The 57671-nt window shown below is 64.4% G+C and carries 52 protein-coding genes, 1 pseudogene and 1 riboswitch (1 of these 54 running past the window's edge); of the genes and pseudogenes, 33 read left to right on the forward strand and 20 right to left on the reverse strand.

Annotation, left to right across the window (positions count from 1 at the left end):
- A partial coding sequence (locus AC1DSN_RS00650) for a neuraminidase-like domain-containing protein (RefSeq protein ID WP_477329236.1) occupies positions 1 to 4409 on the reverse strand: 4409 nt, incomplete at its 3' end.
- Positions 4410 to 4568: 159 nt separating this feature from the next.
- On the opposite strand from AC1DSN_RS00650, the gene tgt reads away from it, so the two are divergent.
- From tgt to secF, 4 genes are all read left to right on the forward strand, one after another.
- Complete coding sequence (gene tgt, locus AC1DSN_RS00655) at positions 4569 to 5699, forward strand: tRNA guanosine(34) transglycosylase Tgt (RefSeq protein WP_063570441.1); 1131 nt, start codon at positions 4569 to 4571, stop codon at positions 5697 to 5699.
- A gap of 137 nt (positions 5700 to 5836) precedes the next feature.
- Positions 5837 to 6184, forward strand: a complete 348-nt coding sequence (gene yajC / locus AC1DSN_RS00660; RefSeq protein WP_063570442.1) for a preprotein translocase subunit YajC — start codon at positions 5837 to 5839, stop codon at positions 6182 to 6184.
- A gap of 61 nt (positions 6185 to 6245) precedes the next feature.
- Entirely contained in the window at positions 6246 to 8120 is a 1875-nt protein-coding gene (secD, locus tag AC1DSN_RS00665; RefSeq protein WP_477295609.1) for a protein translocase subunit SecD, read from the forward strand.
- Between the two features lie 10 nt (positions 8121 to 8130).
- Positions 8131 to 9093: a protein translocase subunit SecF gene (gene secF, locus AC1DSN_RS00670; RefSeq protein WP_063570444.1), complete on the forward strand. Its 963-nt coding sequence runs from the start codon at positions 8131 to 8133 to the stop codon at positions 9091 to 9093.
- Between the two features lie 110 nt (positions 9094 to 9203).
- Here the strand turns inward: secF and AC1DSN_RS00675 are convergent, their stop codons facing one another.
- A complete protein-coding gene (locus tag AC1DSN_RS00675) occupies positions 9204 to 9443 on the reverse strand; it encodes a hypothetical protein (RefSeq protein WP_477295612.1) in 240 nt (79 codons plus the stop codon).
- Positions 9444 to 9642: 199 nt separating this feature from the next.
- Here AC1DSN_RS00675 and AC1DSN_RS00680 point away from each other — a divergent pair, with 199 nt between their 5' ends.
- Positions 9643 to 9996 (forward strand): hypothetical protein, encoded by a 354-nt coding sequence (locus tag AC1DSN_RS00680; RefSeq protein ID WP_063574347.1) that lies wholly within the window; start codon positions 9643 to 9645, stop codon positions 9994 to 9996.
- A gap of 6 nt (positions 9997 to 10002) precedes the next feature.
- Here the strand turns inward: AC1DSN_RS00680 and AC1DSN_RS00685 are convergent, their stop codons facing one another.
- Complete coding sequence (locus tag AC1DSN_RS00685) at positions 10003 to 10368, reverse strand: response regulator (RefSeq protein ID WP_213948639.1); 366 nt, start codon at positions 10366 to 10368, stop codon at positions 10003 to 10005.
- Positions 10369 to 10502: 134 nt separating this feature from the next.
- On the opposite strand from AC1DSN_RS00685, the gene AC1DSN_RS00690 reads away from it, so the two are divergent.
- The 5 genes and pseudogenes from AC1DSN_RS00690 (at position 10503) to AC1DSN_RS00710 (ending at position 15476) form a co-directional block, all read left to right on the forward strand.
- Positions 10503 to 11816, forward strand: a complete 1314-nt coding sequence (locus AC1DSN_RS00690) for a sensor histidine kinase (RefSeq protein ID WP_255548505.1) — start codon at positions 10503 to 10505, stop codon at positions 11814 to 11816.
- Positions 11817 to 11897: 81 nt separating this feature from the next.
- Entirely contained in the window at positions 11898 to 12752 is an 855-nt protein-coding gene (motA, locus tag AC1DSN_RS00695) for a flagellar motor stator protein MotA (protein ID WP_477295615.1), read from the forward strand.
- Positions 12753 to 12759: 7 nt separating this feature from the next.
- Positions 12760 to 13785, forward strand: coding sequence for a flagellar motor protein MotB (gene motB, locus AC1DSN_RS00700; RefSeq protein WP_063573710.1), 1026 nt, complete (start codon positions 12760 to 12762; stop codon positions 13783 to 13785).
- 73 nt (positions 13786 to 13858) lie between these two features.
- Positions 13859 to 15166: pseudogene (locus AC1DSN_RS00705) on the forward strand (PQQ-dependent sugar dehydrogenase); the annotation flags it as partial.
- A gap of 82 nt (positions 15167 to 15248) precedes the next feature.
- Entirely contained in the window at positions 15249 to 15476 is a 228-nt protein-coding gene (locus AC1DSN_RS00710) for a hypothetical protein (protein ID WP_046966000.1), read from the forward strand.
- A 25-nt stretch (positions 15477 to 15501) separates the two neighbouring features.
- On the opposite strand, the gene murU is transcribed toward AC1DSN_RS00710, so the two are convergent.
- Together murU and AC1DSN_RS00720 are read right to left on the reverse strand one after the other, a co-directional pair.
- Positions 15502 to 16188, reverse strand: a complete 687-nt coding sequence (gene murU / locus AC1DSN_RS00715; RefSeq protein ID WP_477296416.1) for an N-acetylmuramate alpha-1-phosphate uridylyltransferase MurU — start codon at positions 16186 to 16188, stop codon at positions 15502 to 15504.
- Positions 16185 to 17198 (reverse strand): aminoglycoside phosphotransferase family protein, encoded by a 1014-nt coding sequence (locus AC1DSN_RS00720; RefSeq protein ID WP_477296414.1) that lies wholly within the window; start codon positions 17196 to 17198, stop codon positions 16185 to 16187. The genes murU and AC1DSN_RS00720 overlap by 4 nt, the downstream gene beginning before the upstream one ends.
- A gap of 178 nt (positions 17199 to 17376) precedes the next feature.
- On the opposite strand from AC1DSN_RS00720, the gene AC1DSN_RS00725 reads away from it, so the two are divergent.
- The 5 genes from AC1DSN_RS00725 (at position 17377) to AC1DSN_RS00745 (ending at position 21588) form a co-directional block, all read left to right on the forward strand.
- Positions 17377 to 18951 carry a flavin monoamine oxidase family protein gene (locus tag AC1DSN_RS00725; RefSeq protein WP_477329239.1) on the forward strand — a complete coding sequence of 525 codons (1575 nt, stop codon included), beginning with the start codon at positions 17377 to 17379 and terminating at the stop codon, positions 18949 to 18951.
- 14 nt (positions 18952 to 18965) lie between these two features.
- Entirely contained in the window at positions 18966 to 19358 is a 393-nt protein-coding gene (locus tag AC1DSN_RS00730) for a c-type cytochrome (RefSeq protein WP_231873980.1), read from the forward strand.
- A 1-nt stretch (position 19359) separates the two neighbouring features.
- Positions 19360 to 19851, forward strand: coding sequence for a RidA family protein (locus AC1DSN_RS00735; protein WP_477296409.1), 492 nt, complete (start codon positions 19360 to 19362; stop codon positions 19849 to 19851).
- Positions 19852 to 19929: 78 nt separating this feature from the next.
- The gene (locus AC1DSN_RS00740; RefSeq protein WP_477329241.1) at positions 19930 to 21207 is read left to right on the forward strand and encodes a nucleotide sugar dehydrogenase; all 1278 of its coding nucleotides are present in this window, start codon (positions 19930 to 19932) and stop codon (positions 21205 to 21207) included.
- A gap of 168 nt (positions 21208 to 21375) precedes the next feature.
- A complete protein-coding gene (locus AC1DSN_RS00745) occupies positions 21376 to 21588 on the forward strand; it encodes a hypothetical protein (protein ID WP_063572993.1) in 213 nt (70 codons plus the stop codon).
- Between the two features lie 155 nt (positions 21589 to 21743).
- On the opposite strand, the gene AC1DSN_RS00750 is transcribed toward AC1DSN_RS00745, so the two are convergent.
- A complete protein-coding gene (locus AC1DSN_RS00750; RefSeq protein ID WP_477296075.1) occupies positions 21744 to 23075 on the reverse strand; it encodes an ammonium transporter in 1332 nt (443 codons plus the stop codon).
- A complete protein-coding gene (locus AC1DSN_RS00755; protein ID WP_046965993.1) occupies positions 23065 to 23403 on the reverse strand; it encodes a P-II family nitrogen regulator in 339 nt (112 codons plus the stop codon). The genes AC1DSN_RS00750 and AC1DSN_RS00755 overlap by 11 nt, the downstream gene beginning before the upstream one ends.
- Before the next feature lie 297 nt (positions 23404 to 23700).
- On the opposite strand from AC1DSN_RS00755, the gene AC1DSN_RS00760 reads away from it, so the two are divergent.
- The 9 genes from AC1DSN_RS00760 (at position 23701) to AC1DSN_RS00800 (ending at position 31313) form a co-directional block, all read left to right on the forward strand.
- Entirely contained in the window at positions 23701 to 24153 is a 453-nt protein-coding gene (locus tag AC1DSN_RS00760; protein WP_046965989.1) for an SUF system Fe-S cluster assembly regulator, read from the forward strand.
- Positions 24154 to 24167: 14 nt separating this feature from the next.
- Positions 24168 to 25628: a Fe-S cluster assembly protein SufB gene (sufB, locus tag AC1DSN_RS00765; protein WP_213948823.1), complete on the forward strand. Its 1461-nt coding sequence runs from the start codon at positions 24168 to 24170 to the stop codon at positions 25626 to 25628.
- Positions 25629 to 25630: 2 nt separating this feature from the next.
- A complete protein-coding gene (locus AC1DSN_RS00770) occupies positions 25631 to 26038 on the forward strand; it encodes an ACT domain-containing protein (protein WP_477329243.1) in 408 nt (135 codons plus the stop codon).
- Between the two features lie 11 nt (positions 26039 to 26049).
- The gene (gene sufC / locus AC1DSN_RS00775; protein ID WP_477329245.1) at positions 26050 to 26841 is read left to right on the forward strand and encodes a Fe-S cluster assembly ATPase SufC; all 792 of its coding nucleotides are present in this window, start codon (positions 26050 to 26052) and stop codon (positions 26839 to 26841) included.
- Entirely contained in the window at positions 26838 to 28181 is a 1344-nt protein-coding gene (gene sufD / locus AC1DSN_RS00780; protein ID WP_477296078.1) for a Fe-S cluster assembly protein SufD, read from the forward strand. The genes sufC and sufD overlap by 4 nt, the downstream gene beginning before the upstream one ends.
- A 33-nt stretch (positions 28182 to 28214) precedes the next feature.
- Entirely contained in the window at positions 28215 to 29462 is a 1248-nt protein-coding gene (locus AC1DSN_RS00785; RefSeq protein WP_213948649.1) for an aminotransferase class V-fold PLP-dependent enzyme, read from the forward strand.
- Between the two features lie 137 nt (positions 29463 to 29599).
- Entirely contained in the window at positions 29600 to 30133 is a 534-nt protein-coding gene (locus AC1DSN_RS00790; RefSeq protein ID WP_477296079.1) for a GNAT family N-acetyltransferase, read from the forward strand.
- Positions 30130 to 30444 (forward strand): non-heme iron oxygenase ferredoxin subunit, encoded by a 315-nt coding sequence (locus AC1DSN_RS00795; RefSeq protein WP_477296080.1) that lies wholly within the window; start codon positions 30130 to 30132, stop codon positions 30442 to 30444. The genes AC1DSN_RS00790 and AC1DSN_RS00795 overlap by 4 nt, the downstream gene beginning before the upstream one ends.
- 89 nt (positions 30445 to 30533) lie before the next feature.
- Complete coding sequence (locus AC1DSN_RS00800; RefSeq protein ID WP_477329247.1) at positions 30534 to 31313, forward strand: lysostaphin resistance A-like protein; 780 nt, start codon at positions 30534 to 30536, stop codon at positions 31311 to 31313.
- 14 nt (positions 31314 to 31327) lie between these two features.
- On the opposite strand, the gene AC1DSN_RS00805 is transcribed toward AC1DSN_RS00800, so the two are convergent.
- Positions 31328 to 32092: a MipA/OmpV family protein gene (locus AC1DSN_RS00805; RefSeq protein ID WP_063573391.1), complete on the reverse strand. Its 765-nt coding sequence runs from the start codon at positions 32090 to 32092 to the stop codon at positions 31328 to 31330.
- Between the two features lie 135 nt (positions 32093 to 32227).
- Here AC1DSN_RS00805 and AC1DSN_RS00810 point away from each other — a divergent pair, with 135 nt between their 5' ends.
- Complete coding sequence (locus AC1DSN_RS00810) at positions 32228 to 32941, forward strand: MtnX-like HAD-IB family phosphatase (protein ID WP_477329267.1); 714 nt, start codon at positions 32228 to 32230, stop codon at positions 32939 to 32941.
- Positions 32938 to 34341 carry an aspartate aminotransferase family protein gene (locus AC1DSN_RS00815; protein WP_477294282.1) on the forward strand — a complete coding sequence of 468 codons (1404 nt, stop codon included), beginning with the start codon at positions 32938 to 32940 and terminating at the stop codon, positions 34339 to 34341. Before AC1DSN_RS00810 ends, AC1DSN_RS00815 begins: the two co-directional genes overlap by 4 nt.
- Positions 34342 to 34853: 512 nt before the next feature.
- Here the strand turns inward: AC1DSN_RS00815 and AC1DSN_RS00820 are convergent.
- Positions 34854 to 35867: a YeiH family protein gene (locus AC1DSN_RS00820; RefSeq protein WP_477294284.1), complete on the reverse strand. Its 1014-nt coding sequence runs from the start codon at positions 35865 to 35867 to the stop codon at positions 34854 to 34856.
- 90 nt (positions 35868 to 35957) lie between these two features.
- Here AC1DSN_RS00820 and AC1DSN_RS00825 point away from each other — a divergent pair, with 90 nt between their 5' ends.
- Positions 35958 to 36833, forward strand: a complete 876-nt coding sequence (locus AC1DSN_RS00825) for a LysR substrate-binding domain-containing protein (RefSeq protein ID WP_477294286.1) — start codon at positions 35958 to 35960, stop codon at positions 36831 to 36833.
- Position 36834: 1 nt separating this feature from the next.
- Here AC1DSN_RS00825 and AC1DSN_RS00830 read toward each other — a convergent pair whose 3' ends face one another.
- The 5 genes from AC1DSN_RS00830 to AC1DSN_RS00850 form a co-directional block, all read right to left on the reverse strand.
- Positions 36835 to 37824 carry a diguanylate cyclase domain-containing protein gene (locus AC1DSN_RS00830; RefSeq protein ID WP_213948653.1) on the reverse strand — a complete coding sequence of 330 codons (990 nt, stop codon included), beginning with the start codon at positions 37822 to 37824 and terminating at the stop codon, positions 36835 to 36837.
- Entirely contained in the window at positions 37821 to 38390 is a 570-nt protein-coding gene (locus tag AC1DSN_RS00835) for a chemotaxis protein CheB (protein ID WP_477294290.1), read from the reverse strand. The genes AC1DSN_RS00830 and AC1DSN_RS00835 overlap by 4 nt, the downstream gene beginning before the upstream one ends.
- Entirely contained in the window at positions 38387 to 39226 is an 840-nt protein-coding gene (locus AC1DSN_RS00840) for a CheR family methyltransferase (RefSeq protein WP_477294292.1), read from the reverse strand. The genes AC1DSN_RS00835 and AC1DSN_RS00840 overlap by 4 nt, the downstream gene beginning before the upstream one ends.
- Before the next feature lies 1 nt (position 39227).
- Positions 39228 to 42881 (reverse strand): response regulator, encoded by a 3654-nt coding sequence (locus AC1DSN_RS00845; protein ID WP_477329249.1) that lies wholly within the window; start codon positions 42879 to 42881, stop codon positions 39228 to 39230.
- A gap of 74 nt (positions 42882 to 42955) precedes the next feature.
- On the reverse strand, positions 42956 to 43861 hold the full coding sequence (locus tag AC1DSN_RS00850; protein WP_477294296.1) for a lysostaphin resistance A-like protein: 906 nt from the start codon (positions 43859 to 43861) through the stop codon (positions 42956 to 42958).
- Positions 43862 to 43994: 133 nt separating this feature from the next.
- Here AC1DSN_RS00850 and AC1DSN_RS00855 point away from each other — a divergent pair, with 133 nt between their 5' ends.
- Complete coding sequence (locus AC1DSN_RS00855; protein ID WP_477329251.1) at positions 43995 to 45656, forward strand: FAD-dependent oxidoreductase; 1662 nt, start codon at positions 43995 to 43997, stop codon at positions 45654 to 45656.
- A 104-nt stretch (positions 45657 to 45760) separates the two neighbouring features.
- On the opposite strand, the gene AC1DSN_RS00860 is transcribed toward AC1DSN_RS00855, so the two are convergent.
- Positions 45761 to 47362, reverse strand: coding sequence for a peptide chain release factor 3 (locus AC1DSN_RS00860; RefSeq protein ID WP_477329253.1), 1602 nt, complete (start codon positions 47360 to 47362; stop codon positions 45761 to 45763).
- A gap of 216 nt (positions 47363 to 47578) precedes the next feature.
- Positions 47579 to 48595 carry a cysteine synthase A gene (locus AC1DSN_RS00865; protein WP_477329255.1) on the reverse strand — a complete coding sequence of 339 codons (1017 nt, stop codon included), beginning with the start codon at positions 48593 to 48595 and terminating at the stop codon, positions 47579 to 47581.
- Between the two features lie 239 nt (positions 48596 to 48834).
- Positions 48835 to 48948, forward strand: a riboswitch (SAM riboswitch).
- 94 nt (positions 48949 to 49042) lie between these two features.
- Between AC1DSN_RS00865 and metX the strand changes: the two genes are divergently transcribed.
- The 3 genes from metX to AC1DSN_RS00880 are packed head-to-tail and all read left to right on the forward strand — an operon-like array spanning position 49043 to position 52341.
- Complete coding sequence (gene metX, locus AC1DSN_RS00870) at positions 49043 to 50080, forward strand: homoserine O-succinyltransferase MetX (protein ID WP_477294301.1); 1038 nt, start codon at positions 49043 to 49045, stop codon at positions 50078 to 50080.
- Positions 50081 to 50083: 3 nt separating this feature from the next.
- The gene (metB, locus tag AC1DSN_RS00875; protein ID WP_477329257.1) at positions 50084 to 51277 is read left to right on the forward strand and encodes a cystathionine gamma-synthase; all 1194 of its coding nucleotides are present in this window, start codon (positions 50084 to 50086) and stop codon (positions 51275 to 51277) included.
- Complete coding sequence (locus AC1DSN_RS00880; protein WP_477294305.1) at positions 51274 to 52341, forward strand: homoserine dehydrogenase family protein; 1068 nt, start codon at positions 51274 to 51276, stop codon at positions 52339 to 52341. The genes metB and AC1DSN_RS00880 overlap by 4 nt, the downstream gene beginning before the upstream one ends.
- Positions 52342 to 52528: 187 nt before the next feature.
- Here the strand turns inward: AC1DSN_RS00880 and AC1DSN_RS00885 are convergent, their stop codons facing one another.
- Positions 52529 to 53281 (reverse strand): DUF3800 domain-containing protein, encoded by a 753-nt coding sequence (locus AC1DSN_RS00885; protein ID WP_213948662.1) that lies wholly within the window; start codon positions 53279 to 53281, stop codon positions 52529 to 52531.
- Positions 53282 to 53474: 193 nt separating this feature from the next.
- Positions 53475 to 55145, reverse strand: coding sequence for an APC family permease (locus tag AC1DSN_RS00890; protein WP_477329259.1), 1671 nt, complete (start codon positions 55143 to 55145; stop codon positions 53475 to 53477).
- A gap of 159 nt (positions 55146 to 55304) precedes the next feature.
- Between AC1DSN_RS00890 and AC1DSN_RS00895 the strand changes: the two genes are divergently transcribed.
- Positions 55305 to 55685, forward strand: a complete 381-nt coding sequence (locus AC1DSN_RS00895) for a hypothetical protein (protein ID WP_063573531.1) — start codon at positions 55305 to 55307, stop codon at positions 55683 to 55685.
- 7 nt (positions 55686 to 55692) lie between these two features.
- Here the strand turns inward: AC1DSN_RS00895 and AC1DSN_RS00900 are convergent, their stop codons facing one another.
- Entirely contained in the window at positions 55693 to 57075 is a 1383-nt protein-coding gene (locus AC1DSN_RS00900; protein ID WP_477294758.1) for an L-serine ammonia-lyase, read from the reverse strand.
- Between the two features lie 74 nt (positions 57076 to 57149).
- On the opposite strand from AC1DSN_RS00900, the gene AC1DSN_RS00905 reads away from it, so the two are divergent.
- On the forward strand, positions 57150 to 57377 hold the full coding sequence (locus tag AC1DSN_RS00905) for a glutaredoxin family protein (RefSeq protein WP_477294756.1): 228 nt from the start codon (positions 57150 to 57152) through the stop codon (positions 57375 to 57377).
- Between the two features lie 91 nt (positions 57378 to 57468).
- Here AC1DSN_RS00905 and AC1DSN_RS00910 read toward each other — a convergent pair whose 3' ends face one another.
- Positions 57469 to 57671: the end of a DUF697 domain-containing protein gene (locus AC1DSN_RS00910; protein WP_477329261.1), read on the reverse strand. It continues 1144 nt past the right edge of the window; only the last 203 of its 1347 coding nucleotides appear in the window; its start codon lies beyond the right edge, outside the window; the stop codon is at positions 57469 to 57471.

Genomic DNA, 57671 nt, shown 5'->3' on the forward strand with positions numbered 1-57671 from the left:
CCGGCATCGTGCCCTGGGCCATCCTTGATGATGCACGAATACGATTCGTTCGTTTCCGTCGTCTCACCGACCGACCATGCGCCTTGATAGCCCGCGACGAGCTCAATGAACTCATCGTCATCCCGTAGTTTCGCGGTGAGCTTGCCTTCCCCCAGGCCACCGCCACCCAGATCGAAGCGAGTGGCAATGTCAGCAGCAGCACCCTCATCCCTTACCGAGTAGGCATTGAGCGGCTGATCCGCCTCGACCATCTCAACAGCGTTGCCGATATAGCGGTGTTGCACCACGCGCGGATCGCGGAAGTGTTCCTTCCAGTCTTTGAGAAGCTTATCTTCGATGGGTCGATCGGGACTGGGGCCTCCTGGAGTTTCGACAACGTCGTCGAGGGAGCGATCGCGGAGGAGCAAGGTGTCGCGAGAGATGAAGTAGTAGTTGTTGTTGCGCAGCCGTGCTGATGGTGCGTCGCCGACTTGATACAAAAGCACGGTGAGCCAGGGATCGTGCTTGCGCGCTCCTTCGGCGTTGACCATGACAAGCATGGCGGGGGAGAACTCCAGGGTTTTCAGCTGGATGTTGGCGTCGCACGTGCCTTTGGTGGACTCGGGTGCAACGATGCCCGAGTCTTTCTCGGTCTCCCCAAGGAGTACGCCCTGATCGTTACGACCGTTGATTTCGAGAAGAACATTCGATGGACCCCATAGTCCGTCGATCTGCTGATAACAGAAACAGACGCGCAGTGCGAAGAATAGGCTCGTCGCGCCACCTTTTCCCACGGGCAACCCTGTTGTATCGCGTTCGACCCAGAAGATATAGCGACGCGTGTCGATGACCACGGGGCGGATCGTGTCGATGTGGGTGCGGGGGTCTTCCTTGATTGCTTCTTTGGTCAGCTTGGGCAACTGGGTCGCGTCTACGTCGGCGGCCGACGGCACCGGTGTCTGTGTGATGGCGCCGCTCAACGGTAGTGTTACGGGCTCCCACTCGGACCATGCAAGCATGCTCGGCGCGTTGCTGGCATCGCGCACGCTCATGTTGAGTGTCCGCCAGTAATAGGTGGGGGGAGATACGTTCGATTTCCCGATGAAGTGGAAGGTGTCTTGCGTGGGATCGGTGCCGTCGTGATAGGCGGTCAGAGGCTGGATATTGCTGTTCGCCTCGAACCCGGCGAGGTATCCAAGGATGGCGGTTTGCACATCGACAGCGCTGAGCTTGCCTTGGGAAAGAAGGTTTTCCAGGTCGGCGAACAAAGCAGTCTTGCGCGCGCGTCGGGAGGGATCGACGTGGTTCTCGGGGTGGTTCCGAAGCTGTTTAAGCATCTTCCAGCGGCTGTACTCACCTAGCGTGCCGCTCCAGAGTGCTTTCAGTTTGCCGGTGATTTCGGCGTTGTGCTCGTGACCCGTTTCGAGGCCGGAGAGGATGCGATGGATGCCGGTTTGCAGGCTCGCCATGGCTGATGCGACGAGGCTGGTGTTCGGTTCCCTGCCGACCCTGACGTCGGTAAGAAGATGATCGGAGAGGCTGTCGACGTCAGTGATATGAGCCAGCCGCGGTTGCGTGGGCACCCAATGGGCTAGCAGCCAGGCGACGAGTGCATCGCGCCACAGTTCCCCGTGACGGCCTTCGATCTCCAGTACCTCGTCGTCGTTACACGCGGCCATCATGCGGGTGGCGACCATCTCGAAGAGGGAGTGGTCCTGGGTGAACTTCAGCTTGTTCAGGCCTTGCAGCGCGTCGATCGACATGCCAGTGCGCGCGGAGAGCTCGTGCATACGCATAAGGTAGTCGATGTCGCGGAGGTCTTCGGCCGTTCCGGCGACGGTCTTCGGTGCGATGGCGAGGGCGATGAGCTCGATGTCTTTACTGCGCCAGCCAGTCAGTTTTGCCAGCGTCGCTGCGCTTTTTTCAGGCGTCAACGTGCGATTGGTCTTGGCTTCCCGCAGGTAATCGATGGCCTGGTGTTCCTCGACGCCCTCCTGCAAAGTGGCCAGCCAGTCGCCGTAGCGGGTGACCTGATATAGCGTGGTGAAGTCGAGGGGGCGCATGGCGGAGGAAAGACCCTCCAGATTGAACCAGTCCGGCTGCTCGGTCATCGCCTTGAGTCCGTTGGGACTCAGCCGAAGGAGTTGCATGACGGCGGAGCGACGTTCGAGCTCGGTCCACATGCGTAGGTCGTCGGGGCCAAAGGCCGCCGCCAGGGCGTTCACGTCGATCGTTACCGTGGTCCTGGTCGCCTCGGTCGTCGGCGTGGGCAAAGCGGTCTTTGCTGCCGAGGCGATGGCGCGCTGTTCGAGCGCGTCGATCGCGGCAATGAACGTGGTAGCGTCGCTGTTGATCCAGTGTAGCAAGGGAAGAGCAAGCGACGGATCGATTAGTTGCAGCGCATGCCGGATCGCGCTTGATACGAGGTCTGTCTTCGTCGCCACCTTCGTACCGTCTTCCCCATCCGCGCTGCCTTTAACGGCAGCGCGCTGTGCCGTTATGACTAAGCGGGTCGCTTCGATCCAGCGAGCGGACGGTTTGGTCGGTTCGGGAATCAAGAGACACCGGCACAAGGCGGCTATCGGCAACCGGTGCTGCTTGAACCATTCAGCAGCATTCATGACCAGGGCGATGACGTTCAGTACATCGGCCGAATCGCTTGCCGTAGCCGGTTCGCGGCTCCATGCCCCGAAGAGCCATGTGCTGAAGTCGAAGGCACCCTCGTCGGAGTCGTTGCCTTCGGCGTCGTCGGTGTCGATCGCGCCGCCGGAGGTGGTTTGCGTTTCCGGTTCAGGGGCGAGCGACGGCGTGCCTGCCAGTTGGCTGAAGACCTCCGGGTTCTCTTTATTCAACGCGCTGAGGAAGGGCGTGATTTCCTCGGTATTCAGACCCACAGCTCGAGGCAGCGCAATCAGGCGGTAGCAGGCCGATACCACGTCGAGCGTTCGCTTTGGCTTCGTGATGTCCTGCGCTTCGATTACGCATTCGAGTGCCCAGCGAACCGTGGTCTCGTCGGCGCCGAATGCCTGGCTAAGCTGGCTCACCGTCACCGCGCTATCGACGTCCTCCGCTTCGATGGAGAACTCCATGCCATCCATGGTGAGTACGGGCTCGGCGTCCTGGCGATCGAGGATGCCGCGCGGGTTGAAGAGGGTGTCGTAAAACGGCGTCTCACGTCCCGTGGCGCACACGGCAATCGAGCCGATGAAGGCAGCGAACTGGTTCGCGGTCACGCCGTATTGTTCGCGCAGGTGCTGGAACATCCCCATGGCGCGCATGGTGGTCGGCGTCATCTTGAAATCGGTGCGGTGGCCTTCGGCGCGTAACGCGGTGACCACGAGCAAGTCGATGTCGGGAAACGGCAGTTTCATCGCGTGGTGCAGGCGGATGATACGAATCATCCGATCGAGATGCGCATCGGTGGCACCTACGATCGTGATGTCACCGCTGGCGTCACCGCTTCCTTCGGCGGTCGCGTTGCACAGGTAGAGCGGTGTCGTGCCGTTGTGGATGAAGGCGGCACCGAAGTCCGCATTCGACGAGGGCTCGGTTGTCGTTTCTGCAAAAGGGCTGCGCACGACAGCTGAAGGAGGTGCCCTATCCTCGCCAGCCAATGCGGGCCGGTAAACGGCAAGGCATTGGCGCAGTTGCTTCCGGCTGAGGCCAAGTACACGGCGCAGCGTGTCGGTGTGGGTGAGGTCGGGCTCGTCGGCGGCCGCGAAAGGCAGTCGCGATGCGTGCTCGCGCAAGGTGGCGATCGTCGCGGCGACCGTACTGTCGTCTGCCGTAAGTAGCTGACGTAGCTCGGGTGACAGACCGCTCGCCATCGTCGTGGCCGCATGGAGCGAGGCCGAACTACGATTGCTGAAGGTGAAATTGGGATAGTTGTAGTCGGATTTTCTGACCGCGTCCCATGCCGTCAGCTTGCGCTGCTGCAAGACGGCCTTGATGCGCTCCCAGCTGAAGTGAAAGGGAAGGCTTGCGGGAAAGCTCGCAGTTGCAATGTTTTCGTGAAGGCGCAAAAGGCGTTTGGCGGCCTCGTCGGATCCGTCCGTCGTGAGTGCGCGGGAGGTTGGAACTTCGACCCCTACTTCACGGACCCTGTCCTCGAGGATGTCGATGACGCGGCGCAGGGCGGGGAACGTCCGCTTCAGTGAGCTGTCGTCCATCGGCATGCGGGGAATGTCCGGCCGACGCTCTTGGAGAAGAATCCGAAAGGCCTTTTCATCGACATCGCCGGAAGTGCTCTTGCCGTTTTCGAGGCGGCTCAGCAGTTCGTGCAACTCGGTCAGATAGGCGAGCGGCAAGGTGTTGTCGTTGAGTTCGCCCGGTTGGACCGACTCTGGCCAGCCGAAAAGGCTGATATAGCTCGCGGAATGGTTAGCGCGGCTGGCCTTGCGCGGCGCCTGCGGCGGTGTTTCGTTGGGCATGTCATCGTCCTTGACTGTGATTCCTCGCCGCGTCCGAATGGGCGACGGCGTGTGCATTCCATGCACGCCCGACCCTACGCCCCCTCAAGCATCCCGGGGAGTAGGCCATTGGTTGTAGGCGTCCGGGCAGGGGCGCGGCGGGGACGTTAGAATGGGCGGATGACCCAGCTCCCTTTCGACCTCCTCGCCACCGATGGCGCGGCCCGGCGTGGCCGTCTCCGATTCGGCCGCGGCACCGTGGAAACCCCGGCGTTCATGCCGGTGGGCACCTACGGTTCCGTCAAGGCCATGACCCCCCGCGACGTGCTCGACACCGGCGCGGAGATCATCCTTGGAAACACCTTCCACCTGTTCCTGCGCCCGGGCCTGGAGATCGTCGGCGAATTCGGCGGCCTGCATAAGTTCATCGGCTGGGATAAGCCGATCCTTACCGATTCCGGTGGCTTTCAGGTCTTTTCGCTGGCACATAAGCGCAAGATCACCGAAGAAGGCGTCACGTTCGCCTCGCCCGTGGACGGCTCGAAGGTGTTCCTTTCGCCCGAGGAGTCCATGCGGATCCAGAAGGTGCTGGATTCGGACGTGGCCATGATCTTCGACGAATGCACGCCTTACCCGGCCACGGAGAAGGTCGCTTCCGATTCGATGGAGCTCAGCCTGCGCTGGGCCGAAAGATCACGTCAGGCCTTCGACGACCTGAAGAATCCGAATGCCCTGTTCGGCATCGTCCAGGGCAGCACGTATGAAAACCTGCGCCACCGGTCGGCCGAGCGGCTGATCGAGATCGGCTTCGACGGCTATGCCGTGGGTGGTCTCGCCGTGGGTGAGCCGGAGGCAGAGCGCAACCACACCCTCGACCTCACGCTGCACGTCCTGCCGAAGGACCGGCCGCGTTACCTCATGGGTGTGGGCCGCCCGGAGGACATCGTCGAGGCCGTGCGCCGCGGTGTCGACATGTTCGACTGCGTGATGCCGACGCGTAACGCCCGCAATGGATTCCTGTTCACTCGGGAGGGCACGTTACGCATACGTAACGCGAAGTTCTCCATGGATACGCGCGTTATCGAGGAAGATTGCGACTGTTACGCCTGCGCCAACGGCTTCAGCCGGGCCTATCTGCGCCATCTGGATCGCTGCAACGAAATCCTCGGCAGCCAGCTGGCTACGATGCACAACCTGCGCCACTACCAGCGCCTGATGGCTGGCCTTCGCGGCGCGATCGAGGCTGGCACGCTGGACGACTTCGTCGCTGACTTCTACGCCGCGCGGCGCAAGGCCGAAGTCGACGGCTGACTTGCGGCTGCTCTCCGGCGCCCCCAAGCCTTGGCGGGGCGCCGTACATAAGCACCGGGGTGCGTGGCATAATCCACGATCTTTTTACGTGAGCAGCCGCTTTTCCGTGGCTGTTCCATGACTTGCGAGAATTGACGATGAGCCTTCCGACCTTCGCCGCCATTGCACAGGCCACCGCTCCCGCTGCCGGGGCCACCCAGGGTGGGGCACTCGGCCTCTCGCCGCTGATCATGATGGCGGTGCTGTTCGGCATCTTCTATTTCATGATGATTCGCCCGCAGATGAAGCGCCAGAAAGAGCATCGCAACCTGCTGTCCGCGCTCGCCAAGGGCGACGAAGTGGTGATGGGCGGCGGTCTTGCCGGCCGCATCGAAGACGTGGGCGAGTCCTTCGTTCGCGTGGAGATCGCCCCGGGCACCGTCGTTCAGGTGCAGAAGGGTTCGATCACCCAGGTCCTGCCGAAGGGCAGCCTCAAAAAGTCCTGAGCTTCGTCTCAATGGCGTCAGCCGCGGCCGCTTGTGGCCGCTTTTCATGGAATGGCAAGGCATGAGTGATTTTCCACGCTGGAAGTACGCGCTGGTCGTGATCGTGTTGCTGCTCGGCATCGTTTACGCGTTGCCGAACGTCTTCCCGGCCCAGCCGGCGGTACAGATCTCGGGTAACCGCGGCGCGACGGTCGATGCGGCACTGAAAACCAAGGTCGAGGACATCCTCGCCACGGCGAAGACGCCGGCCACGGTGATCGACGTTGATGCGAAAACCAGCCGCCTGCTGGCACGCTTCGCCACGGCGGATGCGCAGACCAAGGCGGCGGACGCTCTGCGCACCACCCTGGGCGAGAGCTACACGGTGGCGCTCAACCAGGCGTCGACCGTGCCGACCTGGCTGCAGTCGATCAATGCCTTCTCGATGCCGCTCGGTCTGGACCTTCAGGGCGGCGTGCACTTCCTGATGGAAGTGGATCAGGGCGCGGTGATCGATGCGCAGGAAACGCGCTACACCGATGACATCCGCGCGTTGCTGCGCGAGAAGAAGGTGTCCTACGACGCCGTCAATCGCAATGCGCGCGGCCAGGGCGTCAGTGTGGTGCTGCGTACAGACGCCGACCGCCAGGCGGCGGCAGCCCTCATCGCTACCGACTACCCGGAACTCACGACGACCGACGGCGCGGCCACGGGCAATCGTTTCATCCTCGACGCGGTGATCAAGCCGGCCAAGCTGCGCGAGCTCTCACAGAGCATGATCACGCAGAATCTCACGACGCTTCGCCAGCGCGTGAACGCCCTGGGCGTGTCCGAGCCGCTGATCCAGCAGCAGGGCGCCAACCAGATCGTGGTGGAACTCGCCGGCGTGCAGGACACCGCCGAGGCGAAGAAGATCATCGGTGCCGTCGCCACGCTGCAGTACCGCGCTGGCCTGTACACGCCGCCGCAGGCCGCCGACGCCGCCCGCTCGGGCAGCGTGCCGCCGGACGCCAAGCTGTACTACGGTCGTGACGGCCGTCCATACCTGCTGAGCAAGACCATCATCGCCACCGGTGACGAACTCACCTCGGCGGTATCCGGTCGTGATCAGCAGAACGGCACGCCCAATGTAAGCGTCTCGCTGAACAGCGCCGGCGCACGCAAGATGCAGGACTTCACCAACGGCAATGTCGGCAAGCCGATGGCGGTGCTCTACATCACGCGGACCACCGAAACCAAGATGGTCGACGGCAAGGAAGTGAAGACGCCGAAGATCACCGAAGAGGTGATCAACTACGCGAACATCAGCTCGCCGTTCGGCAAGCAGTTCTCGACCAACGGCCTGCCCAGCGATTCGGAAGCTTCGGAACTGGCCCTGCTGCTTCGCGGTGGTTCGCTCGCGGTGCCCATCGACATCGTCGGTGAGAGCGTGATCGGTCCCAGCCTCGGCGCGGACAACATCGACAAGGGCTTCAAGGCGGTGATGCTCGGCCTCGGGCTGGTGCTGGTGGCCGCGGCGATCTACTACAAGCTGTTCGGTCTCGTCGCCGACATCGCGCTGTTCTTCAACCTGGTGCTGCTCATCGCGGTCATGTCGATGATCCACGTCACCCTGACCATGCCGGGCATCGCGGGTATCGTGCTGACCCTCGGTATGGCGATCGACGCCAACGTGCTGATCTGCGAGCGTATCCGCGAAGAACTGCGTAACGGCTCCTCGCCGCTGGCTGCGATCCGCACCGGCTACGACAAGGCCTGGGCGACGATTCTCGACGCCAACGTGACCCACCTGCTCGCCGCGCTCGGCCTGATGACCATGGGCTCGGGTCCGATCAAGGGCTTCGGCGTCACGCTTTTCATCGGTATCCTCACGTCGATGTTCACGTCGGTGACGGTCACGCACGCCATCACCGCGCTGATCCACGGCGGCCGCAAGCTCAAGACCCTGTCGGTCTGAGGAGGAAGCCATGGAAATCTTCAACCACAATTCGAACTTCAACTTCCTCGGCCTGCGTCGTTTCAGCATCGGCCTCGGCATCCTGCTGATGGTCGGCTCGATCAGCCTGATCCTCACCAAGGGCTTCAACTACGGCCAGGACTTCGTCGGCGGCGTAGCCGTCGAGGTGGAATACCAGGCCCCGATCGATCCGGCGGACGTTCGCTCGGCGCTGGAGAAATCCGGCCTCGAGAATCCGCTGGTCCAGGCCGTTGGCGGCACGCGTGACTACACCATCCGCATGCAGCCGAAGGACGACAAGAACTCGGTCTCCCTGACCGGCGACGAAGCCGCCGCCAAGGTCGCGGGTGATGTCATCGCCGCGCTCAAGGTCTCGCGTCCGGACGTGATCCAGAAGAGCCGCTCCTTCGTCGGCCCGCAGGTCGGTGAAGAGCTGCGCAGCGACGGCGTGGTCGCCGTGGCCTTCGTCATCATCGGCATCATGGGTTACCTGTGGCTCCGCTTCGAGTGGCGTTTTGCCGTCGCGGCGCTGGCCACCGAGATCCACGACGTYCTGGTCACCCTGGGCATCTTCGCGATCACCCAGCGCGATTTCGACCTGACCGTGCTTGCCTCGGTGCTCGCCGTGGTCGGTTACTCGATCAACGACAAGGTGGTCGTGTTCGACCGTGTCCGCGAACTGTTCCGCGCCAGCCGTAATGCGACGCCGGAAGAGGTGCTCAACCGTTCGATCAACAGCACGCTGTCGCGAACGATCATCACCTCGCTGTTCACCGGTATCACCATGGCGGCGCTGTTCTTCATCGGCGGCCCGGTGGTTCACGGCTTCGCGATCACCATGCTCATCGGCATCCTGGTCGGCACGCTGTCCTCCATCTTCATCGCCAGCCCGATCCTGCTGTGGCTCGGCGTGTCGAAGAAGGATCTCATGCCGCGCAGCAAGGAAGATCCGGAGCTGGAGCGTCGTCCGTAAGTCGGCGGCCCCCACAGGTCAATCCCCACAGGGTAAATCTCCACAAGGTTAAACAAAGAAGCCCGCCATTTCTGGCGGGCTTCTTTGTTTGTCACACCCCGTCCCTGAGATCAGAATTCGTCCCTGTCCTCGATAGCGCCTTCCGTGTCGTTGGCGAGCGTCAGCACGACGTAGGCGGAGCCTACGAGCGAAGCGCAAAGCCATGCGTAGACCATCTGTATCGCTGTCCTGGGGATCGCGGCGGCGACCCTGGGCGCGAGCGCCAGGCCAACGAGGCCGGCAATCGCGAGGACTGCGGATACGGTCCACGCCAGACGCCGGGAAGGCGACGTAGTGGTGATGACGTTCATGTGGTGCCCCTGTTACCCCTGTTTCGCGGTCGTCGTGAATGCTGTGTGAGGCCGCTTGATGTAGGAAATACCCTACAAGAACTTGAGGGGCAAGTGCCCATCGGCTGAATGATGGGTGTGATCCGTGTCACGTTTTCTCAGGTAAAGCTCCCAAGGTCCCGGCTGGGCTAGAATTTCCACCCCCGATGAGGTTTCACCCATGGCAGAACGCGAATTTCCAGGCTTCACCCTGCGCAGCAGCGCTACCCAGGACGGCTCCCGCTTCAAGGCGCTGCTGTCATCGCATCCGGTGGCCAAGGGCTTCCCCAGCTATTTCACCGTCTACGATCAGCGCAGCTTCCGCGACGAGGAGAGCGCACGGGCGGCGGCGGAGAAGGCGCTAGGTCTGGTGCTGGAAGTGGATGATGAGGGCGCACCGGTGTTTGCCGAGGACGAGACCGGCTTCGACGACGACAAGCTCGAAGGCGCGTTGCCGGGTGAGCCGCTGGGCGACGAGTCGGACGACGAAGACCTAGACGAAGACGAAGACGACCACCATCACAGGGGCGCCTGACCCCGGTCAGTGCGGCATGGCGTCGCCCACCGCCTTCAGCAGGCTGCGGCGGTCGTAGGGTTTGGCCAGGAAGGCGGCCAGTGTGCCCAGCCTGCCCGTGGCTTGAGCTGCATCCCCTGAAACGACCACGCAGATCACCGGGTTTCCCCGCCGGTGCAGTTCCCGCACAAGATCGATGCCATCCATCTCCCCAGGCATATTCACGTCGGTGAGCACAAGGCCCACCTCCGGATGCGCGGCGAGAACAGTCAGCGCCGCATTGGCGTTCATGGCAGTAAGCACCTCATACCCCTCCCGCTCCAGCATGTAGCTGGTGATGTCGAGTACGTTGGGGTCGTCTTCCACGACAAGTACATGTCCGGCGGCGGTCATGGGCAATCCCTTGGGGCGATGGCCGGCACTCTCCGCTTGCTGTCGTGCGGGCGACGTGACAGATATGCCTTGACACGAAGCCGTGCCGCGGTGCGTCATAGCACGGCACACGGCTAGGGGAAGGCGGGCGCGCCATGAGCACTGGGGACGGGCGGTACAGGCAGTTTGTCGAGGCCTCCGCCGATTGCATGAAAGAGCTCGACCGCGAAGGGGTCATCCGCTTCGTGGCCGGTCTTGGCTGCGCGGCGCTGGCGCCGGAAGGCGTCGATCACTTGCTGGGCACTCGGTGGCTGGATCTCTGGCCCGTGGAGGCACGCGACATGGTTGCGCGGGCGCTCGATCGCGCGGCAGCCGGGGAGCGGGTGGACTTCGTCAGCGCCCGGCGCACCTCGGTGGGCACGTCCCGCTGGTGGGAAGTCATGGTGGCCCCCGTCGTCTGCAACGACACCCTCGATCACTTCATCGTGATCAGTCGCGACGTCACCGAGCGGGTCGCCCTGCAGGCGGCGCTCGAGGCGATCAACGAGCTCCTGCAGGACCGATTGAACGAGTCGGTCGCCCGGTCGGCCAGCGCCACGACACAGTACGGCAGCCTGCTCGAGCGGCTGGAGGCCGAACACGGCGCCCGGCGGCAAGCGGAAAGTTCGCTGGCGGGTGTCAGCGAGCAACTGGCGATGGCCCAGCGGGGGCGGGACCTTGCGGAGGCCAGTGCGCGTCAGGCCCAGAAGCAGCAGGCGATCGGCCAACTGGTCAGCGGTATCGCCCACGACTTCAACAACATGCTGCAAACGGTGATCGTGAGCCTGTCGGGTCTGCAGGACGATGTGGACGAACTGGCACCGCGGCACCGGCGCATGCTCACCTACGCCGTCGAAGGCGCCCGGCACGCCACGGCGTTGACCCGGCGGTTGCTTGCCTTCGCCCGGAACCAGCAGGCCCGTCCCGAACCCTTCGATCTGGGCGACATCGTGGAAGGATTCGCGGATTTTGCGCGTCATGGAATGAGTGGGCGTATCGCCATCGAGGTCTATCGCCAGCCCGGGCCGCTACCCGTATGGCTCGACCGTCACGGTTTCGAACAGGCCCTCATGAATGTCTGCCTCAACGCCCGGGATGCCATGGAGGGGATGGGCAAGATAGTGATCGAGGTCGGTGAGCGCATGGGCGGCGGGTCCACGGGCGAGGTTATGCGCGAGCGCGCCGCCACCCGACAGATTTTCGTCAGTGTGACGGATACGGGCGGAGGCATGGCGGAGGACGTCCGTCAGCGCTTGTTCGAGCCGTACTTCACGACCAAGGAAGGCGGCTCGGGCCTGGGTCTGGCCCAGGTCTACGGGACGGTGGCGCAGGCCGGTGGCGGCATCGAGATCGAGAGCGAGGCCGGCGTCGGCACCCGCATCCGGCTCGTGTTTCCGCGCTATCCCGAACCGCTCGAGTTGCCGGAGTGAATCGTTCAGAAAACGTGACGAAGTTCCTCAATTTTTAGCCATGGCGGCCGATAAGAAAGACGACTGGGAAGGAAGCACGTCATGTTGGTCATCATTGGTTTTATCGTCGTCCTGGTCTCGGTGCTTGGCGGCTATGTGCTCTCGCACGGTTCGATCGGCGCCCTCTGGCAGCCGTACGAACTGCTGATCATCTTCGGCGCCGCCGTGGGTGCGTTCGTCAGCGCCAATTCGATCGACATCGTGAAGGGCGCTGGCCGTGACGCCATCGGCCTGTTCAAGGGCCCGCGTTACCGCAAGCAGGACTACATCGACCTGCTGTCCCTGCTGTACGACATCTTCACCAAGATGCGTAAGGAAGGGCAGCTGGGCATGGAATCCCACATTGAGGACCCGGCCAACAGCAGCCTGTTCTCCGCCTACCCGCGCCTGATCGCGGAGCACCACCTCATCGACTTCGTCACGGACTGTCTGCGCCTCATCGTTGGCGGCAGCATGGATCCCCACGAGCTCGAACAGCTGCTCGATGTCGAGCTGGAAACGCATCACCACGAGGCGATGGCACCGGCCCTGGCCGTGCAGAAGATGGCGGACGCGCTGCCGGGCTTTGGTATCGTCGCGGCGGTGCTGGGCATCGTCATCACGATGAAGTCCATCGATGGCGATGCCGCGGTGATCGGCGAGCACATTGCTGGCGCGCTGGTGGGTACGTTCCTCGGCATCCTTCTTTCCTACGGCTTCGTCGGTCCGCTGTCGGCGGCGATGGAGGCGCGTGTGAGTACGGATGGCCGTGCCTTCGAGTGCGTGAAGGTGGGTCTGCTGGCCAACCTGCGCGGATACAACCCGATGGTCTCGGTCGAATTCGCCCGCAAATCGCTGCAGACCACCACGCGGCCGAGTTTCCAGGACCTCGAAGCGCATCTGAAGAGCGCTCGGTAAGTCCCCGATGAGTGACCTGAAGCAAGTCATCATCGTCCGCAAGAAGAAACGGGGTGCTCACGCGCACCACGGCGGCGTTTGGAAGGTGGCCTACGCCGACTTCGTCACGGCCATGATGGCGTTCTTCCTGGTCATGTGGCTGGTCGGCGCCGGCACCAAGCAGCAGCGCGCGGCGATCTCCGAATACTTCAAGAACCCGAGCATGACCCAGGGCCAGTCGACCATGGCGCCCTCGGGCAAGATGGGGCCGGGCGGTGCCAGCACCAGCATGATCAAGCTCGGTGGTGCGATGGACCTGCCCAAGGGGCCGGGCGACAACCAGGCCTTCGCCAAGCCGAGTGGGTCGGACATCGACAAGCTGGCCAAGGAAAAGGAGAAGCGTCGTCTCGAGCAGCTGATGAAGGACCTGACCGAGGCGATCGCCAAGAGCCAGGCCATGGCCCCGTACAAGGACCAGTTGCTGATCGACATCACTTCGGAAGGCCTGCGCATCCAGATCGTCGACAAGCAGAACCGTCCGATGTTCGACACCGGCAGCGGCGCCCTCAAGCCCTACACCGTGCAGATCCTTCACGAGCTGGCGGGCTTCGTGAACCAGGTGCCGAACAAGATCAGCATCTCTGGCCATACGGATAACGCGCCGTACATTCGCGCAGACAGCGCCTACGGCAACTGGGAGCTCTCCGCTGACCGCGCGAATGCCGCGCGCCGTACACTCACCGAGGGTGGCATGCAGCCGGACAAGGTCGCCCGCGTGGTGGGCCTGGCGGCGTCGGTGCCGTTCGACAAGACCGATCCGTCCTCGGCGATCAATCGCCGCATCAGCATCGTGGTGATGACGAACGAGGCGGCGAGGGCCGCCTTGTCGACGGAAGTCGCGGACGAGGCAAAAACGCTCCCGGCCGTGCCGACGCTGCATTCGGCGGAAGCCGAGCATGTGAGCGGCGGCGCGCCTGACGCACCGGCCGGCACCTCGGCATCGGCGGTCGGCAGCGCCATGCCGGTGGCTGCGGAAGGCACGCCAGGCGGCTGACCGGCACGGACCTTCACGTGCAGCAACCGGGGTGAGGCGTCCACTCGTCACTTGACCGACGAGGGACCTTCCGATGCGTTGTGCCTGCCTGATGACCTTGGCCGCCCTGACCACCGCGCTCGGCGCCTGTACAGAGAGTGCAAGGCTGCCGGGCGAAGCGGGCATGGGTCCGAAACCGACCTTGCCAACGCCGGACAAGCGACTGATTCCCACGCTGCACATTGCCGATGCGAAGGGATGGCCGGCAGGAACGACGCCGACGGCCGCCAGTGGGCTTGCCGTGACGGCATTCGCCCGTGGCCTGGATCATCCACGGTGGATCTACGTGCTGCCCAACGGTGACGTACTGGTCGCCGAGACCAATGCGCCGCCCAAGCCGGACGACAGCAAGGGCATCCGTGGTTGGGTCCAGGGCAAGGCGATGAAGCGTGCCGGGTCGGTGACACCGAGCGCGAACCGGATCACGCTGCTGCGCGACACCGACGGCGATGGCGTCGCCGAAACGCGCACGGTCTTCCTTACCGGCCTGCACTCGCCCTTCGGCATGGTCCTCGTTGGCAACGATTTCTACGTGGCGGACAGCGACGCCCTCTTGCGTTTTCACTACAGCGAAGGGGCCACCGCGACCACGGGGCCGGGCGTCAGGATCGCCGATCTCCCCGCGGGTCCGATCAATCACCATTGGACGAAGAACGTCATCGCGAGCCCGGATGGCAAGACGCTCTATGTGACGGTCGGATCGAACAGCAACGCCGCCGAGAACGGCATGCCGGCTGAAGACCGCCGCGCCGGCATCCTCGAAATCGATCCGGTCACCGGCGCCTCGCGCGTCTTCGCCTCGGGACTGCGTAACCCGAATGGCATGGGCTGGCAGCCGCAAAGCAAGGCGCTCTGGGTCGCTGTCAATGAACGCGATGAACTGGGCAGCGACCTCGTTCCCGACTACATGACGGAGGTGAAGGAAGGCGGGTTCTACGGCTGGCCGTATAGCTGGTACGGCAACCACGTCGATTCGCGGGTCGTTCCTCCGCGGCCCGACATGGTCGGCAAGGCCATCGTTCCCGATTACGCGCTCGGGGCGCATACCGCGTCGCTGGGCCTGGCCTTCTACGCCGGTGGGGGTGTATTGCCGTCGCACTACGTCAACGGCGCCTTTATCGGGCAGCATGGTTCATGGAACCGGCGCCCCTTCAGTGGCTACAAGGTCGTCTTCGTTCCATTCACGGATGGACGTCCATCTGGTATGCCCGAAGACGTCCTCTCCGGCTTCCTCGGCGCCGAGGGAGAAGCCTATGGCCGCCCGGTTGGCGTAGCAATCGACGGGCGTGGCGCACTACTGGTCGCGGACGACGTCGGCAACGCCATCTGGCGTGTCGCGCCGCCCGTTTCATCCCGAAATGCGGGTCACTTGCAACCGTCACCTTCCCCGGTCAGTATCGGGGTACAGGGGAAGGAAAAGCGCAATGGAAAATCACAGTAAGTTCAGAGTGGTGGCCAAGGCGGTTAAGTATCACGACGACGGCGGTGGACAGGTTTACCGGTCGAGTTACCGGATCCTGGATCACGTCGGCGAAGAGATCGAAACCAACACCGGTACCAACGATTTCGACGATATCACCAGTGCATTCAACGAAGCGTTCGCCATGGGTCATGAGCGCCTGCGTGCACTGAGCACCGAAACGATCCAGTAAGCCTGATCTGATTTAGCACGTCTGATCACGCGCGTCGGGAGTCCAGGTTTTCTCGCAGTTCGTCGAGCTGCGCTGGTGTCCCGACGTTGCGCCAGAAATCGCTGTACTTTTCACCGGAAAGCCGGCCCGCCGCGATGGCGCGCTGGTACATCGGCAGCAGCTTGAAGCGCCCCGCGACTTCGTCCTCGACGATCTCGCGCCGGTAAACGCCAACGTTGCCGAAAGTCAGGCGCTCCGCGCCGGTCGGCCCGTCTCCCTCGTATAGCCGTCCATCCTTCAGCGCGAAGTCGCCGCCCGGGTGGAAATCGGGATTGTCGACCATGACCAGGTGAGCGACGCCCTCGGGCTCACGGGGTAGCGCGGTGTAGTCGATGTCGCTCCAGATATCGGCGCTCACGACGATGAAGGGCTCCGGGCCAAGCAGGGGCAGGGCGTTGTGCATGCCGCCGCCGGTTTCCAGCGGGGTCGGGCCCTCGTAGGAATACCGGAGTCGCACGCCCCACCGCGAGCCGTCGCCCAGCACGCTGGGGAACTGGTCCGCGAGGTGCGAGGTGTTGATGACGATGTAACGCACGTCGGCGGCAGCGAGCTTTTCGATGTGATGCACGATCAGTGGCTTGCCAAGCACCTCGAGAAGCGGTTTTGGCGTATGCGTGGTGAGCGGACGCATGCGCTCGCCGAGTCCGGCGGCGAGGATCAGCGCATGCCTCATGCCTTCACCGGGACGCGGATGTCGCGCTGGCCGATCTTCGTTTCGATCAGGTCCGCCAACGGCGCGACGTCGGCATGCCGGCGGGCGGTATCCAGCACGTAGCGCAAGACGCGGGGCAGGTCGTCGAGGTAACCGGGCTTGCCATCGCGATAGCACAGCCGGCAGAACAACCCCAGGATCTTGATATGGCGCTGCAGGCCGGTGAGATCGAACCAGCGGCGGAAACGATCGGCATCCACCTTCTCCTCGAGCAGGTGCGCATCGAGCAGGCGCAGGCGGTAAGCCTCCACCCAGCCTTCCACCCGCTCGTTGTCCCAGACGATATACGCGTCGCGAAGCAGCGAGGCGAGGTCGTAGGTGAGCGGTCCCGACATGGCGCCCTGGAAGTCGATCACACCGGGCGAGCGCTCCGTGGTCACCAGCAGGTTGCGACTGTGGAAGTCGCGATGCATGAAGGCGCGCGGCTGCTCGGCGATGGCGTGCATGATGGCCGTGAACGCGTTCTCGACGATGTCCCACTCGCCACATTCCAGCGTCACGCCAAGATGCCTCTCCAGCAACCATGCCGGCATGATTTCCATTTCCATGGTCTGCCAGGCGTGATCGAAGGCGGGTAGCCCTTCGGTGCTTACGTGCATCTGCATGCGGAGCAGGGCGTCGAGTGCATCGCCGTACAAGGCGTCGACCGTGTGATCGTCCAGTTCCGGGAGGTACGTACGCGTGCCGAGATCTTCGATGAGCAGGAACCCTTGCTGCAGGTCCGCGACCATCACCGTCGGTACGTGCAGGCCGGCGTCCGCCAGTCGCTTGCCGATGGCGACCCAGGGCGCAGGATCTTCCTTTTCCGGCGGCGAGTCCATGACGATCACCGGCTGGCCATCGACATAGCCGCGCCAGTAGCTACGGAAGCTGGCATCGGCCGAGGCACTTTCCAGCAGGAGTTCGTGCTGGCCGGTGACGTGGCGCGCCCACGCGAGGCGGGCGGCTGAGCGTTCTTCGAGGGTGGTCATGCGGGCTCTGCGAAACGGGGCTATCCGCGAGCTTAGAACGTTTGCGTGGGCCTGTCATAGCACCCGTTTGGTGCGTAGTGATGGGGCGGTTGTTGTGCAATGCAACGTGTGGTTATCTTGGTTGCACGGGGCCGCTATCGGGGGTGGGTGGATGGAAGACGACTGTAAGTCCGCGTCCATGACGCGTCGCGATTTACTGCGCATGATCGGCGTCGCAGGCGGTGGCGCCTTGATGTACCAGGCGATGAACAACCTTGGCTTTGCCGCGGAATCGCCGTACCGTCGGTCGGGTCCTTTGCAGGGCACGGGGCGCGGCACGGTTCTCATCCTCGGTGCCGGTCTGGCTGGCCTGGTCGCGGCCTACGAGCTGGGTAAGGCGGGCTACAAGGTCCAGGTGCTGGAGTACAACGCTCGCGCAGGTGGTCGCAACTGGACACTCCGCGGTGGCGATGAGTACACCGAGCTGGGTGGACACAAGCAGGTGTGCGCGTTCGACAAGGGCCTGTACTTCAATCCCGGGCCATGGCGTATTCCTTACCACCATCACGGCGTGCTCGATTACTGCCGCCAGTTCGGCATTCCGCTCGAGCCCTTCGTGCAGGTCAATCACAATGCCTACCTGCATAGCGTCAGCGCGTACGGCGGTAAGCCGCAACGTCTGCGCGAAGTGCAAGCCGACCTCAACGGCGGTGTTGCGGAGCTGCTTRCAAAGGCGAGTGACAAGGGTCGGCTCGACGACCTGGTGAGCAAGGAGGATCGCGAAGTCCTGCTTGAAGCATTGCGAGAACTGGGTGGCCTCGACAAGCAGTTTCGCTATGTCGAAGGCCGCGACAGCAGCGAGCGCCGCGGCTTTGCCAAACATGCCGGCGGCGGTCCCGACGGTAAACCCGAGTTCTCCCGGCCGAATGGCCTGTCCGATGTATTGCACGCGAAACTATGGGCTTCGCTAGGCACCAACGAACAGCAGGAATACCAGACCACGCTGATGCAGCCGATCGGCGGCATGGATGCGATCTCGAAAGCGTTCGTCGAACGCATCGGCCATGTCGTGACCTACAACGCCAAGGTCACCGCGATCGCCCAGGACGAGCACGGCGTCACCGTGACCTATGAGGACGCGGGGTCCGCGGGCCAGCCACGCCAGGCAAAGGCGGACTGGTGCGTGTGCACGATTCCCTTGTCCATCCTCAGTCAGATCCCGATCCAGGTATCGGCGGCCAAGGCCGAGGCGATCTCGGCCGTTCCCTATTGGGCGTCGTCGAAGGTCGGCCTGCAGTTCGATCGTCGCTTCTGGGAGGAGGACGAGGCTATCTACGGTGGCATCACCAGCACCGACCTTCCGATCGGCATGATTTCGTACCCAAGTCACGGGTTCGGCACGAAGAAGGGCGTGTTGCTGGGTTCCTACACGTTCTCGACGGAGGCGTTCGAGTTCACGTCACTCACACCGGCCGAGCGCGTGCGCAAGGGCGTCGAGCAGGGAGCGATGATCCACCCCCAATACACGAAGTCGTTCGAGAACGGCATGGCCGTCGCCTGGCATCGTTCGCCGTTCACGCTGGGCTGCTTCGGTGGATGGAACGACGCGAGTCGTGCGAAGCACTATGCGGATATCTGTTCGATGGATGGACGCATCGTGCTGGCGGGTGAGCACGCGTCCTACCTGCCGGCCTGGCAGGAGGGTGCGATCCTCTCGTCGCTTTCGGCGATCGATGCCTTGCATGCGCGCGCCGGCGCGGGAGGTCGCTCATGAGGCGCGCGATCATAATGTCCGCGTGGCTCGTCGCGAGCGCGGTGCACGCACAGAACAGCGACCCCGCCTTCATCGCCGACAAGGACATTCCGCATGCGACGGGCGAACAGCTGTTCACACACATCTGCCAGGGTTGCCACATGCCCGACGGCAAGGGCGCGGTCGGTGCCGGTCACTACCCGGCGCTTGCGAATAATCCGAAGCTCGCCTCCGCCGCCTATCCCGTCGTGATGGTGATCAACGGGCGCGGGGCCATGCCGTCGTTCGGCAACGGTTTGTCCGACGCGCAGATCGCCGGCGTCGTGAACTACGTCCGCACGCACTTCGGCAATGCCTATACCGACACCCTCAAGCCCGAAGACGTCACACCGTTTCATCCTGCCAAGCCGCCCTCGGAGGGCATGTGACATGTTGAAGAGAGTCATCCTCGTACCGTTGCTGCTCATGGCCGTGGCACCTGCCTTCGCCGCCGACGTGGTTCGCCACAAGATCCCGAACAGCACGTTCCCGATCTCGGCCGCGGTGGAAATCCCGGCGGGCAAGACCCTGGTGTTCCTCAGCGGCGCCGTGCCCCCCGTGGCCGACACCACGGCGCCCAAGGACACGCCGCAAGCCTATGGCGACACCCGCACCCAGACCATCGGCGTCCTGACTTCGATCGACAAGCAGCTCAAGGGCATGGGGCTGTCCCTGGGCGATGTCGTGAAGATGCAGGTTTTCCTGGTGGGGGACCCGGCTAAGGGCGGCAAGATGGACTTCGGCGGCTTCATGGCGGGCTACACGCAATTCTTTGGCACCCCGGCCCAGCCGAACCTGCCGTCGCGCTCTGCGATGCAGGTGGCGGGGCTCGCGAGCCCCAACTTCCTGGTCGAGATCGAGGTGACCGCCGTCCGTCCGTGAGGCCTTCTGCCTGGGCGGTGGTACTAAGCCACCGCTCCGGCGTGTACGCTTCGTTTCTTTTGGACGCCCGGGCGCCCCATGGCTCTTACCCCTGATCCACGGATCGGCATCATCGGTCTCGGTTACGTCGGACTGCCGCTCGCGGTCGAATTCGGCCGGCACTTCGATACCCTTGGCTTCGATATCGACCCGGCCCGGCTCGAGCAGCTCCGCGCCGGGCACGACCATACGATGGAGGTCACCGGCGACGCGCTCTCGGCCGCCGCCCGGTTGCGCTATAGCGGCGACATCGCCGATCTTGCCGACCGCAACGTCTACATCGTCACCGTGCCCACGCCGATCGACGAGGCACAGCGCCCGGATCTCGAGCYGCTGGAGAAGGCCTGCCGGATGCTCGGTGGGGTCATTCGCCATGGCGACCTGGTGATTTTCGAATCCACGGTCTATCCGGGCACGACCGAAGAGATCTGCGTGCCCCTCCTGGAGGCCGGCTCCGGCCTGGTCTTCAACGTGGATTTTCACTGCGGCTACAGTCCCGAGCGCATCAATCCGGGCGACCATGCGCGTCGTGTCGTGGACATCCGCAAGCTCACCTCGGGGTCCACCCCCGAAGCGGCCGATCGCGTGGACGCGCTGTATCGCACGATCATCCGCGCAGGCACGCACAAGACATCGTCGATCCGCATTGCCGAATCGGCCAAGGTCATCGAGAACGTGCAGCGAGACGTCAACATCGCCCTGGTCAACGAGCTCGCCCTGATCTTCAACCGGTTGGGGATCGACACCGGCGAAGTGCTCGAGGCGGCCGGCACGAAGTGGAACTTCCTGCCATTCCGGCCCGGCCTGGTCGGTGGACATTGCATCGGCGTCGACCCGTACTACCTCACGCACAAGGCGGAAGTCACCGGCTACCACCCGGAGCTGATCCTCGCCGCACGTCGCATCAACAGCCGCATGGGCACCTACGTGGCGGACCGTGTCATTCGCCTGATGAGTGAGCGTCGCCTGCACATCGTCGATGCGCGCGTACTCGTCCTCGGTTTCGCCTTCAAGGAAAACTGCCCGGACCTACGCAACACGCGCGTGATCGATATTGTCCGCGACCTGAAAAAGTCGATGGCGAATGTCGATGTGTACGACCCGTGGGTGGACAACGAGGAGTGCTCGCGGGAGTRCGGCGTACGCACGATCGACGCCATCGAAGAGGGTGTGTACGACGCCGTGATCGTCGCCGTGGCTCACGATGAATTCCGCGCCTTCGGCCCGCAGAAGATTCGCGGGTTCGGCAGGAAGGGCGCCGTCGTCTACGACGTAAAATCCGTCCTCCCCCAGGACAGCGTGGACGGCCGATTATAAAAAAGTGGGAGCCGATTCATCGGCGAAGCCTGCTCGCGGAGGACCGTAAAAACTTGCGCTTCTTCGCCTTTCATGCACCTTTCTGAATGCCGCCATGGCGCCGTTTCCGTAAGTATTGACTCACCTCTCAGGAACAGCGACGTTGTGCTCCCCACAGAGGAGACCAGCATGACTATCAAAGCCGGAAGCAACACCCAGAACCGCTCGCGAGTTCTCGCACTACTCGTGATGGGCGCGGCGTTCATGGCACCGCTGGCCGCTAACGCCGACGACCATCATCCGCCGGTGCACCATCGTCACCAGGTCTGCCACAACGCGCGCGTGTCCGACCATCACGGTCACTATCACACCACCCGCCAGTGCCATTGGGTGAATCGCTGATCTGCTGAGCGGATGAAAAAAGAGCCGGCATATAGCCGGCTTTTTTTTACGCACTTTCTGTGGGAGCCGATTCATCGGCGAAAGGGTGCTTGCGACAACCTTGCCCGCTGCCGCGCGATCGCCGATGAATCGGCTCCTACACGAGATGAGCTCGGTCAGGAGAGGTTGTAACCACGCTCCTCGTGCAACGCCAGATCCAGTCCGATCTGCTCCTGCTCTTCGTCGACACGCAGGCCCATGGTGACCTTGATGCCCTTGAAGATGGCGTAGCTGAGCACGGCGCTGTAGACGACGGTGAACGACACGCCCTTGAACTGGATCCAAAGCTGCAGGCCGAGATCCGTGACCGTGCCGAAGCCGCCGAGTACGGGTGCAGCCAGCGGACCGGTAAGCAGGGCGCCGATGATGCCGGCGATGGCATGCACGCCGAAGACATCGAGCGAGTCGTCGTAACCGAACTTGCGCTTGAGGCTCGTCGCGCTGAAGAAACAGACGAAGCCTGCGACGAAGCCGAGYACGAGTGCGCCACCGGGTCCGCACGTGCCGGCAGCCGGGGTGATGGCGACGAGGCCAGCCACGGCTCCCGACGCGATGCCGAGCACGCTGGCCCGACGATGAGTGATCCACTCGATCGCGGTCCAGCCGATGGCGGCGGCAGCGGTAGCGATCTGCGTCACCAGCATGGCCATGCCGGCACTGCCGTTCGCGGCCACGGCGGAGCCGGCGTTAAAGCCGAACCAGCCGAGCCAGAGCATGCTTGCGCCGACGAGCGTGTAGCCGAGGTTGTGCGGCGGCATCGCGGTGGTCGGATAACCACGGCGCTTTCCGATGACGAGGCAACCGACCAGACCCGCGATACCGGCATTGATGTGCACCACGGTACCGCCGGCAAAGTCGAGCACGCCGAGGTCGCCGAGGAAGGAGCCGGGACCGCCCCAGACCATGTGCGCGATCGGCAGGTAGACCAGGGTGAACCACAATGCGGTGAAGACGAGCAGCGCCGAGAACTTCATGCGCTCGGCAATCGCGCCGACGATCAGTGCAGGCGTGATGATCGCGAAGGTCATCTGGAACATCACGAACACGGCTTCGGGAACGGTCTGGTAGAGGCTGCCGGGCGTGAGGCCCGCGAGCATGCCGTGGCCGAGGCCGCCGATGAAGGAGTGCAGATTGGTCGTGCCGGCGGTCATGCCGGTGTTGTCGAAGGCCAGGGAGTAGCCGTAGACCACCCAGAGGATGGTGACCAGGGCGGTAATCGCAAAACACTGCATGAGAACCGAGAGCAGGTTCTTCGCGCGGACCATGCCGCCGTAGAACAGGGCCAGTCCCGGGATGGTCATCAGCAGGACGAGCATCGTCGCGGTGAGCATCCAGGCGGTATCGCCGGAATCGAGCTTTGCTGGCGTGGCTGCCTGGGCGAAGGCGCTGCAGGGAATCAGTGCGGCGGCAGATGCTGTGGCGAGTGTGCGTACGAGCTTAGAGCGCATCGGCGTCGACCTCCTGCGTGCGGATCCGGATCGCTTGCTCCAGGTCGATGACGAAGATCTTGCCATCGCCGATCTTGCCGGTCTTCGCCGCGTTCATGATCGCCTCGACCGCCCGTTCGAGTTGCTCGTCGGTGACGGCGATCTCGATCTTGAGCTTGGGCAGGAAGTCGACGACGTACTCGGCGCCACGATAAAGCTCGGTATGCCCGTGCTGGCGGCCGAAGCCTTTGACCTCGGTCACGGTCATGCCCTGTACCCCCGCCTCGGCGAGGGCCTCCCGAACGTCGTCCAGCGTGAACGGCTTGATGATCGCGTTGATCCACTTCACTACCGTTGCTCCCCATGGTTGGACTGAGGTAGAGGGAGCAGGATGCGTGCCAGTGCCCTGTGAGACTCCGCAGGCCTTGTGCGGTGCGGCATGGCGCAGCCATCCCCGGAAACTGCGGCCATGGTTTGCACCATAAAAGGGATGACGAACTCCCGACAAAGGTGCGACGGCACGCTCGGTAGGAGCCGATTCATCGGCGATCCCGCGGCAGCGGGCGGGTTTGAAGGCGCGGCGCCTTGCGGGGAAGCTCCGAAAACAGTACCATTTTGGTCCGGTATTGACTGTGCCCCTTCCCCGATGCTCCGTGTCAGCCGATTGACCGATTACGCGACCGTGGTGATGACCTGCATCGCCGCGCACCCTGCCGACGTTCTGAGCACTGCCCAGATCGCCGACGAGGCGCGCCTGGAGCTTCCGACGGTGTCGAAGCTGCTCAAGCTGCTCGGCCATGCGGGGTTGGTGGAATCGTTTCGTGGGGTCAACGGCGGCTACCGCCTCGCGCGTCCGGCCGAGGCGATCAGCCTCGCCGACATCGTCGAGGCGATGGAAGGACCCATCGGAATGACGGAATGCAGCGTGGCCCAGGGCCAATGCGATCGTCAGTCCCAATGTGGCGTCAGCGACAGCTGGCGCTCGGTTTCCGGGGCTATCGGCGGCGTGCTGCGCGCCATGACCCTGGCCCAGATGCTGGCCGGGCGCCCCACGGCGCCGGCGAAGGACGCGACCCAGGTCGCGCAGGCGAACGCATGAACGAGAGTGAAAACATGACACGCGACGTGGCAGCCCCTGTGCGCGACAACGCCGAAGTCGTAGAGGCGCTCAACCGCCGCTACGAGGCCGGTTTCGTCACCGATATCGAATCCGACAGCCTTCCGCCCGGCCTGAGCGAGGACATCGTCCGCCAGCTCTCCGCGATCAAGGGTGAGCCGGAGTGGATGCTCGAATGGCGCCTGGCTGCTTACCGGCACTGGCTGACCATGCCGGAACCGGATTGGGCCAAGCTGGATATCGCGCCGATCGACTACCAGTCCGTCAGCTATTACTCGGCGCCGAAGGCCGGTCCCAAGTCGCTGGCTGAGGTCGACCCGAAGCTGCTCGAAACCTACGAAAAGCTCGGCGTGCCGCTGCACGAGCGTGCGCGGCTGGCCGGCGTGGCCGTCGATGCGGTATTCGATTCCGTCTCGGTCGGCACCACGTTCCGGAAGGAACTCGCCGAAGCCGGCGTGATCTTCTGCTCGATGTCCGAAGCGATCCGCGAACATGGCGATCTCGTGCGCCAGTATCTCGGCAGTGTCGTCCCCACCGGCGACAACTATTTCGCGGCGCTCAACTCGGCGGTGTTCTCCGACGGCAGCTTCGTCTTCATTCCGAAGGGCGTGCGTTGCCCCATGGAATTGTCGACTTACTTCCGCATCAACGCGATCAACACCGGGCAGTTCGAGCGCACGCTGATCGTCGTCGAGGACGACGCCTATGTGTCGTATCTCGAAGGCTGCACGGCGCCCATGCGCGACGAGAACCAGTTGCACGCAGCCGTCGTCGAGCTCATCGCGCTGGAACGCGCGCAAATCAAATACTCAACGGTGCAGAACTGGTACCCGGGCGATGAGAACGGCGTCGGTGGCATCTATAACTTCGTGACCAAGCGCGGCGATTGCCGCGGCGCGGACTCAAAGATCTCGTGGACCCAGGTCGAGACCGGTTCGGCGATCACCTGGAAGTACCCCAGCTGCGTCCTGCGCGGCGATCGTTCGGTGGGTGAGTTCTACTCGGTGGCACTGACGCATCACCGCCAGCAGGCCGACACCGGCACCAAGATGATTCACATCGGCAAAGGCACCAAGTCGAAGATCGTCGCCAAGGGCATCAGCGCCGGTCGCAGCTCGAACAGCTATCGCGGACTGGTGAAAATCGAGAAGGGTGCCGATGGCGCGCGCAACTACACGCAGTGCGACTCCCTGCTTATCGGCAAGAAATGCGGTGCGCACACCTTCCCGTACATGGAAGTGAAGAATCCCAGCGCCATCGTCGAGCACGAGGCCACCACCTCGAAGATCTCCGACGACCAGCTGTTCTACTGCCTCTCGCGCGGTATCGGCGAGGAAGACGCGGTCTCCATGATCGTCGACGGTTTCTGCAAGCAGGTATTCCGCGAGCTGCCGATGGAGTTCGCCGTGGAAGCCAAGAAGCTGCTCGAAGTCTCACTCGAAGGCGCGGTGGGCTGAGCATGGGCATCGCCGRCTCCGCACCGGGCCTGACGGATCTGCGCGCGCTCCTGGCCGCGCTGGACCCCGAACTGGATCCCGTGCCGAAGCGCTTCCTGCATGCCTCCCATGAGAAGGCGCGTGAGCGCGTGGCCGACGCCCTGATGATGTTCCGCGAGGCGGAGGGCACCACGCTCATCGTCGACGTGGATGAAGACAATCTCGGCAACGAGCGCATGCTCTGGGCGCGTATCACCCTGCGTGTGCAGTCGAGTCTCACCGCGGTCGGCATGATGGCCGCCGTATCCGCCGCGCTGGCCAGGCGCGGCATTCCCTGCAATCCCGTATCCGCGTTCCTGCACGATCATCTCTTCGTGCCCTGGGAACGCCGCGATGACGCGCTCGACGCGCTGTCGCACCTCACGCCATGACGGACAGCACCATGCACATGCTTACGATCGACAACCTCCACGCCCGTGTCGAAGGCAAGGAGATCCTCAAAGGCCTCTCGCTCACCGTGAAACCCGGTGAAGTGCACGCGATCATGGGGCCGAACGGCGCGGGTAAATCCACGCTGGCCAATGTCCTTTCCGGGCGCGACGGCTACGAGGTCACCGAAGKTTCGGTGAACTTCGACGGCCGCGACCTGCTGGCACTGGAGCCGGAAGAACGCGCCGCGGTGGGCATGTTCCTCGCCTTCCAGTACCCGGTGGAAATCCCGGGCGTGAACAACACGTACTTCCTGCGTGCCGCGCTCAACGCGCAGCGGAAGTTCCGTGGTGAGGAGGAGCTGGACTCCATGCGGTTCCTCAAGCTGGTTCGCGAGAAGCTCAAGGTGATGCAGATCTCCGACGACCTTCTGCACCGCGCGGTGAACGAAGGTTTCTCCGGTGGTGAGAAGAAGCGCAACGAGATTTTCCAGATGGCCGTCCTCGAGCCGAAGCTGGCGATCCTCGACGAGACCGATTCCGGCCTCGACATCGACGCGTTGAAGCAGGTTGCCGAGGGCGTGAATGCCTTGCGCTCGCCGGACCGTTCCTTCCTCATCGTCACCCATTACCAGCGCCTGCTCGACTACATCGAGCCGGACTTCGTGCACGTGCTTGCCGGCGGTCGTATCGTCGAGAGCGGCGACAAGAGTCTCGCCTTGAAGCTCGAAGAGCAGGGCTACGCGTGGCTGGCGGATACCCATCCGGAACTGCGCAAGGCCGACCTCGCCGGAGCACCGGCATGAGCCAGGCGCCGTCCCCGTTCGTGCGGGCGGCGCTGGATGCCGCCACGGCCGTGCCGCCCAGCGGCATCGCCTGGCTCGATGCCGCGCGTCGCGAAAACCTGGAGTCGCTCGCTGAAACYGGCCTGCCCGAAACCCGTAACGAGTCCTGGAAATACACACCGCTCCGTGCGTTGTCGCAGCGTGCCTTCTCGCTCGCCGACACGGGCGTGCCGAACAGCCTCGCCGTGGATCCCGCGTCGTACGCCTTGCCGGGCGTTGACGGCTCGCGCATCGTCTTCGTCGACGGGGTGTTCCGCGCCGACCTGTCTTCACTCGACGGTGGTGAAGGCGTGTCGCTGGCGCCGCTGGGCGTAGCGCTGGAAGCGCAGCCGGAACCGCTGCGCTTTGCGCTGGCAAACCGTTACCGCCGCGGCGCCGCCGATGCCTTCGCGCACCTGAATGCGGCGTTGGCGACCGACGGTGTGGTGCTGCAGATAGCGAACGGTACCGACGTTGCCAGGCCGGTGAATGTCGTGCACGTGTCGAGTGGCTCGCAGGCCGATACCGCGTGGCACGTTCGCGTGCTGGTCGACTTGGGGCAGGGTTCTCGCGTTGATGTGGTCGAGCACTTCGTCTCGTTGGGTGATGCCATCCAGCTGGGTACCGTCGTCGCCGACATCGTCGTGCGCGAGGGCGCTACGCTCGGGCTGGTCGTCCTGCAGGATGCCTCGGCCTCGACCACCCTGATCCGTCGCAACCATGTGCGGGTCGAGGCGAAGGCTGCCGCGACCGTGCATGCGCTGGAGCTGGGTGGGGCCCTGGTCCGCCACGAACTCACGACCGAACTGGTCGGGGATGGCGCGCGTTTCGATTCGCGTGGCGTCTTCGCGCTGAGCGGCCGCCAGCATGTCGATACACAGCTCGAGGTGCGTCACAACGCTCGCGACACGACATCGGACGCGCTCTGGCGCGGCATCGCCGACGGCCGTTCGCGAGGTGTGTTCCGTGGCGCCATCGTCGTCGCGGAAGGTGCCGACGGTAGCGACGCCTCGCTGAGCAACAAGAACCTGTTGCTGTCAGCCCAGGCCGAGATCGACACCAAGCCGGAACTCGAGATCTACGCCGACGAGGTCAAGGCCGCGCACGGTGCGACCATCGGCCAGCTCGACGAACGTTCGCTGTTCTATCTGCGGTCGCGCGGTATCCCGCTGGCGCAGGCACGCAGCCTGCTCACGCTGGCGTTCTGCCGTGCCGCCCTCGAATCGCTTCCGAACGAGGCCTTGCGCGAGCACCTGGGCGACCTGCTGGTCGCACACCTGCCGACGGGGCCGTCCGACGCGCTCGTTACGTCCGCCCAATAAATCAGACCCGACACCGAACACCGGAGCCAAGCCATGAACGCCAAGCCCGAGCCAGCGGTGTTGCCGCTCGATGTGGAGCGCATCCGCGCCGATTTCCCGTTGCTGTCGCGTACGGTCCACGGCAAGCCGCTGATCTACTTCGACAACGCCAACACCAGTCAGAAGCCCGTGTCGGTGATCGAAGCGGTGGACCGTCACTACCGTCAGCACAACGCCAACGTCGCGCGTGCCGTGCATACGCTGGGCGAAGAAGCGACTGCCTCGTACGAGGGCGCGCGCGATGCGCTGGCGCGTTTCGTCAATGCGTCCTCGCGTGACGAAGTCATCCTGACCTCGGGCACCACGCAGGCGATCAACCTGGTCGCCTACAGTTACGCGCTCCCACGCCTGAAGTCCGGCGACGCGATCCTCACCACGGTGATGGAGCATCACGCGAATATCGTGCCTTGGCAGCTCGTGGCCGAGCGCACCGGCGCAACCGTCAAGGCGGCGCCGATCGATGCGAACGGCGAGCTGATTCTCGAGAAATTCTTCGAGATGCTGACGCCCGAGGTGAAGCTCGCTTGCGTCGGGCACGTGTCCAACGTGCTGGGCACGGTCAATCCTATCCGCGAGATCGCACGAGAGTGCCGCAAGCGCGGCATTCCGCTGCTCGTCGACGGCTCGCAGGCCGCCCCGCATCGTCGCATCGACGTCCAGGCCCTTGGCTGCGATTTCTACGCGATCACCGGGCATAAGATGCTGGCACCTACCGGTACCGGCGCGCTCTGGGCAAAGCGCGAGCACCTGATGTCGATGCCGCCGTTCTTCGGCGGTGGCGAGATGATCCGCGAGGTACGCTTCGAAGGGACGGTGTTTGCCGATCCGCCGCATCGTTTCGAGGCGGGCACGCCGAACATTGCGGGTTTCGCCGGTATGTCGGCTGCTATCGCCTACATCGAGGCTATAGGGTTCGATCGCCTGAATGCGTACGAACAGGAGCTCCTGGCATACGCCACGACGGCCATTGAGAGCCTTCCGGGCGTGCGGATCTTCGGCCGTGCGAAAGAAAAGGAACCGGTCGTCTCGTTCCTGCTGGAGGGTGCCCACGCCAACGACATGGCGACGCTGCTGGACCTGCAGGGTGTGGCCGTGCGCTCGGGCCACCATTGCGCACATCCCTTGATGCATTTCTTCGGGGTGCCCGCCACGCTGCGTGCGTCGCTTGCCTTCTACAACACGAAGGCCGAGGTAGACGGTTTCATCGAGGCGATCGGCAAGGTGCGCAAGCTGTTGCTTTAAGACAACGGCAAGCCCTGTCTGCCGGCATTTTGTAGGAGCCGATTCATCGGCGATTCCTGCGGAGCGGCATTTGCAGCATGATCGCAAGCACCCGTTCGCCGATGAATCGGCTCCTACAGAGATAGCCCCGCCCGCCTATGACCCCGACTCACACCTTCCGTAGCGCCACCCTTGCCGATGCCCCGCTCATCACGGTCCTGGTCGAGTCCGCTTATCGCGGCGACGCCAGCCGGGCCGGGTGGACCACCGAGGCCGATTTCCTCCATGGCCGGCGCACCGATGTCACCGAGATCGAAGAGCTGCTGACCAGCGAGAACGGTCGCTTCGTCCTGTTCGAGCAAGACGGCGCCATTGGTGCATCCTGTTACATCGAGCGGCAGGGCCCGGTCTGCTACTTCGGCATGTTCTCCGTCCATCCGCCGCTGCAGGGCGCGGGGATCGGCCGCCTGGTCATCGAGGAAGTCGAACGTATTGCCCGCAGCGAATGGGGCAGCGAGCGCATCGAGATGACGGTGATCGACATCCGTGAGGAACTGATCGCCTGGTACGAGCGTCGCGGTTATGTCCGCACGGGCCGGACCAAGGCTTTTCCGTACGGCGATGAGCGCTTCGGCCTGCCGCAGCGGGACGACCTTCGCTTCGAATACCTGGTGAAGGACCTGGGCGCATGAGCGGCTGGATTCGTGTGGGAACGCGCGGCGAGCTCCTGCCGGGCGAGTTCAGGGTGGTCTGGGACGGCGACACCGCTATCGCCGTCTACAACATCGACGGCGCGCTTTATGCCATCGAGGACGTCTGCACGCACGACGGTGGCGAGCTGGCCGGTGGCCCGGTCGACGGCTTCGAGGTGGAATGCGTGCGTCATGGCGCGCGCTTCGACCTGCGTACGGGCAAGGTCACCTGTCCGCCCGCCTATGAGCCGGTCACGGTCTTCCCGGTGGAAGAGCGCGAGGGCGCCATCTGGACCCGCGACGACCGCTGAATTGAGCGGCAGATCTCGCCCTCAGGCTATGGCGCGCAACGCGTTCACGCCCTAAGCTTGCCCGCAGCGACACTTGTACCGGGGAATCCATGCTTTCGAACGACCGTCGGCGCGCCGCGCTCGCGTTCGCGCTCCTGTTCGTTCTCTATCAGGCCGCCGAAGGTATCGGTGCTCGCCTGCTCGGTAGCGTGTCCGTCCAGGCCACCTTCCTGCTGCTGATGCTCTTGARCGCATGGCCGCTCGGTCGCTGGCTCGGTTTCCGCGGCTACGAGGCTTACGCACTCGAGTGGCGGCGCGCCGCGCCGCTCTTGCTGGTGGGCGGACTCGCGCTTGCCTTGCTGATGAAGTACGTCGCCGTCTGTGTGGGCATGGCCTTGAACGTTTATGCAGCGCGGGCGCCCGAGTCGACGCCCGCCGCGGCGGTGTCGTTTCTGTCGTCCATTCCGTGGGTCCTGGTGGTGACGCTCGTGCCTTCCGYGGCCGAGGACATCCTCACGCGAGGGTTTCTGTATCGCGCCGCGCGGATCCGCTGGCAGCCGTGGATGTTCGTCCTCGCCTCCAGCGTGCTCTATGTCCTCGACCACCTCTACCGGCTGGGGCAGGGGCCCTCGGAGTGGGCGACACTGTTCTGCTTCGGCCTCGCGTATGCGACGTCGGTGGTGCGCACCGGCTCGCTGTGGCTGGCTGTTGGCCTGCACTGGGGCTGGAACCTGGCCAACGTACTGATGGGGGACATCCTGCCGCATGATGTCGTGTCGACAACGTGGGCGCCCTTTCTTTCCGCCGCGGCGCACCTGGTCATCATGGGCGTGCTGTTCGCTATCCCTACGCAGCTCGAACGCGACGGGCTCGACGCCGACCTGGCCTGAACTGAAGGGACGGCTCAGAAGTGATAAACGAATGCCAGGGTCTCGGTCACCTGACGGGTCGAACCGAAGCGACTGACGAGCGGACTGGAGGCGGCATCGCCAAATAGCTTGCCGTAGCTCACGGCCAGCGCGAAGCCGGTTTGCTGCGACGTGGGAATGAAGGCGTCGTACTCGATATCCGCCGACTGCCCGCCGGCGCCAGGCTGCCATGCACGCGTACCGAGGTCGTCGGCCTCGCTCGGCGTCACGCCGAAGAAGCGGCGCATGGCCGGTCCGTTCATGCCTTGCACCTGCAACTCGAGCGAATGCTGGATGTACCAGACGTCCGGCAGTTGGTAGTCGGCGTAGATCGCCGCGTATGCGCCAGCGCCATCAGTGTCGTGGGCGATGTGGCTACCAACGCTGAACTTCTTCGTGAAGGCGTATTCGAGGTAACCACCTCCCTGGAAGCGCGGCGACAGCGAGGGGACCTTGCCGCCGAGCTGGCCCAGGTCGTCGCGCGTGCGTCCCCAGAGCCAACTGCCGTAAATGCCGCCATGCCAGTGCTCGCCGTGGATAAGATCGAGCTTGAGGCCATCGGAGGTGGAAAGCTCGCCCACGCCGGGGATTTCGATGTCGACATAGGGAATGCCCTGGTTGCGGCGATCCTTCGCGCCCTGCCACGCGGGAAGGCGTTGCACGCCAGCACCAAAGGCATAGGTGGGCGCGTCATCGTCTGCGGCATGGGCGATCGTGCAGGCTATCAACAGGGACAGGGCGGCAAAACTCGAACGACGCATGCGCAAGAGCCGGGATGGGGATAACGAGAAGCATGCCACAGGCGCCTTATGTCACGCTTTCATCACGGGAAAGGGATCGGAAAGGCAGTCCACGTAGCCTGCGCAGCATCCTGAAAACCGGCTGCTTACGTTGTGCTGAGCTCACCTGACTGGAACATCCTCTGCGACTTTGACGGCACGATTGCCGTCGAGGACGTCATCGACTCATTACTGGACCGTTTCGGCCGTCCGGGATGGGAAATCCTGGAGCGCGACTGGCGCGCCGGCGTCATCGGTTCGGCGGTTTGCATGGCCGGTCAGGTCGCCCTGCTCGACATGAGCCGCGCCGAGCTGGACCGTCATCTCGCCAGCCTTCACATCGATCACGGTTTCGCCGGTTTCGTGAAGGCGACGATCGAGTACGGCATCCCCATGGAGATCGTCAGCGACGGTCTCGATCACGCGATCCACGCCATCCTTGCCCACCATGGCATCGACAGCCTGCCGACCGTGKCCAATCACCTCGACCAGACCGATGCGCGCGCGTGGAACCTCACCTCGCCGTACAGCGTGGCCGGTTGCCGCAGCGGCACCTGCAAGTGCGCCCGCGCCGAAGTGGCCAAGGCACGCGGTGGCAAGACCCTGCTGATCGGCGACGGCGCGTCCGACTTCTGCGCCGCCGATCGCGTGGACTTCGTTTTCGCCAAGAACCGCCTCATCGAGCACTGCCGTGCCGCCGGCATCCCCTACGTGCCGATTGCCAGCTTCGACGAAGCCATCGAACTGCTTCCCGCCCTGATCGACGGCACCCTGCTGCCGCAGACCGTAATGCCCAATACCGCGACGAACGTCCAGGAAATCTCCGCATGACCATCCTCTCCAAGACCCCCCAGGTCGTCATCGACGACGCGACCCTGCTCGCCGACGAGGCGAAGTATTGTTCCTTCGGCGACACCGTTCATTACGTCGATCCGCCGAAGATCTTCCGTCACGCCGAAGGCAGCTACATCTACGACAGCGAGAACATCCCTTTCCTCGACCTGCAGATGTGGTACTCCGCCGTGAACTTCGGTTACGGCAACAAGCGCCTGAACGACACCCTGAAGGCGCAGATCGACCTGCTGCCGCAGGTTGCCAGCCAGTACCTGCACCAGGGCAAGATCGAGCTCGCCAAGACCATCGCAGTCGACGCCAAGCAGAAGTTCGGTCTCGACGGCCGTTGCCACTTCAATGTCGGTGGCGCGCAGGCGGTGGAAGATTCGCTGAAGATCGTGCGCAACGCACGCGGCGGCAAGAGCCTGATGTTCGCCTTCGAAGGCGGCTACCACGGTCGTACGCTCGGCGCTTCGTCCATCACGTCGAGCTACCGCTACCGTCGTCGCTTCGGCCACTTCGGCGAGCGCGCGCAGTTCATTCCGTTCCCGTATCCGTTCCGTCGCCCGAAGGGCATGACGCCGGAAGAGTATTCCGACGCCTGCGTCGCCCAGTTCGCGCGCCTGTTCGAAACCGAATACAACGGCGTGTGGGATCCCAAGGTCGGTGAGGCCGAATACGCCGCGTTCTACGTCGAGCCGATCCAGGGCACCGGCGGCTACGTGATCCCGCCGAAGAACTTCTTTATCGATTTGAAGAAGGTGCTCGACAAGTACGGCATCCTCATGGTGGTCGACGAGATCCAGATGGGTTTCTGGCGCACCGGCAAGCTGTGGTCGATCGAGCATTTCGGTGTGAACCCCGACGTGCTGGTGTTCGGCAAGGCGCTGACCAACGGTCTCAATCCGCTGTCGGGTATCTGGGCACGCGAAGAGCTGATCAATCCGGAGATCTTCCCGCCGGGCTCCACCCACTCCACGTTCAATTCCAACCCGCTCGGCACCGCGCTGGGCCTGGAAGTGATCAAGATGGGCTACGAGCTCGACTACGGCACGCGCGTGGCCGAGAAGGGCAAGCACTTCCTCGACGGCCTGCGCGACCTGCAGAAGCGCCACAAGGAAATCGGTGACGTGGATGGCCTCGGCCTCGCGCTGCGCGCCGAGATCTGCACGGACGACGGCTTTACGCCGAACAAGGCGCTGCTCGACCGCATGGTCGACATCGGTCTTGCCGGCGGTCTCACCCACAACGGCAAGAAGATCGGTCTCGTGCTCGATGTGGGCGGCTGGTACAAGAATGTGATTACGTTCGCCCCGTCGCTCGACATCTCTCACGACGAAATCGACCTGGCCATCGCGTTGCTCGACCAGCTGTTGACGCTGGCCAAGCGGGGCTGATCCCCGACAGCCTAGCGATGGCATAAGTGACTTTGCCCGGTCCGGATGCACGGCCGGGCTTTTTTCGGTTCATCGCGGATTACCGGGGGCCGGGCGCTCGGATTCGCCGTCGCTCTCTACACTTGGGCGTCTCGCGGGGAGACCTTGGTGCCCACCCTCGCGGCTCAGACACGTCCTCCGCGTTCGAGAAGGAAAGGCCGCTCCGCGGCCCCTGTTCTTATTGGCCTACGGCCGCTCCACTTGTGCGGAACTCGCCTCGAGGGTGGACACCAAGGTCTCTCACGACGATACGGTTGAGCTAAAGGAGAGCCGGTGCGTGGTGCCGTCGTCGGCCCCGGCTGTTCCCGCAACACCAGGTCGATGCGGAAGCCGTTGCGGGTAACCGGTGGCCGAACACCTTCCTTGCGTCTGCGCCGCCACGTCCACGCCCGCCGCGGCGTCCACGCCCGCGGCGGCGTGAGTTGATAGCGCCGAGAGAGGCGACGCCTTCGGCGAAGGCGCGAAGCGGCGTTCTACCAGCGCCCGATCACATGCTGCACAAGCAGACTCGTCACCGCCACCGCGGCCCACACGCCTAGCCCGAGCAGAATCGGCCGCGGTCCCGTCGACGCCATCCGCCTCAGGTCCGCCGACAGGCCAATGGCCGTCAGCGCGACAATGATCAGGCACTCCGCAATGAAGTGAATCACCGGCAGGGCGACTTCGGGAACGAGGCCGGTGGTGCGGATGCCCGAAGCCACGAGAAACCAGAGGATGAACCAGGGAAAGATCTTCGCCAGGCTGAAGTCGGTCGCCCCGCTGCGCTTCTCGCGCCAGGCGACGATGAGGGCGATGCCGAGGCTGATAGGAATGATCAGCGTGGCGCGCGTCAGCTTCACGATCGTCGCGAAGTCCCCGGCGGCGTGGCTGTAGCTGTAACCGGCCGCGACCACCGACGAGGTGTCGTTGATCGCCGTGCCCGCCCAGAGACCGAAGCCTAGGTCGGAAAGGCCCATCCAGTGGCCAAGGGCCGGGAAGAGCAGCACCGCGACGAGATTGAACAGGAAGATCGTCGAGATGGCGAACGCGGTGTCGTGCTCGTCAGGCTTGATGATCGGGACGATCGCGGCGATAGCCGAGCCGCCGCAGATGGCAGTACCCACGCCGATCAGCAGCTTCAGCTTGTCGTGCACGCCGAGCACGCGGCCCAGGATCCACGCGGCCAGGCCGGCGGCGGCCACCGTGGCCAGGGTCACCGAGAGCGACTCCATGCCCGTGTGGGCCACCTGGGTCAGGCTGAGTCCGAAGCCGAGGGCGATGATGGACCACTGCAGCACCTGTTTCGAGGCGAAGCGAATGCCCGGCTGGAAGCGTTCTTCCGGTGGCGCGAAATGGCGCACCAGGATGCCCAGCACGATGCCRCAGACGGCACCGCCGATGAGGGGCATGAGCCGGCCGAGACCGAAGGCCACGGCTGCCACCGATAAGGCGAGCAGGATGCCGGGCAGCCGGGGTGAGGATTGGGGAGGCAGGGCGACAGCGGACACGGGGTCGATCCTTTGGGCGATGAGCCATTGTCAGGCGCCGCCGTGGATAAGAATATTGAAAATGCCTGATCGGGTGTATAAGCATTACTTATGCATGCGATCAGTCCGCGCCAGCTCGAGGTCTTCGTCGCCATTGCCACGACGGGCAGTGTGCGGGCCGCCAGCGAGCGCCTGTTCCTGAGTCAGCCCGCGGCGAGCATGGCGCTTGCCGAGATGGAACGGCAGATCGGTTTACCGCTGTTTGCGCGCGAGCGTGGGCGCCTTCGACTGAACGACCGCGGCCGCGAACTTCTGCCGCTGGCGCGCGAGCTGATCGAACGCCATGCCGAGTTCGGCCGCCGTGCCGAGGGTTCGGTGGCGGAGCTCACCGGCGAAATCGGGATCGGTGCGAGCAATACGGTAGGCAATTACCTGGTCGGCGACCTGCTCGGCGCGTTCGCGAGCGGGCATCCTGGCGTCGCACTGCGGCTGGGTGTCGCCAACACCGCACGCATCGCGCAGGGGGTGCTCGATCACGATTTCGACATCGGCTGCGTCGAGGGGCCGGTCAATCACCCGGCGATCGAATCGCGTCCCTGGCGTGAGGACCGGCTCGTCGTTTGCGCCCGTCCCGATCATCCGCTCGCTGGAAAGGCCCGCCTGAAGCGCGAGCACTTCGCGGGCGAGCGCTGGGTACTACGAGAGCGCGGGTCCGCGACGCGTGCCCTCAGCGAGCAGGCACTGGCGGCGTTGCCCGCAGGGAAGGTCGTGCTCGAGCTCGACCAGTCCGAGGCGATCAAGCAAGCGGTGATCGCCGGCCTCGGTATCGCCTGCCTGCCCGAGGTGGCGATTGCGGACGCGGTGACGATGGAGCGGCTGGTGGTCCTGCCGACCCCGTTCCTCGACCTGAAGCGGACGCTGTCGATCCTGTTGCATCGGCAGCGCTACCGGGGGGCTGTCCTGGAAGCGTTCCTGGCCGGTCTCTGACTCAGCCAAGCACGCAACGGTTCTTGCCGGATCGCTTGGCGTCGTACATCGCCGAATCGGCGGCGACGACGATGCGGTCGTAGGCGTCGCCGGGGAGGAACAGGGTCACGCCGATGCTCGCACCGATAGTGACGCCCAGGCGCGACCCGCTGACCTCGAGCGTGTACGGTTCGGCGATCGCATCGCAAAGCGTCTGGCAGCGCGCCAGCGCCGCCTGCGCATCAGCAGCGTCATTGAGAAGGACGGCGAACTCGTCGCCACCCAGGCGCGCGACGGTATCCGACTCGCGCGTGCGGCCGTCGAGTCGACCCGAGATCGCCTTCAGCAGGGCATCGCCAGCCGCGTGCCCATGGGCGTCGTTGACGCCTTTGAAGCCGTCGATGTCGATGTACGCAAGCGCGAAGGAACCGCCGTCCGCGTCGCCCGCGACAATGGCATGCTCCAGTCGCTCACGAAAAAGAATGCGGTTGGGCAGGCCGGTCAAGGCATCGTGGGTTGCCTGGTGGCGAACCAGTTGCTCCATGCGGGTGCGCTCGGCCACCTCGGTGGTGAGTTGCTGGTTGCGCAGCGACAGCTCGTCCAGCGCCTGCTGCAGCAGTGCGCGGGCACGATAGAGCTCGAGGAAGATCTTCACCTTCGATTGCAGAATGACATCGTTGATTGGCTTGGCGATGTAATCGACCGCGCCCGCCGTATAGCCCTTGATGCGGTTGATGTCATCCGCGTAGGCTGCGGTGACGAAGATGATGGGCGTCTCGCTGAGGTGGTCGCTCTCGGAGATGAACTGGGCCACCTCGAAGCCGTCCATCTCCGGCATGTTCACGTCCAGCAGGACGAGCGCGAACTGGTGGTCCAGGCACAAGGCGAGCGCGTCATTGCCGCTGGCGGCTTCGTAGATATCGGCATCCGCGCGGGCGAGAAGCCGTCGCATGGCGACGAGGTTGGCCGGGGTGTCGTCGACGACGAGGATCTTGGGACGATTCGTATTCATGGAAGGCACAGTTCGTTGAGCTTGGCCGCGATGGCATCGAGGGGCAGGCACGCATCGGCGCCTGCCGCCTCCAGGCCCGCGAGGGGCATGACATCCGCTTCCGCAGTGAGGGGATCCTGCACGAGGGCAAAGCCACCGGCACGACGTACGGCGACCAGTCCCTGGGCGCCATCGGAGTTGGCGCCGGTCAGCAGGACGGCGATCAGGCCATCGTGCCAGGCGTCCGCGGCCGTTTCGAAAAGGACGTCGATGGACGGCCGCGCGTAGGCGACCTTGGCATCGACGCTGAGCGAGAAATGAAAGTTCGGTTCCACCATCAGGTGGTAACCGCTCGGCGCCACATGAATCACGCCGGGGTCGGCGGGGGCCCTCTCGCTGGCCTCGACCACGGGCAGGCTGGCATGGCGGTCAAGCAGATCGACCAGAATGGTCACGTCAGCCGAACCGGTATGACAGCAGATGATGATGGGCACGCCCAGCCGCGCGTCGAGGCCGGGCAACACGCATTGCAAGGCGGTGAGGCCTCCGGCGCTGCAGCCGATCACGATGGCCTGTCGTTTCTTCATCGGCTCAGCGCCCTCGCACCGGGACCGCCGACCTGGTAGATACGCAGCGCGTGGTCCACGTCGCCGAAGCCCGCGGCGGCGGGTGAGAAGTCGATGTTCTCGCGGGTGCCCAGGCAGAGGAAACCGCCRCGCACCAGGCTGTCGCGGAACAGGCCGAGCGTGCGGTCCTGCAAGGTATTCGTGAAATAGATGAGCACGTTCCGGCACAGAATGAGGTGCGCTTCGCAGAACACTTCGTCGGTCACCAGGTTGTGGTTGAAGAACGTGACGTTGCGACGGAGCCGCTGGTCGAGCTTGATGAAGTCGTAGCGCGCGCTGTAGTAATCGCTCAACGAATGGCTTCCGCCAGCTTCGATGTAGTTGCGCGACCAGTCGCGGGCCTCGCGCGTGGCGTAGATGCCGTCTGCCGCGATGGCCAGCGCCGTGTCATTGAAGTCCGTGGCATAGATTCGCGAGCGCTCGTACAACCCGGCTTCCTCAAGAAGAATGGCCAGCGAGTAGACCTCCTGCCCGTGTGCGCAGCCAGCCTGCCAGATGTTGATCTCCGGATACGACGCGAGTACGGGAAACACCTTGTCACGCAGCGCACGGAACACCGGCGGGTCGCGGAACATCTCCGAGACCGGAACGGACAGGCCCTCGATGACACGAGCGACGAACCCCTCCTCGTGCAACAGCCGGCTGTTGAGCCCACTGATCGAAGATGTGTCGTGCGTGCGCACCAGCTGCTGCACGCGGCGTTTCAGCGAGGCAGGCGCATACTCGCTGAAGTCGTAGCCGTGGCGCAGTTGCATGGCGCGCACGAAGAGCTGGATCTCGATGTCTTCGACGTCCACCTCAGCTCCTGGTCGGCAGCCACACGCGGATCATCGACAGCAGGCGGTCGACATCGATCGGCTTGGACAGGTAATCGTTGGCGCCGGCGTCGAGGCATTTTTCGCGGTCACCGCGCATGGCCTTGGCCGTGAGCGCGATGATCGGCACCTGCGCGACGTCGGGTCGTGCACGGATGGCGCGCATGGTGTCGTAGCCATCCATCACTGGCATCATGATGTCCATGAGGACCAGCTCGATGCCCTTGTCGGTGTCGATCGTATCGAGTGCCTTCTGCCCATCCTGGGCCATGACCACGTCGATGCCCTTGGCACGCAGCACCTTCGACAAAGCGAAAAGATTCCGCATGTCGTCATCGACAAGCAGCAGCCGGCGACCGCGCAGGCTGGCCTCGTCCACGCCTCCCGCCGCCGTCGTGGCTTCGTCGCGCGCACCGCCGCCGTGGCGGATCGAATGCAGGAACAGGCTGACCTCGTCGAGCAGGCGGTCCGGCGAACGCGCGCCCTTCACCACGATGCTGTCTGTGTACTGGCGGATCTTCATGCTCTCTTCGCGGCTGAGGTCGCGGCCCGAATAAACGACGACCGGTGGCGTATGTCCGCCGCGCGCGAGATGTTCGAGGAACTCGATGCCGGACATGCCGGGAAGGCCGAGGTCGAGCACGATGCAATCGAAGGCGGTATGCGTCGTCTTCTCGAGGGCTTCCTCGGCCGAGCCGGCTTCCTCGATCACGACCGAGTCGTCCTTGAGCAGGGTGCGTACGGCCGTGCGCGCGCTGGCGTCGTCGTCAATCACGAGCAGGTGGCGGGTGCGCCCCTCGGCGAAGTGCAGCATGCGGTCGAAGGCGCTCGCGATCGATTCGCGGCTGACCGGCTTGGTGAGGAAGCCGACGGCGCCGAGTTCGAGCCCGCGCGTGGCATCGTCGGTTGCCGAAATGAAGTGCACGGGAATGTGTCGGGTGGCGCCATCGTTCTTCAGGCGCTCGATAACCGTCCAGCCATCCATGCCGGGAAGCATCACGTCCAGCAGGATGCCTGTGGGGCGATAGCGCTTCGCAAGCGCGAGCCCGGACTCGCCGTCGCCGGCGGCCAGGACGCGATGACCCTTGCGATGGACCATGTCGGCAAGGATCCGGGCGAAGGCGGGATCGTCCTCGACMACGAGGATGACGGTGTCGCCGGGACTGATCGACAGGCGATCGTCGGCGATGGTGTCGGCGAGCAGGCCGGGTGAGAGCGGCAGGGTCGCTTCGGCAGCGGCCTGCTGGAGCGGAACGGCGTCCGCCGTACGGCCCGTGTCGGGGGCGTCTTCGGGCAGATAGACGGTAAACGTGCTGCCGTGACCCGGCTCGCTGGCCAGGACGATGTCGCCACCCAGGAGCATCGCGATGCGACGGGAGATGGCCAGGCCCAACCCCGTGCCGCCGTACTGGCGGCTGGTGCTGGCGTCGACCTGCTCGAACGCATGGAACACACGCTGCATCTTGTCGGCGGGAATACCGATGCCGGTATCGCTCACCGTGATGGCGATCGTCGTGGCCGGAACCAGGYCGGACGGCAGGTCGGCTCCTGCCGCCGGACGCGAGACATGCAGGCCGACCGTGCCGGCGGCGGTGAACTTGAACGCGTTGCTGAGCAGGTTGTTGGCGATCTGCTCGAGCTTGGCGCCGTCCGTGCGGATGCTGGCGGGTAGTCCCGACGCCACCTCCACGCTGAACGCCAGCTTCTTTTCCTGGGCCACGTGGTTGAACGTGCGGGCCAGGGTCCTTGCCAGGTCGGCAAGCGGGAAGGCGTCGACCACCAGTTCCATCTTGCCGGCCTCGACCTTGGAAAGGTCGAGGATGTCGTTGATCAGCCGTAGCAGATTGGAACCGGCGTCATGGATGATTCGCGCCGACTCGACCTGTTCACCGGAGAGGTTCTCCTCGTCGTTGTCGGCCAGGCTACGCGAGAGGATCAGCAGGCTGTTGAGCGGTGTGCGCAGCTCATGCGACATGTTGGCGAGGAACTCGGACTTGTACTGGCTGGCGCGGGCCAGTTCCTCGGCCTTGTCCTGGGTGTCCTTCTGGAGTGCTTCCAGAGCGTCTTTCTGTTCGTTGAGGGTGACGCTCTTCTCGCGCAGTTCTTCGTTCGAGGCGTGCAGTTCCTCGGTCTGTACACGCAGTTCTTCTTCGGACGCGACCAGTCGCTGCGACTGTTCCTGCAGCTCGGTGGTCTTGGTCTTCAGTTCCTCGTTGGTCGAGCGCAGGTCTTCCTGCTGGCTACGCAAGGCCTCCTCTGAGGCACGCAGCTCGTCGGCCTGGCTCTGGGTCTGCTCGAGCAGCGCGTGCGTGCTGAGGGCGCGACCGAGGTTTTCCAGCGAAAGCGCGACGATCGGCATGAGCTCTTCGAGCAGGCGACCTTCGAGCGGGGTGAGGTGCGCGAAGCTGCCGATCTCGACGACACCGAGCAGGCCGTCGCGCGAGCTGACCGGCAGCACCACGATACTGCGGGGCGCACCTTCGCCCGTGCCCGAATGGATGCGGGTGTAGTCGTCGGGAACATCCTGCAGCACGATCGTGCGCCGCTCGACGGCCGCCTGCCCGACCAGGCCCTCGCCCAGCCCGTAGTCGGCGGTGACGTGGCGGCGTTCCTTGAAACCATAGGTTCCAAACCGTTCGAGGCGTGCGGTGTCTTCGCGGAACAGGTAGAAAACGCCCAGTCCGGCCTTCATCACCGGCACCAGTTCAGTCACCAGCACGTCGGCGAACTCACGGTATGTGGTGGTGGCCTGCAGCTTGTTGGAGATCGCGGTCACCGTGGACTTCAGCCAGGTCTGTCCGGCCGTCTCGATCGCCATCTCCTTGAACACCTGCAAGGCGCGTGCGATCTCGCCGATTTCGTCGCGGCGGGTGAGCTGGCGCACTTCGATGCCGTGGTCGTGCGCGGCAAGGCGCGACATCAGTTCCGTCATGCGGACGATCGGCCGGGTGATCAGGCGGAAGGTCATCCCGATCACGAAAAGGCCGAAGGCCAGGCAGGCCAGCAGCGAGAGGATGTCGATGTACTTGGTCGCGGTGAGCACGTCGTCCAGCGCGCCGTTACGTTTGTCGAGCAGCACGCGTTCCGTGGCCGACATCTCATCGATCAGCTTGCGCACGTCGGTCATCAGGACGGTGCGATGGCCGAGGTAGTCGTGGCGGATCGACTCGCGGGCCAGGGCGCCTTCGGGCGTGGCGGCGTTACCGATGGCGCGGGTGGGCTCGAGGGCGTACTTGGTCACCTCGACCTTCCAGCGGTCGAGCATGTCCTGCAGTCGGTCGATGCGGGACTGCTGCAATGGATTGTCGGCGGTCAGCTGGCGCAGCGTGGCCATGCTCTTTATGAGATCGCGGTCGGCGGTCTCGAAGTCGGAATACTCGGCATCGGACTGGTTGAGCAGGTAGCCGCGGGCCGCGACCTGGCGCGACTGGGCGCCGTCGTTCACGTCGGCCAGGGTGATCAGCACTACGTAGGTATGCCTGGACCAGTCCCGGGTGTCGTTTTCCCGCCAGAGGGAAGCGAGGTTGGCGACGCAGGCCGCCACGAAAAGGGCCAGCAGGGCGCCGATGGCGATGACGATCTTTCGCTGCAGGGGTTGGTCGGCGAGCCAGCTACGCTTCTTTTCGTTGGAGGACATGCGGTGACCGATTGGGGGTTCAGGAAGTAACAATGCCATCGTTCCGTGGCGTTCTGCACTTTAACGGCCTTTGCTCAGCCGGGTTGAGGGCCAGGCCTTCGCCACGGCGGCGGCACCAGGCTGCCGCGGCGGACCGCCACGGCAAGACATACGGAGGTTACGATCGAACAGATGCACAGGGCGACGATGGACGCTTCGGCGCCGAATGCGCCTCCCGTGAGCCAGGTGGGCCCCTGCATGTGAGAGGCGAGCAGGCCGCGCTGTTCGAAACCCGAGACAGGGATACCGTAGAACGGCCCCTGGGCCACGTTCCAGGCGGCATGGGCGCCCATGCAGACCCAGAGCGACCGGGTCACGTGGTAGAGCAGACCGAAAAGCAGGCCGGCCTCGAGTGCGATGGCCAGGGCACTCCACGGGGTCGCGTTGGGGTTCCACAGGTGCAGGCCGCCGAACACGGCGGCTGAAATCAGCAGAGCCGCCCAGGTGCCTAGGCCTTCCTCGATGATGCGGAAGAGCACGCCGCGACTGACGATCTCTTCGCCGATACCCGCGCCTGCGCCCATGACGAGGATGGGCCCGACCCAGTCGACATCGTGGTTCAGGCCGACGACGACGAAGGCGCCCAAGGCCCATAGCGCGGCGACGACCAGGGAGAAGCAGAGCGCACCGCCGAGAAGTCCCATGAGCAGGTGGGGGACCGCCTTGCCGGGCGCGAGTTCGTCGAGCCTGCGTCGCTCCACCACCTTTGCCAGCAACCCGTACGCCAGCATGAACGGCCACAGCCGCAGGGCCTCCATCAGCAGCGTGGTATCGCGAAAAGCGACGAAGCCGGGCGGCAACCCGAGTGCACTCCACACAGGGCGCCCGATCCATTGGAACGTCTTCAGCAACGTGAAGAAGACGATGAGCCTGCCCGGCGGGGATCGGAGCAGGTGGGCCAGGCGGCCCGATGGTGTGACGGCGGTCTCGGCGGCGAACATGGATGTCTCGACGTGGGGCTTGCGGCCGCAGTCTACGCAGGCATGATGGTGCTCCGATACAAGAAGGCCGGCGGTACGTCCGCTAACGTGGCAGCCGCGGGCTGTCGCGCCCGATACCCACTGGAATTGCACGATGGCCATACCGTCCGAAAACGATCCGTCGAGTCCGATGAACCGGCGTGAGCAGACGTTTCCTCACCTCAACGAGGAAATGTCCGCACGGCTGGTGAAGTACGGCGTCGAGGAGGTCGTGCCCGCCGGCACCATGCTGTTCCGCCGGGGCGAACGCCGCGTCGATTATTTCTTCGTCATCGAGGGCAGCATCGAGGTCTACGACACGGCCGAGGACGGCACGCCGAACGTCTTCGTGGTGCATGGTCCCAACCAGTTCACGGGCGAGGTGGATCTCTTCAGCGAACGCAAGATCATGGTCAATGGCCGGACGGCGGCTGAGACTCGCCTGGTGCGCATGAATCCCGGCGCCTTCCGCAAGCTGGTCTCCGGTGAGCCGGATATCGGCGAAATCATCATGCGCGCCTTCATCCTGCGTCGCGTGGGGCTCATCCAGAGTGGCCAGGGCGGTGTCATCCTGGCCGGCTCGGCCCACGCCGCGGACACCGCGCGCCTGCGCAGCTTCCTCATCCGCAACGGTTACCCCTACCGACTGCTCGACACGGACATCGACGAGGACGCCAGGCACCTGCTCGACGGATTCGGACTCGATCCCAGTGAATGCCCAGTGGTGATCATGCCGGACCGGCGCGTGCTGCGCTGTCCGACCAATGGCGCGCTCGCGGACGACCTCGGCATCAGCATCGAGCTGGACAAGGATCACGTGCATGACGTGGTCGTGGTCGGCGCCGGTCCGGCTGGGCTGGCCGCGGCGGTCTACGCGGCTTCGGAGGGCCTGGATACCCTGGTCATCGAGGCGCTCGCACCGGGCGGGCAGGCGGGCACCAGTTCGAAGATCGAAAACTACCTTGGATTTCCTACCGGCATCTCGGGCCAGRCACTGTCCGGCCGAGCGCAGGTCCAGGCGATGAAGTTCGGCGCGCACATGGCCATTGCACGCTCGGTGGAAAGCGTGGACTGCGGTCGGCACCCCTACCGGCTCAGCCTCGACGACGGCAGCGTCGCCTCGGCCCGTTCCATCGTCATCGCCACCGGCGCTCGTTATCGGAAGCTCGAGCATGTCGACTACGAGCGTTTCGAAGGGCAGGGCATCCACTATGCGGCGACCGCCATGGAGGCGCAGTTATGCGCGGGCGAGGAGGTTGCCGTGGTCGGTGGGGGGAACAGTGCGGGCCAGGCCGCCATGTTCCTGGCACGCACCGTCGCGCACGTTCATATCCTCGTCCGAGGCAACGGGCTGGCGGCGACCATGTCCGACTATCTCGTGCAGCGCATCCTGCAGTCGCCACGAATCACCCTGCACGCGCACTGCCAGATCGACCACCTCGACGGCGACACGTATCTGCGCGAGGTTGGCTGGGCGTGCGAAGTCGATGGCACGCAGGAGCGCAAGAAGATCGGTGCCCTGTTCGTGATGATCGGAGCCGAACCGAACACCGCCTGGTTGCAGGGYTGCCTGGATCTCGACAAGAAGGGCTTCGTGCTCACCGGTCGCGATGCGGACGGCTATGCCACGCCTTCGCCGTATGCGACGACGCTGCGCGGCGTCTTCGCTGTTGGCGACGTCCGCTCCGGTTCCGTGAAGCGTGTCGCTTCGGGCGTGGGCGAAGGTTCGGTGGTCGTGCAAGCGATCCATCGCTTCCTCAACCCCGCACCCTTGTAACCGCCAGCTCTTTGTAGGAGCGGCTTCAGCGGCGATTGGGTGCTCGCGCTACCCTTGCCCGCTATCGCGGGATCGCCGACGAATCGGCTCCTACAGTTTCGTTGTTACACGTCGACCGAGGCGGCGTGTTCGCGCGTGKCGGCGAAGCGCACCGTGGGCCAGCGTTCCTGGGCGAGCTGCAGGTTCACGCGCGTCGGTGCGAGATAGACCAGTTCGCCCGCGCCGTCGATGGCCAGGTTGCCAGCATTCTTTTCCCGGAATTCCTCGAGCTTCTTGGGGTCGTCGCAATGAATCCACCGCGCGGTGGAGACGCCGACCTGTTCGAACGCGGAGTCCACGTTGTATTCGTCTTTCAGGCGGTACGCGACGACATCGAACTGGAGGACGCCGACCGCGCCGAGGATGAGGTCGTTCGACATCAGCGGACGGAAGAACTGCGTGGCCCCTTCTTCGGAGAGCTGTGCGAGACCCTTCTGCAGCGCCTTCATCTTCATCGGATCGCGCAGGCGCGCGCGACGGAAAAGCTCCGGCGCGAAGTTAGGGATGCCGGTGAACGAGAGTGCTTCGCCTTCGGTGAACGTGTCACCGATGGTGATGCTTCCGTGGTTGTGCAGGCCGATGACATCACCCGGGTAGGCGCGCTCCACGATTTCGCGGTCGGAGGCCATGAAGGTGAGTGCGTTGGCGATGCGGACCTCCTTGCCGGTGCGGGTCTGCTGCATCTTCATGCCGGCGGTGTACGTGCCCGAGCACACGCGCATGAAGGCGACGCGGTCGCGGTGCGCCGGATCCATGTTGGCCTGGATCTTGAAGACGAAGCCGGTGAGCTTCTCTTCGTCGGGCTTTACTTCGCGCGTGAGCGTGTCGCGCGGGCGTGGCGACGGCGCGTGTTCGACGAAGAAGTCGAGCAGCAGCTGCACGCCGAAGTTGTTCACGGCCGAACCGRAGAAAACCGGTGTCTGCTTGCCAGCAAGATAGGCTTCGATGTCGAACGGATTCGAGGCGCCGATCACCAGTTCGAGTTCTTCGCGTAGCTCGTCCAGCGCGGACTGACCGATGCGTTCGGCGAGTCCCGGGTGGTCGAGTCCCTTGAAGATGGTCGACTCCTGTCGCGTGGCGTTCTTGCCCGGCTCGAACACATGCACTTCGTCGAGCAGCACGTGATACACGCCCTTCAGGCGCGAACCCATGCCGATCGGCCAGGTGAGTGGCGCACAGGCGATGCCGAGCACCGATTCGACTTCGTCGAGCAGTTCGATCGGCGAGCGGCCCTCGCGATCGAGCTTGTTGATGAAGGTCATGATCGGCGTGTCGCGCAGGCGGCAGACTTCCATCAGCTTGATGGTCCGCTCCTCGACGCCCTTGGCGCAGTCGATCACCATCAGCGCCGAGTCGACCGCGGTCAGCACGCGATAGGTATCTTCGGAGAAGTCCGCGTGGCCCGGGGTGTCGAGCAGGTTCACGATGGCGTCGTCGTACGGGAACTGCATGACCGACGAGGTCACCGAGATGCCGCGTTCCTTTTCCAGCGCCATCCAGTCCGAGGTGGCGTGGCGCGCGGCCTTGCGGCTCTTCACGGAGCCGGCCATCTGGATCGCGCCGCCGAACAGCAGCAGCTTTTCGGTGAGCGTCGTTTTTCCCGCGTCAGGGTGACTGACGATGGCGAAGCTGCGCCGACGGCGGGTTTCGGTGAGGTGTGAGGACATGTTTTCAGGCCGGGATCGATAGGCTAACCGCTTATTCTATCAGCGAATTGACCTGCGCGAGCCGCCTCGGCGGCGAGGCTCTATGTAGGAGCCGATGCATCGGGGATCCCGCGGCAGCGGGCCGGGATGAGGCGAGGACCCAGGATGAGGCGAGCACCCAATCGCCGATGAATCGGCTCCTACAGGGATTTGCGGCCACCTCGGAAAGGCCGTTCGTTAGCCCGGAAAGGCCACATCCAGCCAACCCGGCACCGGGATGCCCTTGCTGCGCAGGAACGTCGGGTTGAACAGCTTGCCCTGGTAACGCATGCCGCCGTCGCAGAGGACCGTGACGATGGTGTGGCCCGGGCCGAGCTCGCGGGCCAGGCGGATGGCGCCGGCCACGTTCACGCCGCTGGAGCCGCCCACGCAGTAGCCCTCGCGGTGGAGCAGGTCGTGAAGCAGGGGGACCGACTCATCGTCAGGGATCGACCAGGCGAGGTCGATCGGCGCGCCCTCGAAATTGGCGGTGATACGGCTGTTGCCGATGCCTTCGCTGATCGAGGTTCCTTCGCCCATCAGCTCGCCCGTCTGGACGTAGCGGGCGAAGATCGAGCCGGCGGGGTCGGCAAGGGCGATGCGGATATCGGGGCGGCGGCTCTTCAGGGCCCGGCCGACACCGGCGATGGTGCCCCCGGTGCCCGCCGCACAGACGAAGCCGTCGATCCGTCCGCCGGTCTGCTCCCAGATCTCCCGGCCGGTGTGGGCCTCGTGCCAGTCGCGATTGGCGGTGTTGTCGAACTGGTTGGCGAACCAGGCGCTGCCAGGGGTCGCGGCGTTCATCTCCTCGGCCAGTCGGCGGGCGGTCCGGGCGTAGTGGCCGGGATCCGTGAACGGAACCACGGGCACCAGGCGCACCTGGGCGCCGGCGACGTGGAGCGCGTCGATCTTCTCCCTGCTCTGAGTGTCGGGCATGACGACGAGGGTGCGGTACCCGCGGCTCGCGCCCAGGAGGGCCAGTCCGATACCGGTGTTTCCGGCCGTTCCCTCGACCAGTGTGGCGCCCGGCACCAGCAGGCCCTGTCGCTCGGCATCGTCCAGCAGGCCGAGCGCCGTGCGGTCCTTCACGGAGCCGCCCGGGTTCAGGAACTCGGCTTTGGCGAGGATCTCGCAGCCGGYCGCCTCCGAGGCGTGGCGGAGCCGAAGGAGGGGCGTATTGCCGATGGCGGCGGCGAAGCTGGCATGGGTGGTCATGGGCCCATGCTAACGCCTTCGTGGACCCTCGTGGCCGCCGGCGCTCTCTCTGTAGGAGCCGATTCATCGGCGAACAGACCTGGCTACGTAGACATGCCTGTTCGCCGATGAATCGGCTCCTACAAGGGCTTTCCCGCAAGCATTCACCGATATGCACATATCCGGACACAAGGACTTCTAGACATCTGGACGTCTAAACGGCTGTTGACAGTGTTCTGATCCGGGCGTATCTTCGGTTTCACTCATCGAGACCGGCTGAGGGACAGGCCCTTTGAAGCCGGGGCAACCTGCGGATTTCCGCGACGGTGCCAACTCCTGCGGGGCGTGTCTTCACGTCAGCCGATAGATGGGATGTCCTTGGCGGGCAGGCGTTTGCGCATCCGCTAAAGAGGCACCTCCGACTGCCGGTTCCCCGCGGGGCTCGATCCCGAACGCAGGAACCCGGACATGTCAGCAGAGCCCCTCACCGTGATCTCCCTCCCCGAAGCGGTCGTTTGCCCCGCGCCGCGCAGTGCGGCCGATCTCACCGAGCAGCGTGGTACTCGCCGGGTGTCGTTCACGCCGAAGTACGGCAGCGACGCTGTCGAGGTGGACGTCCACTACCTCTGGTGCGGCGCGCCGCATGCACCGACGATCATCGTGCAGGGCGGCATCTCGGCCGACCGCGATGTATGCACCGGTCGCGAGCGGTCCACCGGCTGGTGGCAGGAACTGGTCGGTCGCGGCGCCGCCGTCGACCTCGATCATTACCGCGTGCTGGCGATCGACTGGCTGGTACCTGCCGATCTCGGTGGCGCCGAATCGGTGTCGAGCGAAGACCAGGCCGCCGCGCTTGCGGTTCTCGTGGACGAGCTCGGCATCGGTCGCGTGCACGCGTTCGTGGGTTCCTCCTACGGTGCGATGACCGGCCTCGCGTTCGCGGCGAACCATCCGGATAAGCTGAAGTCGCTCATCCTTCTGGCCGGCGCCCACCGTCCGCACCCGCTGTCCACGGCGCAGCGTTCGATCCAGCGCAGCATCGTCCGCCTCGGCGTGGAGTCCGGCCGTACCGACGAAGCACTCGCCCTCGCACGTCAGCTCGCCATGACGACCTATCGGGGTAGCGAAGAGTTCTCCCGCCGTTTTGCCGCCGGGCCGGAACTGCGTGATGGTCGCTTCCACTTTCCGGTGGAGGATTACCTCGAGCACGCCGGCCGCCGCTTCGTCGAGCGTTTCGAGGCGGAGCGTTTCCTTGCGCTGTCCGAGTCGATCGATCTGCACGATGTCGCGCCGGAACGCGTCGCGGCACCCACGACTCTGGTCGGCTTTCCTTCCGATCGTCTCGTGCCATTGGCGGACCTGTGCGAACTGCAGCGCCGTCTTGCCGGCACCGCCACCCTCGAAGTCGTGGAATCGCCTTACGGCCACGACGCCTTCCTGAAAGAAACCGTGCAGCTCGCTCCCGTGCTGCGTCACGCACTCAACGACTGTCGCGGAGACCACTAAGTCATGACCGATTCCCGTCTTTGTACCCGCGCCGTGCGCGCCGGCATCGAATCCGATACGCAGCACGGCGCTGTCGTGCCGCCCTTGCACCTTTCCACCAACTACGCCTTCGAGGGCTTCGGCCGCAAGCGCGCTTACGACTATTCGCGCAGCGGTAACCCGACGCGCGACCTGCTCGGCGAAGCATTGACCGAACTCGAGGAAGGTGCGGGCGCCGTCGTCACCGGCAGCGGCATGTCCGCCGTGGCACTCGCACTCGAACTGGTTCCCGCCGGCGCGCTGGTCCTTGCTGCGCACGATTGCTATGGCGGTACGTGGCGCCTGCTCGATGCCTGGGCGAAGAAGGGCCGCTTCAGCGTCCGCTTCGTCGACTTCACCGACCCGACCGCGCTCGCCGACGGCCTCGCTTCGAAGCCGGCGCTGGTCTGGATCGAGACGCCGTCGAACCCGCTGCTGCGGATCACCGACGTGCGCCACGTGTCGCAGGCGGCGCACGCGGTGGGCGCACTCGTCGTTGTCGACAACACCTTCCTCTCGCCTGCCTTACAGCAACCACTCAAGCTCGGTGCCGACATCGTCGTGCACTCGACCACGAAGTACATCAACGGTCATAGCGACGTGGTTGGCGGCGCCGTCATCGCGGCGGACCAGGCGGTCGCCGAACAGCTGAAGTGGTGGGGCAATTGCAACGGGCTAACCGGCTCGCCGTTCGACAGCTTCCTGACGCTGCGCGGCGTCCGTACCCTCGCGGTTCGCCTGCGTGCACACGAAGAGAACGCCCATCGTATTGCCGCGCGCCTCGACGCTCACGATGCCGTGTCGCGTGTGTATTACCCAGGCCTGACTTCGCACCCGGGTCATGCCTTGGCGCAGCGGCAGCAGAAGGGTTTCGGCGCGATGTTGAGCTTTGAGATTGCCGGCGGCAACGATGCGATCGAAGCCTTCGTCGACGGTCTGCGTTACTTCTCGTTGRCAGAATCACTGGGCGGTGTGGAAAGCCTCGTCGCTCATCCGGCCACCATGACGCATGCGTCCATGGCGCCCGAAGCTCGCGTCGTTGCGGGCATTTCGGACAGTCTCCTGCGTTTGTCGGTCGGCATCGAAGACGGTGACGACCTGCTGACCGACCTCGATGCCGCGCTTGCCCGCGCCGCCGCGGTCGCTTCGGTCACCTCGAAACGCAAGGTCGGCGCATGAGCGCGGTGGTCGCGTCGCCTATCGTCGCGGTGCCTCCGCGAACAGCCGTCGTGCTACTTGGCACCGGTGTCGTCGGGAGAGCCTTGCTCACCTTGTTGGCCACGCCGGCGGCACGCTCCCTGCGATTGGTCGGCGCGGCGAATTCGCGTCGCCAGCACGTGCTGGCGGACGGCGTCGTTCCCGCCGAAGTGGCCGAGCGGCTGAGCAAGGGCAGGGACGGGCGCGAGAATGCACCGCTCCTTGCCGCGCTCGACCAAAGCGGCGCAGCGCGCAAGGTGGTGATCGATGCCACGGCCTGCACCATCGAAGCCAGCCGTCACGCTGAGTGGCTGGCGGCGGGATATCACGTCGTCACCGCGAACAAGGCGCTCGCCGGCGGCCAGTTGTCGGGATGGCGTGCCCTCCAGGCCGCCGCGGCGAATGGCAGCGTGTATGGCGACGCCGCTACGGTCGGAGCTGGGCTGCCAGTGTTGTCGACCCTGCGTCGCCTGCGCCAATGCGGTGACAGCCTGCTCACGCTGGAAGGTGTCTTCTCTGGCTCGCTCTCGTGGCTGTTCAACCAGTACGACGGTAGTCGTCCGTTCTCCGCCTTGCTTCGGGATGCGCGTCGCCTCGGTTTCACCGAGCCGGATCCGCGCTCCGATCTTTCGGGCGAAGACGTGGCGCGCAAGCTTCTGATCATCGCGCGCAACGCAGGCTTCTCGTTGGGTAGCGAGGAAGTGGAAATCGAAAGCCTCGTACCCGAAGCGCTTCGCACGCTCGACACGAAAACGTTCCTCGATCGCCTCGAAGAGCTGGACGAGCCGCTACGTCAGCGCCAGGCGGTTGCCAAGGCGAATGGCAAGGTGCTGCGCTATCTCGCACGCCTGAATCAACGCGGTCGTGCCCGCGTCGGTTTGTTCGAAGTCGGTCCCGAGCATCCCGCATCGCGCCTGTCAGGCACGGACAATCAGTTCGCGCTCACCACCACGCGCTACCACGCCACGCCGCTGGTTATTCAGGGGCCGGGCGCCGGTCCAGAGATCACGGCGCAGGCGTTGCTGGGAGATGTGCTCGCCTTGTAGTGATTCGGACCTTCCATGTATGCGGAGTGCGTGTCAGTCGAGACCGCGCGTTTACGTCAGCTTTGCCGCCGAAGCTCGCGATGACCTTGCAAGACACCCCATGCAAGAGTAGATTTCATTGCGAGATCTGACCGGTGGCCGGTCCACCTACTAGGATCTCTCCGGGGCGCTCTCAAGCGCCCCTTTTTTATAGCCGCACGATGCCCTGCGGATCTCGGGGGCTGGCACGTCGGCACAAGATCGGTGTCAGGCGTGAAAAATATCCAGCGCCGCCCGATTTTCGCATGTACTGGTTCGGCTGCTCCTGCTGGTACAGCAGAAAAGCAACGAGATCTGCCGCCTGAATCAAGAGCGAGTGAGCGGAGTCCCGAAAGCACGGGTCTTCGATGATTTTTCTCATCACGATGTTCCTGTAGCCACCCCCCGTCTGATTGGGGACAGGATTGTAGTCGCGCATCCTTGTGTACATCGCGATCAGCTTTGCCGAGGGCTGTCCGTCGGCAAAAACCATCCCGCACTCGCCCTTCGTCATGGCGTTGGGAAAATTGTTGTGTATGAGGGTGTTCTCAAACCGCTGCACAAGCGCTCGCCATGCGTGTTCGAAAACATCGTAGGTCGTCGGCTTGTCTTGTTTGTCGACAACCACGTTGATGACCGACAGCTCGGACATTCTCGCCAGTTCGTCTGCGAAGTGGCGGAGGATGGCCAGGCGATCATGCCTTGGAATCCTGACCAATGGCCCGGGGCTAGTGATGAACCTCGCCGAATGAATCTCCTCGCGCACCTGGAGACCAAAGGCGGAGCGCATGCGCTGTCTGAAGTCTGCAACTCGTCCCATCGCGGACTGCCAGCGCGTTTCGTTGATAACCAGCCCGGAAAGCGTGAAGTAACGCGTAGGCGAGTTGGTGATGCCGGGGTCGCCGCTCTCATCGACGTACATGAGGTACACGTGATGCCTTCCTTGTCGCTGCGGTAAGAGCCGTGCAGCGTGACGATGGTCCGTCACTGTCGAAAGAAGGTATCTGTGCGTTGGGAGTCGCGTTCGATCGGTGCTTTCTGTCAGGTATCCCTTGAGCAGCTCAGTCCTGGGCGAGGACACAAAAAAACCGCCCCGAAGGGCGGTTTCATTTTGCTCAACGCTGGCCGCTAGCCCTGGCCGCCTCATCCGCACTCGGCGGAATCACCGGGTCATCGCCGTGCATCTCATCGTGGTTGAAGCGGGCGGCTTCGACCATCGGCGTACGCCAACCGGCGGAGATACCCCAGAAGTAGAAGACGACGCCGATCACGGCGACGACGGCGAGGTCGTAGCCGTACGGGATGTAGTTGTGGCCGCCGAACGTGGTGCTGCCCGCATAGGAAACCAGCGCAATGGTCGGCAGGTAGGCGATCAGCCACCACGCACCGGCCATGTGGCGCCTGAAGTCTTCCCAGCCACTCTTGGCGGTGTAATAGAAGTACAGCGGCAAGGCGACGACCACCAGCAGGATGATCTCGCCCGTGAGCGGCCACTTCGCCCAGTACAGCAACTCGGTGGCGAAGATAAAGGCGAGGGCGGCGAGCAAGGGCAGCCCGGGGATGCGCAGCGGTCGCTTCATTTCCGGCGCCGTGCGGCGCAGGGTCATGACGCTGACCGGGCCGGTGAGGTAGGAGATGATCGTCGCCACCGAGATCACCGCTGCCAGCGTGCCCCAGCCGCGGAAGAAGAACAGGAAGAGGAAGCTCACCACCAGGTTCAGCCACATGGCTGGACGCGGAATGCCGAAGCGCGGATGGATGTGGCCGAAGATCTTCGGCAGCTGGCCGTTACGCTCCATGGCGTAGATCATGCGTGCGGTGGTGGCCGTGTACGTGGCGCCGGTGCCGCTGGGGCTCACGAAGGCGTCCGCATAGAGCAGGATCGCCATCCAGTTGATCATCAGCGCGGTGGCCAGCTGGGCGAACGGCGAAGCGTACTCGAGACCGGCCCAGCCCTTGCCGAGCTGGTCGGGCGGCACGGCGCCGATGAAGGCAATCTGCAGCAGCACGTAGACCACGGTGGCCAGCAGGATCGAGCCGATCACGGCGAACGGTACGTTACGCCCTGGGTTGCGCGCTTCACCGGCCAGGTTTACCGGACTCTGGAAGCCGTTGAAGCTGAAGACGATGCCGGAGATGGCGACGGCCGTAAGGATCGACGAGATGTCGATGGCGTGCGTGCCGCCATTGGCGCCAATGTGGAAGTTGCCCGGGTTGTAGCTGGTGCAGATGAGCGCGATGCCCGTGGCTGCCGGCACGACGAGCTTGAAGATGGTGATCGCCGTGTTGCTCTTGGCGAACAGCTTCACGCTCCAGAAGTTCAGGAAGAAATAGACCAGGACCAGCACCGCGGCAATGGCCAGGCCGGGCGGGGTCAGCTCGCCGTGGCCGTTGGTCACCACGTACAGGCCCTTGGTCCACTGTGCCCATTCCCACGGCCAGGAGGCCATGTACTGGACGGAGGCTTCGGCCTCGACCGGGATGACCGAGACGATGGCGATCCAGTTGGCCCAGCCAGCGATGAAGCCGACCAGCGAGCCATGCGAGTAGTGGCCGTAGCGCACCATGCCGCCGGACTCGGGGAACATCGCGCCCAGTTCCGCATAGGTGAGGGCGATGAACAGGATGATGACGGCGCCGATGATCCAGGCGTAAACCGCGCCGGGGCCTGCAAGCTGGGCAGCGTGCCAGGCGCCGAAGAGCCAGCCTGAGCCGATGATCGAGCCCAGGCCGGTAAGCATCAGGGCGAAAGCGCCGACATCGCGGCGGATAGCGTGGTGGGACATGATGACTCCGGTCGGACGGGACGGGGGAACCCGGCCCATGGCGGCACAAGGGCGGGATGATGACAGCCCCGGCTCCGCATGTCAGCCAGCGGATGCCCTCGCCAAACCGGGCTCTCGTCGATATACACTGGCCGACGCGGTAGGGATGAAGGGGTTCGGATGCGTTCGAAGGTGGTCGCCAGCGGCGTGTTGTTCATTGCCATTTCGGTATGCGGCGTTGCCGCAGCCGATGAGCAATGGAACGACAAAGGCCGGCTGATCGATTCAGAGTCCTACGACCGTACCGCCAAGGGTTTTTACTTCACTCTCTACCCTGGCGAGGACCCTGTCGAATCCGTGCGGCGGTGCGCCATTACGATGCGCGAACTGGGGCACCTGGCCTCGGTATCGTGCTTCGCCTATACCAGTAAGCAGCGCTTCGACACCCGTCGCGGCAAGCTGCGCATCTGCTACACGGCGGTCGCCAACTGGTGGGGACAGGACGAGCCGGTCCGTGTCGAGACCGTCGACCGGCTACCCCGGATGTGCCCGACCCGGTAGGGCGGCCTCAGCACTCGATAACGTTGACGGCTAAGCCCCCGCGGGAGGTTTCCTTGTACTTGTCCTTCATGTCGCGGCCGGTGTCGCGCATGGTGGCGATGACCTTGTCCAGCGATACGTGATGCTTGCCGTCGCTCTTGAGCGACATGCGGCTGGCGTTGATCGCCTTGACCGCGCCCATGGCATTGCGCTCGATGCAGGGAATCTGCACCAGGCCACCGATGGGGTCGCAGGTGAGGCCCAGGTTGTGCTCCATGCCGATCTCGGCGGCATTCTCGACCTGGCGCACACTGCCACCCAGGGCGGCGGTAAGACCGCCAGCGGCCATCGAGCAGGCCACGCCCACCTCGCCCTGGCAACCCACCTCGGCGCCGGAGATCGAGGCGTTCTCCTTGTAGAGGATGCCAATGGCCCCGGCCGTGAGGAGAAACTCAATCACGCCGTCTTCCGAGGCGTTCGGGCAGAAGTGCCGGTAATAGTGCAAAACGGCGGGGACGATGCCCGCTGCGCCATTGGTCGGCGCGGTAACCACGCTGCCGCCGGCGGCGTTCTCTTCGTTCACCGCCAGCGCGTACAGATTCACCCAGTCGAGAATGGTGAGCGGGTCGCGCAGCGCGGCTTCCGGCTGCGAACGCAGTTCGGCGACCATCGACGGTGCGCGGCGCTGGACCTTCAGCCCGCCTGGCAGGGTGCCCGGCGAGCGCAGACCGCGCGAAACGCAGTCCTGCATCGCCTTCCAGATGACCAGCAGGCCAGCGCGGGTTTCCGCTTCGGGGCGCCAGATGCTCTCGTTGCGCATCATCAGCTGGGCAATGGTCAGGCCGTTTTCCTCGCACAGGGCGAGCATCTGGTCGCCACTGCTGAAGGGGAAGGGCTGCTCGCTGGTGTCCGCCACGATGCGGTCTTCGGCAGCTTCGTCCGGATTGACCACGAAACCGCCGCCGACCGAGTAATAGTCGCGCGTGGCCAGTTCGTTGCCGTCGGCGTCGTAGGCCGAGAAGCGCATGCCGTTGGTGTGGAAGGGGAGCTTCTGGCGCTTGTTGAAGACCAGGTCGGTCTTTTCGTCGAAGTCGATCTCGTGACGGCCCAGGATGCGAATGCGCTTACTGGAGCGAATGCGCTCCAGCGTGGCCGGGATCTCGTCGGGGTTGACCTTGTCCGGCCACTCGCCTTCGAAGCCGAGCAGAACGGCCTTGTCGGTGCCGTGGCCACGGCCGGTCATCGCCAGCGAGCCGAACAGCTCGCAGCGCACGCGCGCTACGCGCTCGAGCACGCCCTTCTCGGCAAGCCAGTGTTCGGCAAAGCGTGCGGCGGCGCGCATCGGCCCCACGGTATGGGAGGAGGACGGACCGATACCGATCTTGAAGAGGTCGAAAACGCTGACTGCCATGGCTTAGGGGAGTTGGCTACGGGGAGTAGCCGGCTATTCTACGCCTGCCTGCCACTGACCCCATACACCTGCGCATGTCCGACTTCACCCTCTTCCAGCGAGACGACTGTCACCTTTGCGACCTCGCGTTGGAGGTGCTGGCGCAGGCGCGTTTTCCGGAGTTCGTCCCGGTGTGGATCGATGAGGACGAGGCTCTGGAGGCGCGCTATGGGGCGCGGGTGCCGGTGCTGCAACGAGGGGATGGCGTCGAGCTGGACTGGCCGTTCGACGCCGAGGCGGTGAGCCGATTTATCGGCACATGAGACATGTGGGAGCCGAGTTATCGGCGAATGGAGGGGGGGCGGCGTCACCGCTTTGTTGGCTTTTCGCCGATGAATCGGCTCCTACATTTACCTATTTGCGCAGGTGGCGGAGGATTTCCTCGCGTGCTTCGCGCAGGATGGAGTCGCGGTCGAGGCTGGCCACGATGTCGGCGACCGCCCGTTTGGCGCCGTGTTCGCCCCAGGACTTGCCCGTGATGAGGTAATGCTCAGCGGCGCGTCCTATCAGTACCGTCGCATACCAGCCCAAGGCACCCTGGGCAGCGGCAGTGACGA

The sequence above is a fragment of the Luteibacter sp. P4_D7_3 genome (assembly GCF_056401735.1).

Bases quoted from the DNA above. Each gene is read 5' to 3' on its own strand.
- sufB (WP_213948823.1), top strand. From the start codon at position 24,168: ATGACACGCGACGTGGCAGCCCCTGTGCGCGACAACGCCGAAGTCGTA.
- AC1DSN_RS00675 (WP_477295612.1), bottom strand. From the start codon at position 9,443: ATGAACGTCATCACCACTACGTCGCCTTCCCGGCGTCTGGCGTGGACC.
- AC1DSN_RS00835 (WP_477294290.1), bottom strand. From the start codon at position 38,390: ATGAAGAAACGACAGGCCATCGTGATCGGCTGCAGCGCCGGAGGCCTC.
- AC1DSN_RS00710 (WP_046966000.1), top strand. From the start codon at position 15,249: ATGGAAAATCACAGTAAGTTCAGAGTGGTGGCCAAGGCGGTTAAGTAT.
- AC1DSN_RS00900 (WP_477294758.1), bottom strand. From the start codon at position 57,075: ATGGCAGTCAGCGTTTTCGACCTCTTCAAGATCGGTATCGGTCCGTCC.
- AC1DSN_RS00785 (WP_213948649.1), top strand. From the start codon at position 28,215: ATGAACGCCAAGCCCGAGCCAGCGGTGTTGCCGCTCGATGTGGAGCGC.
- motA (WP_477295615.1), top strand. From the start codon at position 11,898: ATGTTGGTCATCATTGGTTTTATCGTCGTCCTGGTCTCGGTGCTTGGC.
- metX (WP_477294301.1), top strand. From the start codon at position 49,043: ATGTCAGCAGAGCCCCTCACCGTGATCTCCCTCCCCGAAGCGGTCGTT.
- AC1DSN_RS00830 (WP_213948653.1), bottom strand. From the start codon at position 37,824: ATGAATACGAATCGTCCCAAGATCCTCGTCGTCGACGACACCCCGGCC.
- AC1DSN_RS00825 (WP_477294286.1), top strand. From the start codon at position 35,958: ATGCATGCGATCAGTCCGCGCCAGCTCGAGGTCTTCGTCGCCATTGCC.
- AC1DSN_RS00895 (WP_063573531.1), top strand. From the start codon at position 55,305: ATGCGTTCGAAGGTGGTCGCCAGCGGCGTGTTGTTCATTGCCATTTCG.
- AC1DSN_RS00815 (WP_477294282.1), top strand. From the start codon at position 32,938: ATGACCATCCTCTCCAAGACCCCCCAGGTCGTCATCGACGACGCGACC.
- AC1DSN_RS00690 (WP_255548505.1), top strand. From the start codon at position 10,503: ATGAGCACTGGGGACGGGCGGTACAGGCAGTTTGTCGAGGCCTCCGCC.
- AC1DSN_RS00730 (WP_231873980.1), top strand. From the start codon at position 18,966: ATGTCCGCGTGGCTCGTCGCGAGCGCGGTGCACGCACAGAACAGCGAC.
- secD (WP_477295609.1), top strand. From the start codon at position 6,246: ATGAGTGATTTTCCACGCTGGAAGTACGCGCTGGTCGTGATCGTGTTG.
- AC1DSN_RS00735 (WP_477296409.1), top strand. From the start codon at position 19,360: ATGTTGAAGAGAGTCATCCTCGTACCGTTGCTGCTCATGGCCGTGGCA.
- AC1DSN_RS00795 (WP_477296080.1), top strand. From the start codon at position 30,130: ATGAGCGGCTGGATTCGTGTGGGAACGCGCGGCGAGCTCCTGCCGGGC.
- yajC (WP_063570442.1), top strand. From the start codon at position 5,837: ATGAGCCTTCCGACCTTCGCCGCCATTGCACAGGCCACCGCTCCCGCT.
- tgt (WP_063570441.1), top strand. From the start codon at position 4,569: ATGACCCAGCTCCCTTTCGACCTCCTCGCCACCGATGGCGCGGCCCGG.
- AC1DSN_RS00790 (WP_477296079.1), top strand. From the start codon at position 29,600: ATGACCCCGACTCACACCTTCCGTAGCGCCACCCTTGCCGATGCCCCG.
- AC1DSN_RS00880 (WP_477294305.1), top strand. From the start codon at position 51,274: ATGAGCGCGGTGGTCGCGTCGCCTATCGTCGCGGTGCCTCCGCGAACA.
- AC1DSN_RS00680 (WP_063574347.1), top strand. From the start codon at position 9,643: ATGGCAGAACGCGAATTTCCAGGCTTCACCCTGCGCAGCAGCGCTACC.
- motB (WP_063573710.1), top strand. From the start codon at position 12,760: ATGAGTGACCTGAAGCAAGTCATCATCGTCCGCAAGAAGAAACGGGGT.
- AC1DSN_RS00905 (WP_477294756.1), top strand. From the start codon at position 57,150: ATGTCCGACTTCACCCTCTTCCAGCGAGACGACTGTCACCTTTGCGAC.
- AC1DSN_RS00745 (WP_063572993.1), top strand. From the start codon at position 21,376: ATGACTATCAAAGCCGGAAGCAACACCCAGAACCGCTCGCGAGTTCTC.
- AC1DSN_RS00850 (WP_477294296.1), bottom strand. From the start codon at position 43,861: ATGTTCGCCGCCGAGACCGCCGTCACACCATCGGGCCGCCTGGCCCAC.
- AC1DSN_RS00760 (WP_046965989.1), top strand. From the start codon at position 23,701: ATGCTCCGTGTCAGCCGATTGACCGATTACGCGACCGTGGTGATGACC.
- AC1DSN_RS00685 (WP_213948639.1), bottom strand. From the start codon at position 10,368: ATGACCGCCGCCGGACATGTACTTGTCGTGGAAGACGACCCCAACGTA.
- AC1DSN_RS00890 (WP_477329259.1), bottom strand. From the start codon at position 55,145: ATGTCCCACCACGCTATCCGCCGCGATGTCGGCGCTTTCGCCCTGATG.
- AC1DSN_RS00805 (WP_063573391.1), bottom strand. From the start codon at position 32,092: ATGCGTCGTTCGAGTTTTGCCGCCCTGTCCCTGTTGATAGCCTGCACG.
- AC1DSN_RS00885 (WP_213948662.1), bottom strand. From the start codon at position 53,281: ATGTACGTCGATGAGAGCGGCGACCCCGGCATCACCAACTCGCCTACG.
- AC1DSN_RS00720 (WP_477296414.1), bottom strand. From the start codon at position 17,198: ATGACCACCCTCGAAGAACGCTCAGCCGCCCGCCTCGCGTGGGCGCGC.
- murU (WP_477296416.1), bottom strand. From the start codon at position 16,188: ATGAGGCATGCGCTGATCCTCGCCGCCGGACTCGGCGAGCGCATGCGT.